Origin of the sequence: Mycobacterium sp. (assembly GCF_035633495.1) — a bacterium.
Classification (GTDB): Bacteria; Actinomycetota; Actinomycetes; order Mycobacteriales; family Mycobacteriaceae; genus Mycobacterium.
Map to the genome: position 1 here is coordinate 1 of NZ_DASQEU010000098.1, position 57,044 is coordinate 57,044.

55 protein-coding genes, 1 tRNA gene and 1 pseudogene (1 of these 57 running past the window's edge) are annotated in these 57,044 nt (G+C 67.8%); 27 read left to right on the forward strand and 30 right to left on the reverse strand.

Annotation, left to right across the window (positions count from 1 at the left end; all coding sequences use genetic code 11):
* Positions 1-232: 232 nt before the first annotated feature.
* The 3 genes from VET27_RS14790 to VET27_RS14800 form a co-directional block, all read right to left on the reverse strand.
* A tRNA-Met gene (locus tag VET27_RS14790) sits at positions 233-306 on the reverse strand.
* A 562-nt stretch (positions 307-868) separates the two neighbouring features.
* Complete coding sequence (locus VET27_RS14795; protein ID WP_526519347.1) at positions 869-3,883, reverse strand: UPF0182 family membrane protein; 3,015 nt, start codon at positions 3,881-3,883, stop codon at positions 869-871.
* 75 nt (positions 3,884-3,958) lie between these two features.
* Positions 3,959-4,990 (reverse strand): YlbL family protein, encoded by a 1,032-nt coding sequence (locus VET27_RS14800; protein ID WP_526519520.1) that lies wholly within the window; start codon positions 4,988-4,990, stop codon positions 3,959-3,961.
* 92 nt (positions 4,991-5,082) lie between these two features.
* Here VET27_RS14800 and VET27_RS14805 point away from each other — a divergent pair, with 92 nt between their 5' ends.
* The 3 genes from VET27_RS14805 (at position 5,083) to VET27_RS14815 (ending at position 8,742) form a co-directional block, all read left to right on the forward strand.
* Positions 5,083-6,423 carry a zinc-dependent metalloprotease gene (locus VET27_RS14805; protein WP_526519349.1) on the forward strand — a complete coding sequence of 447 codons (1,341 nt, stop codon included), beginning with the start codon at positions 5,083-5,085 and terminating at the stop codon, positions 6,421-6,423.
* A 69-nt stretch (positions 6,424-6,492) separates the two neighbouring features.
* The gene (locus tag VET27_RS14810) at positions 6,493-7,335 is read left to right on the forward strand and encodes a TOMM precursor leader peptide-binding protein (protein ID WP_526519351.1); all 843 of its coding nucleotides are present in this window, start codon (positions 6,493-6,495) and stop codon (positions 7,333-7,335) included.
* Positions 7,336-7,398: 63 nt separating this feature from the next.
* A complete protein-coding gene (locus tag VET27_RS14815) occupies positions 7,399-8,742 on the forward strand; it encodes a macrolide-binding ATPase MABP-1 (protein WP_526519353.1) in 1,344 nt (447 codons plus the stop codon).
* 37 nt (positions 8,743-8,779) lie between these two features.
* Here the strand turns inward: VET27_RS14815 and VET27_RS14820 are convergent, their stop codons facing one another.
* The 3 genes from VET27_RS14820 to VET27_RS14830 all read right to left on the reverse strand — a co-directional run bounded on the left by VET27_RS14820 (position 8,780) and on the right by VET27_RS14830 (position 11,661).
* Positions 8,780-9,061, reverse strand: coding sequence for a WhiB family transcriptional regulator (locus VET27_RS14820; protein WP_526519355.1), 282 nt, complete (start codon positions 9,059-9,061; stop codon positions 8,780-8,782).
* A 144-nt stretch (positions 9,062-9,205) separates the two neighbouring features.
* Positions 9,206-9,394, reverse strand: coding sequence for a hypothetical protein (locus VET27_RS14825; protein ID WP_526519357.1), 189 nt, complete (start codon positions 9,392-9,394; stop codon positions 9,206-9,208).
* A 134-nt stretch (positions 9,395-9,528) separates the two neighbouring features.
* A complete protein-coding gene (locus tag VET27_RS14830; RefSeq protein WP_526519359.1) occupies positions 9,529-11,661 on the reverse strand; it encodes a UvrD-helicase domain-containing protein in 2,133 nt (710 codons plus the stop codon).
* Between the two features lie 107 nt (positions 11,662-11,768).
* Between VET27_RS14830 and VET27_RS14835 the strand changes: the two genes are divergently transcribed.
* Positions 11,769-12,020, forward strand: a complete 252-nt coding sequence (locus VET27_RS14835; RefSeq protein ID WP_526519361.1) for a mycoredoxin — start codon at positions 11,769-11,771, stop codon at positions 12,018-12,020.
* 1 nt (position 12,021) lies between these two features.
* On the opposite strand, the gene nudC is transcribed toward VET27_RS14835, so the two are convergent.
* A complete protein-coding gene (gene nudC / locus VET27_RS14840; protein WP_526519522.1) occupies positions 12,022-12,933 on the reverse strand; it encodes an NAD(+) diphosphatase in 912 nt (303 codons plus the stop codon).
* A gap of 95 nt (positions 12,934-13,028) precedes the next feature.
* Complete coding sequence (locus VET27_RS14845; RefSeq protein ID WP_526519525.1) at positions 13,029-14,096, reverse strand: potassium channel family protein; 1,068 nt, start codon at positions 14,094-14,096, stop codon at positions 13,029-13,031.
* Positions 14,097-14,168: 72 nt separating this feature from the next.
* On the opposite strand from VET27_RS14845, the gene VET27_RS14850 reads away from it, so the two are divergent.
* The gene (locus VET27_RS14850; RefSeq protein ID WP_526519363.1) at positions 14,169-14,570 is read left to right on the forward strand and encodes a DoxX-related protein; all 402 of its coding nucleotides are present in this window, start codon (positions 14,169-14,171) and stop codon (positions 14,568-14,570) included.
* Here the strand turns inward: VET27_RS14850 and VET27_RS14855 are convergent.
* Positions 14,567-17,824 carry an ATP-dependent helicase gene (locus tag VET27_RS14855; RefSeq protein ID WP_526519365.1) on the reverse strand — a complete coding sequence of 1,086 codons (3,258 nt, stop codon included), beginning with the start codon at positions 17,822-17,824 and terminating at the stop codon, positions 14,567-14,569. The genes VET27_RS14850 and VET27_RS14855 overlap by 4 nt on opposite strands.
* Positions 17,821-20,952, reverse strand: coding sequence for an ATP-dependent helicase (locus VET27_RS14860; protein ID WP_526519367.1), 3,132 nt, complete (start codon positions 20,950-20,952; stop codon positions 17,821-17,823). Before VET27_RS14860 ends, VET27_RS14855 begins: the two co-directional genes overlap by 4 nt.
* A 63-nt stretch (positions 20,953-21,015) precedes the next feature.
* On the opposite strand from VET27_RS14860, the gene VET27_RS14865 reads away from it, so the two are divergent.
* Positions 21,016-21,798, forward strand: a complete 783-nt coding sequence (locus VET27_RS14865) for an alpha/beta fold hydrolase (RefSeq protein ID WP_526519369.1) — start codon at positions 21,016-21,018, stop codon at positions 21,796-21,798.
* 3 nt (positions 21,799-21,801) lie between these two features.
* Positions 21,802-22,098, forward strand: coding sequence for an MGMT family protein (locus tag VET27_RS14870; RefSeq protein ID WP_526519371.1), 297 nt, complete (start codon positions 21,802-21,804; stop codon positions 22,096-22,098).
* 74 nt (positions 22,099-22,172) lie between these two features.
* Here VET27_RS14870 and VET27_RS14875 read toward each other — a convergent pair whose 3' ends face one another.
* The 3 genes from VET27_RS14875 to VET27_RS14885 all read right to left on the reverse strand — a co-directional run bounded on the left by VET27_RS14875 (position 22,173) and on the right by VET27_RS14885 (position 25,459).
* Positions 22,173-23,027: a TIGR02569 family protein gene (locus VET27_RS14875; protein ID WP_526519373.1), complete on the reverse strand. Its 855-nt coding sequence runs from the start codon at positions 23,025-23,027 to the stop codon at positions 22,173-22,175.
* 36 nt (positions 23,028-23,063) lie between these two features.
* Positions 23,064-24,242: an adenylyltransferase/sulfurtransferase MoeZ gene (moeZ, locus tag VET27_RS14880; RefSeq protein ID WP_526519375.1), complete on the reverse strand. Its 1,179-nt coding sequence runs from the start codon at positions 24,240-24,242 to the stop codon at positions 23,064-23,066.
* Between the two features lie 182 nt (positions 24,243-24,424).
* Positions 24,425-25,459 carry a DUF3152 domain-containing protein gene (locus VET27_RS14885; RefSeq protein WP_526519377.1) on the reverse strand — a complete coding sequence of 345 codons (1,035 nt, stop codon included), beginning with the start codon at positions 25,457-25,459 and terminating at the stop codon, positions 24,425-24,427.
* A gap of 181 nt (positions 25,460-25,640) precedes the next feature.
* Between VET27_RS14885 and fasR the strand changes: the two genes are divergently transcribed.
* Entirely contained in the window at positions 25,641-26,327 is a 687-nt protein-coding gene (gene fasR, locus VET27_RS14890; protein ID WP_526519379.1) for an HTH-type transcriptional activator FasR, read from the forward strand.
* Here fasR and VET27_RS14895 read toward each other — a convergent pair.
* The gene (locus VET27_RS14895; protein ID WP_526519381.1) at positions 26,324-26,584 is read right to left on the reverse strand and encodes a DUF3107 family protein; all 261 of its coding nucleotides are present in this window, start codon (positions 26,582-26,584) and stop codon (positions 26,324-26,326) included. The two genes, fasR and VET27_RS14895, sit on opposite strands and share 4 nt — an antisense overlap.
* Before the next feature lie 232 nt (positions 26,585-26,816).
* Here VET27_RS14895 and VET27_RS14900 point away from each other — a divergent pair, with 232 nt between their 5' ends.
* The gene (locus tag VET27_RS14900) at positions 26,817-27,623 is read left to right on the forward strand and encodes an MmpS family transport accessory protein (protein WP_526519383.1); all 807 of its coding nucleotides are present in this window, start codon (positions 26,817-26,819) and stop codon (positions 27,621-27,623) included.
* A 25-nt stretch (positions 27,624-27,648) separates the two neighbouring features.
* Here the strand turns inward: VET27_RS14900 and VET27_RS14905 are convergent, their stop codons facing one another.
* Complete coding sequence (locus tag VET27_RS14905; RefSeq protein ID WP_526519385.1) at positions 27,649-28,341, reverse strand: ferritin-like fold-containing protein; 693 nt, start codon at positions 28,339-28,341, stop codon at positions 27,649-27,651.
* Between the two features lie 246 nt (positions 28,342-28,587).
* On the opposite strand from VET27_RS14905, the gene VET27_RS14910 reads away from it, so the two are divergent.
* Both VET27_RS14910 and VET27_RS14915 read left to right on the forward strand, forming a co-directional pair.
* Positions 28,588-30,183, forward strand: coding sequence for a DEAD/DEAH box helicase (locus VET27_RS14910; protein WP_526519387.1), 1,596 nt, complete (start codon positions 28,588-28,590; stop codon positions 30,181-30,183).
* A gap of 19 nt (positions 30,184-30,202) precedes the next feature.
* On the forward strand, positions 30,203-31,417 hold the full coding sequence (locus VET27_RS14915; RefSeq protein WP_526519389.1) for an Rv3212 family protein: 1,215 nt from the start codon (positions 30,203-30,205) through the stop codon (positions 31,415-31,417).
* On the opposite strand, the gene VET27_RS14920 is transcribed toward VET27_RS14915, so the two are convergent.
* Entirely contained in the window at positions 31,418-32,212 is a 795-nt protein-coding gene (locus VET27_RS14920; protein WP_526519392.1) for a ParA family protein, read from the reverse strand.
* A 58-nt stretch (positions 32,213-32,270) separates the two neighbouring features.
* On the opposite strand from VET27_RS14920, the gene VET27_RS14925 reads away from it, so the two are divergent.
* The 3 genes from VET27_RS14925 to VET27_RS14935 are packed head-to-tail and all read left to right on the forward strand — an operon-like array spanning position 32,271 to position 34,449.
* Complete coding sequence (locus VET27_RS14925; protein WP_526519394.1) at positions 32,271-32,882, forward strand: acid phosphatase; 612 nt, start codon at positions 32,271-32,273, stop codon at positions 32,880-32,882.
* Positions 32,879-33,973, forward strand: coding sequence for an isochorismate synthase (locus VET27_RS14930; protein WP_526519527.1), 1,095 nt, complete (start codon positions 32,879-32,881; stop codon positions 33,971-33,973). Before VET27_RS14925 ends, VET27_RS14930 begins: the two co-directional genes overlap by 4 nt.
* Positions 33,970-34,449 carry a GNAT family N-acetyltransferase gene (locus VET27_RS14935; protein ID WP_526519396.1) on the forward strand — a complete coding sequence of 160 codons (480 nt, stop codon included), beginning with the start codon at positions 33,970-33,972 and terminating at the stop codon, positions 34,447-34,449. Before VET27_RS14930 ends, VET27_RS14935 begins: the two co-directional genes overlap by 4 nt.
* On the opposite strand, the gene VET27_RS14940 is transcribed toward VET27_RS14935, so the two are convergent.
* Positions 34,404-34,823: a hypothetical protein gene (locus tag VET27_RS14940; protein ID WP_526519398.1), complete on the reverse strand. Its 420-nt coding sequence runs from the start codon at positions 34,821-34,823 to the stop codon at positions 34,404-34,406. The two genes, VET27_RS14935 and VET27_RS14940, sit on opposite strands and share 46 nt — an antisense overlap.
* Positions 34,824-34,900: 77 nt before the next feature.
* Between VET27_RS14940 and VET27_RS14945 the strand changes: the two genes are divergently transcribed.
* Together VET27_RS14945 and whiB1 are read left to right on the forward strand one after the other, a co-directional pair.
* Positions 34,901-35,860 (forward strand): diacylglycerol/lipid kinase family protein, encoded by a 960-nt coding sequence (locus tag VET27_RS14945; protein ID WP_526519400.1) that lies wholly within the window; start codon positions 34,901-34,903, stop codon positions 35,858-35,860.
* Between the two features lie 246 nt (positions 35,861-36,106).
* Positions 36,107-36,361 (forward strand): transcriptional regulator WhiB1, encoded by a 255-nt coding sequence (gene whiB1, locus VET27_RS14950; RefSeq protein ID WP_526519402.1) that lies wholly within the window; start codon positions 36,107-36,109, stop codon positions 36,359-36,361.
* Positions 36,362-36,453: 92 nt separating this feature from the next.
* On the opposite strand, the gene pdtaS is transcribed toward whiB1, so the two are convergent.
* Positions 36,454-37,953, reverse strand: a complete 1,500-nt coding sequence (gene pdtaS, locus VET27_RS14955) for a two-component system sensor histidine kinase PdtaS (RefSeq protein ID WP_526519404.1) — start codon at positions 37,951-37,953, stop codon at positions 36,454-36,456.
* A 26-nt stretch (positions 37,954-37,979) separates the two neighbouring features.
* Complete coding sequence (locus tag VET27_RS14960) at positions 37,980-38,195, reverse strand: biotin/lipoyl-binding carrier protein (protein ID WP_140691302.1); 216 nt, start codon at positions 38,193-38,195, stop codon at positions 37,980-37,982.
* Positions 38,196-38,343: 148 nt separating this feature from the next.
* Between VET27_RS14960 and VET27_RS14965 the strand changes: the two genes are divergently transcribed.
* Positions 38,344-38,436, forward strand: coding sequence for a 50S ribosomal protein bL37 (locus VET27_RS14965; RefSeq protein ID WP_372510120.1), 93 nt, complete (start codon positions 38,344-38,346; stop codon positions 38,434-38,436).
* Here VET27_RS14965 and rsrA read toward each other — a convergent pair.
* Both rsrA and VET27_RS14975 read right to left on the reverse strand, forming a co-directional pair.
* A complete protein-coding gene (gene rsrA, locus VET27_RS14970; RefSeq protein ID WP_526519407.1) occupies positions 38,433-38,744 on the reverse strand; it encodes a mycothiol system anti-sigma-R factor in 312 nt (103 codons plus the stop codon). The genes VET27_RS14965 and rsrA overlap by 4 nt on opposite strands.
* Positions 38,741-39,391 (reverse strand): sigma-70 family RNA polymerase sigma factor, encoded by a 651-nt coding sequence (locus VET27_RS14975; RefSeq protein WP_526519529.1) that lies wholly within the window; start codon positions 39,389-39,391, stop codon positions 38,741-38,743. The genes rsrA and VET27_RS14975 overlap by 4 nt, the downstream gene beginning before the upstream one ends.
* 212 nt (positions 39,392-39,603) lie before the next feature.
* Here VET27_RS14975 and VET27_RS14980 point away from each other — a divergent pair, with 212 nt between their 5' ends.
* From VET27_RS14980 to VET27_RS14995, 4 genes are read left to right on the forward strand one after another with little or no spacing between them, the layout of a single operon-like run.
* Positions 39,604-40,095: an aminoacyl-tRNA deacylase gene (locus VET27_RS14980; protein WP_526519409.1), complete on the forward strand. Its 492-nt coding sequence runs from the start codon at positions 39,604-39,606 to the stop codon at positions 40,093-40,095.
* Positions 40,096-40,113: 18 nt separating this feature from the next.
* Positions 40,114-40,962: an SDR family oxidoreductase gene (locus tag VET27_RS14985; RefSeq protein ID WP_526519411.1), complete on the forward strand. Its 849-nt coding sequence runs from the start codon at positions 40,114-40,116 to the stop codon at positions 40,960-40,962.
* 8 nt (positions 40,963-40,970) lie between these two features.
* Complete coding sequence (locus VET27_RS14990; RefSeq protein WP_526519413.1) at positions 40,971-41,477, forward strand: class I SAM-dependent methyltransferase; 507 nt, start codon at positions 40,971-40,973, stop codon at positions 41,475-41,477.
* 10 nt (positions 41,478-41,487) lie between these two features.
* The gene (locus VET27_RS14995) at positions 41,488-41,748 is read left to right on the forward strand and encodes a hypothetical protein (protein ID WP_526519415.1); all 261 of its coding nucleotides are present in this window, start codon (positions 41,488-41,490) and stop codon (positions 41,746-41,748) included.
* Here VET27_RS14995 and VET27_RS15000 read toward each other — a convergent pair.
* Positions 41,745-42,518 (reverse strand): SOS response-associated peptidase, encoded by a 774-nt coding sequence (locus tag VET27_RS15000; protein ID WP_526519531.1) that lies wholly within the window; start codon positions 42,516-42,518, stop codon positions 41,745-41,747. The two genes, VET27_RS14995 and VET27_RS15000, sit on opposite strands and share 4 nt — an antisense overlap.
* A gap of 36 nt (positions 42,519-42,554) precedes the next feature.
* Between VET27_RS15000 and aroA the strand changes: the two genes are divergently transcribed.
* From aroA to VET27_RS15015, 3 genes are all read left to right on the forward strand, one after another.
* Complete coding sequence (aroA, locus tag VET27_RS15005; RefSeq protein ID WP_526519417.1) at positions 42,555-43,853, forward strand: 3-phosphoshikimate 1-carboxyvinyltransferase; 1,299 nt, start codon at positions 42,555-42,557, stop codon at positions 43,851-43,853.
* The gene (gene rsgA / locus VET27_RS15010) at positions 43,850-44,830 is read left to right on the forward strand and encodes a ribosome small subunit-dependent GTPase A (protein ID WP_526519419.1); all 981 of its coding nucleotides are present in this window, start codon (positions 43,850-43,852) and stop codon (positions 44,828-44,830) included. Before aroA ends, rsgA begins: the two co-directional genes overlap by 4 nt.
* An 89-nt stretch (positions 44,831-44,919) precedes the next feature.
* Entirely contained in the window at positions 44,920-45,768 is an 849-nt protein-coding gene (locus tag VET27_RS15015; protein WP_526519422.1) for an aldo/keto reductase, read from the forward strand.
* A 52-nt stretch (positions 45,769-45,820) separates the two neighbouring features.
* On the opposite strand, the gene VET27_RS15020 is transcribed toward VET27_RS15015, so the two are convergent.
* From VET27_RS15020 to VET27_RS15040, 5 genes are all read right to left on the reverse strand, one after another.
* Positions 45,821-47,101, reverse strand: a complete 1,281-nt coding sequence (locus tag VET27_RS15020; RefSeq protein ID WP_526519424.1) for a fatty acid desaturase family protein — start codon at positions 47,099-47,101, stop codon at positions 45,821-45,823.
* A 67-nt stretch (positions 47,102-47,168) separates the two neighbouring features.
* Positions 47,169-48,305 (reverse strand): ferredoxin reductase, encoded by a 1,137-nt coding sequence (locus VET27_RS15025; protein WP_526519426.1) that lies wholly within the window; start codon positions 48,303-48,305, stop codon positions 47,169-47,171.
* An 89-nt stretch (positions 48,306-48,394) separates the two neighbouring features.
* Complete coding sequence (locus tag VET27_RS15030) at positions 48,395-48,898, reverse strand: DUF6912 family protein (protein WP_526519533.1); 504 nt, start codon at positions 48,896-48,898, stop codon at positions 48,395-48,397.
* A 15-nt stretch (positions 48,899-48,913) separates the two neighbouring features.
* The gene (gene ppk2, locus VET27_RS15035) at positions 48,914-49,771 is read right to left on the reverse strand and encodes a polyphosphate kinase 2 (protein ID WP_526519428.1); all 858 of its coding nucleotides are present in this window, start codon (positions 49,769-49,771) and stop codon (positions 48,914-48,916) included.
* A 24-nt stretch (positions 49,772-49,795) separates the two neighbouring features.
* On the reverse strand, positions 49,796-51,205 hold the full coding sequence (locus tag VET27_RS15040; protein ID WP_526519430.1) for a WS/DGAT/MGAT family O-acyltransferase: 1,410 nt from the start codon (positions 51,203-51,205) through the stop codon (positions 49,796-49,798).
* A gap of 134 nt (positions 51,206-51,339) precedes the next feature.
* Here VET27_RS15040 and VET27_RS15045 point away from each other — a divergent pair, with 134 nt between their 5' ends.
* Positions 51,340-51,900 carry an Rv3235 family protein gene (locus tag VET27_RS15045; protein ID WP_526519432.1) on the forward strand — a complete coding sequence of 187 codons (561 nt, stop codon included), beginning with the start codon at positions 51,340-51,342 and terminating at the stop codon, positions 51,898-51,900.
* Here VET27_RS15045 and secA read toward each other — a convergent pair whose 3' ends face one another.
* From secA to VET27_RS15060, 3 genes are all read right to left on the reverse strand, one after another.
* The gene (secA, locus tag VET27_RS15050; RefSeq protein WP_526519434.1) at positions 51,901-54,774 is read right to left on the reverse strand and encodes a preprotein translocase subunit SecA; all 2,874 of its coding nucleotides are present in this window, start codon (positions 54,772-54,774) and stop codon (positions 51,901-51,903) included.
* A gap of 116 nt (positions 54,775-54,890) precedes the next feature.
* Positions 54,891-55,523 (reverse strand): ribosome hibernation-promoting factor, HPF/YfiA family, encoded by a 633-nt coding sequence (gene hpf, locus VET27_RS15055; protein ID WP_526519535.1) that lies wholly within the window; start codon positions 55,521-55,523, stop codon positions 54,891-54,893.
* A 349-nt stretch (positions 55,524-55,872) separates the two neighbouring features.
* A complete protein-coding gene (locus VET27_RS15060) occupies positions 55,873-56,496 on the reverse strand; it encodes a ComF family protein (RefSeq protein ID WP_526519537.1) in 624 nt (207 codons plus the stop codon).
* A gap of 97 nt (positions 56,497-56,593) precedes the next feature.
* Here VET27_RS15060 and VET27_RS15065 point away from each other — a divergent pair.
* Positions 56,594-56,857: pseudogene (locus VET27_RS15065) on the forward strand (SDR family NAD(P)-dependent oxidoreductase); the annotation flags it as partial.
* Between the two features lie 29 nt (positions 56,858-56,886).
* On the forward strand, positions 56,887-57,044 hold the 5' portion of the coding sequence (locus VET27_RS15070; RefSeq protein WP_526519555.1) for a hypothetical protein. Its footprint extends 28 nt past the window's final position; the window shows 158 of its 186 coding nt (coding positions 1-158); the start codon lies at positions 56,887-56,889; its stop codon lies beyond the right edge, outside the window.

The following is a 57,044-nucleotide window of genomic DNA, read 5'->3' on the forward strand; positions in this document are numbered from 1 at the left end:
CGCGCACCCGGCTACACCAAAATGGGCTTTCCCGACCCCAGAACACGGGTCCGGTAAGCGTCGCTGGCCAGGACGACTGGGGCAGATGACCCAGCGAGCACAGGGTCCATCGCTGTCTTTGACGGCTTATGAACGACAGACGCAGCCGCAGCTCGTTCACAACGTTCACAAATGAAAACGGCCGCCAGCTGATGCTGGCGGCCGTTTGGCCTGGTCAGGGCCACTATATTAGTAGCGGGGACAGGATTCGAACCTGCGACCTCTGGGTTATGAGCCCAGCGAGCTACCGAGCTGCTCCACCCCGCGACGGGTAAACGAAAGGTTACCGAAGGCGTTGGTGGATCCCAAATCGCGTGCTCAGCGCATCGCTGCGGCCGGATCGTAGCGCCTTGTGTACCAGCGCCCAGGCCTGCCGGGCCGGTCTTTGCCGCGAAATTCGGCATCGCCCTCCCGTCGAGCACGGCGCGACCGCGCCGAACAACTGCGCAGCCTGCTCCGCCGCGGCATCACCAGTCGGTGAAGCCAGCACCCCGATGACAGACAGCGCGTAGGCCGCGTTGCGTCGGCAGAACGCGCTGCGTCGACCGTCTCGGCGGTCATCTCTCGCAGCAGCGCGTGATTCTCATAGCGGCATCGGGTCCACCGGATCGGCGTGTGCCGCACCGATCGCGGTGTACGGCGCCACCCTCACGGCATCGATCTGCGACGGTGCGACGTCGCAGCACCGGGACCGTCATCCGCTCGCCAGCGACACGGGAATGCCCGGCAGCGGCGGCTCAATGCGGATCGACGTATTGACGTAATCGGGGCGATCGGCCGTCCACCGCCGACGCCCCTCCGGTGCGAGGGACTCGACGGGCTGATTGGTCTACTTCGTCTCCCGATACTTGTTCATCGCGTCGTCCAGATTCTGCAGCGCCTGTCCGTACTCGGCGAAGTTGCCGCCCTGCTGCGCCTGCTGCATGGCATCCAGCGCGGTCTGAACCTGTTGTAGCGCAGCGGCTTTCGCAGAGGTCAGCTGAGTCGTCGTTCCACCGGGAACCGCCCCCACGGGGACGGGCACCTCGGGGGCGCGGCCCTGCGAGTTCGGCGGCGGCGTGGCCTGGGGTTGGCCCGGCGTCGGATTCGCCGCCGGCGCTTGCTGACCGTTTGGCAGATCCGTGGGTGCCGGGCCCGTCGCAGTCGCACCCGCACCGGCGCCGAACAACTCGTCCAGCGCATCACTGACGGTGGGGCCGTAGCCGACCTTGTCGTTGTAGAGCATCGCCACCCGGATGAGGCGAGGGTAGGACGACGCCGCGTCGCTGGCCCCCGGAGATGCGTACACCGGCGCCACGTACAGCAGGCCGCCTTGGGCCACCGGCAGTGTCAACAAATTGCCCCAGCGGATGCGGTTCTGGTTGTCGCGTCCGATGACGCCGAGGTCCTGGCTGACCGCGGTGTCGGTACTGATCGCGTTGAAGGCGAGCTTGGGCCCGTTGACCTGTCCGGGAATGGTCAACACGGTGATCTTGCCGTACGTGGCCGGATCCGAACTCGCGCTGATGTAGGCGGCCAGGAAGTCGCGCCGGAACCTGTTCATCGCGGTGGTCAGCTGGAACGAAGCCGAATTGTCGTTGGACGCGATGTCCTTCGCCACGATGTAGTACGGCGGTTGGAAGCTACTGGCGGTCGGGTTCGGGTCCAGCGGCACGTCCCAGAAGTCCGACGTCGAGAAGAACGTCACCGGATCGTCGACGTGGTACTTGGCCAGCAAGGCGCGCTGCACCTTGAACAGGTCCTCGGGGTAGCGCAGGTGCTCCTGCAGCTCCGGGCTGATGTCGCTCTTCGGCATGACCGTGCCGGGGAACACCGACATCCACGCCTTGAGCACCGGGTCGGCCTCATCCTGCGCGTAAAGCGTGACCGTGCCGTCGTAGGCGTCGACGGTGGCCTTCACCGAGTTGCGGATGTAGGACACCTGCTTGTCGAGCGCCAACCGGTTGAGAGCCACCTCGGTCGAGTCGGCGGTCGCCGACGACAGCGAGGTCAGTTCGGAGTACGGGTAGTTGTCGAGTGTCGTGTAGCCGTCGACGATCCATACCATCCGCTTGTTCACGATCGCGGGGTACACGCTGGTGTCCGTGGTGAGCCACGGCGCGACGGCCTCCACGCGTTGCGCCGGGTCTCGGTTGAACAAGATCCTGCTGTTCTCGCCGATCACGTTGGAGAACAGGAAGTTCCGTTCGCCGTACTTCGCCGCGAACACGCTGCGCGCCGCCCAGTTCCCGACCGGGACGCCGCCGGTGCCGCCGTACGTGTAGTTCTTCGTGTCGGTGTTGGTCTCGTAGTCGTACTCGCGGTCGGCGCCGTTCTTGCCGACGATCGCGTAGTCCTCGGCCGTGTTGGCGATAATCGGGCCGTAATAGATCCGCGGCTGATTCAGCGGTGCCGGACCCGGCTGTACGACACTGCCGTTGGCGCCGACGACACTGGCCAGGAACTCGGGGTAGCCACCGTTCTGGTTCGGGTCGTTTGCGACGCCGCGCACCGTATTGGCCGGCGAGGCGATGAAACCGTTGCCGTGCGTATAGACGGTGTGGCGGTTGATCCAGTCCCGCTGGTTCTCGATCAGCCGGTCCGGGTTGAGTTCCCTTGCCGCCACCACGAAGTCACGCAGATTGCCGTCGGCCCCGTTGTAACGGTCGATGGCCAGCTGGTCGGGGAAGGAGTAGAAGTTCTTGCCCTGCTGGAACTGGGTGAACGCGGGGCTGACGATCGTGGGATCGAGAAGACGGATGTTCGACGTCGTCGCCCGGTCGGAGGCCACCTGTTGCGCGGTGGTCTGCGCATCACCGCTGTAGTCGCGGTAGGTGACCGATTGATCGGTGAGCCCGTAGGCCTGTCTGGTCGCGGTGATGCTGCGGGAGATGTACTCGCTCTCCTTCTGCGCGGCATTGGGCTTGACGCTGAACTGCTCGACGATCAACGGCCAACCCGCACCCACGATCATCGAGCTCAGCAGCAGCAGCACCACGCCGATCGCGGGTATCCGCAAGTCGCGGAGGAAGACGGCGGAGAACACCGCGACCGCACAGATCAGGGCGATCGCCAGCAGGATGAGCTTGGCGGGCAGCACCGCGTTGATGTCGGTGTAGCCGGCTCCGGTGAACGGCTTGCCGCCGCGCGTGTGGCTGAGGAGTTCGTACCGGTCCAGCCAGTACGCGAACGCCTTGAGCAACACGAACGTGCCGACCAGCGTCACGAGTTGAATGCGGGCCGAGCGGCTCACCGCACCGGTCCGACCGGACAACCGGATGCCCCCGAACAGGTAGTGGCCCAGCAGGTTTGCCACCAGCGCGAGGAACGTCGCGACGAAGAGGAAGCTCAGCACCAACCGATAGAACGGCAGTTCGAACGCGTAGAAGCCAAGGTCCATGCCGAACTGCGGGTCCGCGACGCCGAATTCGCCGCCGTGCAAGAACAGCTGCACCTGGGTCCAGTAGGTCTGCCCGACGATGCCTGCGAGCAGGCCGATGAACAACGGAACGCCGATGCCGAACAGCCGCAGCCGGGCCATCACCGCGGTGCGGTAGCGCGCGACGGGATCGTTGGGCCCCGCGGTCGGGACGAACACCGGACGGTTTCGGTAGGCCAGCGCCAGACCGGCGAACACCACGCCGCCGATCAGCAGCGCCGCCACCAGGAACACGACCAGTCGGGTGACCAGCGTCGTGGTGAACACCGACCGGTATCCGAGCTCGCCAAACCACAGCCAGTCGACGTAGGTGTCGATCAGTCGAGGGCCGATCATCAGCAGCACGACGACCGCCAATGCCATCCCGATCAAAATCCGGCTACGTCGAGTCAGCTTCGGCATTCGTGCCGCGGGCCGCATCCCCACTCGTCAACTCCAGTCTCGGTGCCACGCCGCGATTCGACGTGCCATAACTCTACGCATCCGCCGCGAAGGGACTTCTCAGCAATGGGGAGGTTCACCACCGGCGGAATAGGTCTTCAGCGCGTCGACGGCGCCGGTGAGGTTCTCGACCCTGATCAACTGCAGAGCATCGTCGTGGGCGGACACGGCCTCGTCGCAGTTCTCGGCAGGGACCATGAACACCGTCGCTCCGGCTTCCTCCGCGGCGTATATCTTGTGAGTGATGCCGCCGATGGGGCCGACCTTGCCATCGCCGGTGATCGTCCCGGTACCCGCCACGAACTTCCCGCCGTTGATGTCGCCCGTCGTGAGCTTGTCCACGACCGCGAGGCTGAACATCAAGCCCGCAGACGGTCCGCCGATGTTGGCGAGGTTGAAGTCGATCGTGAACGGCGCCCACGGCGCGTCGAGCACCCCGACCCCGAGGAACCCGTAGTCGCGGTCGGGGTTCTTGCCCAGGGTGATCTTGGTCGTGCCGAGCGAACCATCCTTGCGGCGGTAGTCGATCACCAGTTGGTCACCGGGCTTGGTGGCCTTGAGGATGCCCGTGAACTCGTCGAGGTTGGCCACCGGCTTGTCGTTGACCAGGTCAATCGCGTCGCCGCCCTCGAGCTTGCCTGCCGACGGCCCCGGGTCCGTGACGTTCTGGACCGTGACGGCCTCGGGGTACTTCAGGTATCCCAACGCCGCGTACTCCGCGCTGTCCTCGGACTGCTTGAAGTCGCCCGCGTTCTCCTTGTCGATGTCGTCCCTCGACTTGTCCGGTGGGTACACCAGGTCGCGGGGGACGAGCTGTTCGTTGCCCGACATCCACAGCCGCAGCGCCTGGCCCAGCGTCAGGCCGTCGCTTTGACTGACCGTCGTCATGTTGAGGTTGCCCGACGTGGGTTGCACCTCCGTGCCCTGGATGTCGACGACCTGTTTTCCGTCGACGTCGCCAAGCGTGTTGAACGTCGGACCGGGACCGAGACCGACGAACGGCACCGTCGCCACGGACAGCAGCAGACCGAAGGCGAGGATCGGCACCAGTGCCACCACCAGCGTCAAGACACGCCTGTTCGCTCCACCCATCACGCAGCCCACATTAGGGGGCGCGTGTCAGTTCATTCTCGGCGTGACCCACGAACCCGCGCCAACGACGTCGGGTGAGTACCGTGGAAGCCATGTCTGACCTGCCCTTCGGCTTCTCCCCAGGAGACGACCCCGAACGAGACGACCGCAAGAAGGACCCGAACAAGGGGTCGCAACCGGATCCGCTCGGATTCGGCGGCGGCGACTTCGACATGAACAACCTCGGTCAGATCTTCTCCAAGCTCGGCGAGATGTTCAGTGGCGCCGGCACCTCGATGGCGGACGGAACGCAGGCCGGACCCGTCAACTACGACCTGGCGCGCCAGCTGGCGTCCAGGTCGATCGGGTTCGTCAAACCGGTGCCCGAGCAGACCAGCGCGGCGGTCGGCGACGCGGTGCGACTGGCCGACACGTGGCTCGACGGTGTCACTCCCCTGCCCGCGGGCACCACGACCTCCGTGGCGTGGACACCCAGCGAATGGGTCGACAACACCCTTGCCACCTGGAAGCGGTTGTGCGACCCGGTGGCCGAGCAGATGTCGACGGTCTGGGCGTCGGCCCTGCCCGACGAAGCCAAGGCCATGGCGGGCCCGCTGATGGCGATGATGACCCAGATGGGCGGGATGGCGTTCGGCTCTCAGCTCGGCCAGGCTCTCGGCACGTTGTCGCGAGAAGTGTTGACCTCCACCGACATTGGGCTACCGCTTGGACCCAAGGGGGTGGCTGCGCTCATGCCGGACGCCATCGAGTCCCTGGCGGAGGGCCTGGAGCAGCCGCGCAGCGAGATCATGATGTTCCTGGCGGCCCGGGAAGCCGCCCACCATCGCCTGTTCAGCCATGTGCCGTGGCTGTCGACGCAGCTTCTCAACGCCGTCGAGGCCTTCGCCCGCGGCATGAAGGTCGACATGACCGGCATCGAGGACTTCGCTGCAGGCTTCAATCCCGCTTCGCTCGCCGACCCGTCGGCCATGGAGCAATTGCTCAACCAGGGCATCTTCGAGCCCAAGTCGACGCCCGAACAGATCGCGGCGCTCGAGCGGCTCGAGACGCTGCTGGCCCTCATCGAGGGTTGGGTGCAGACCGTAGTGAGCAACGCCCTCGGCGACCGCATTCCCGGGACGTCGGCACTCAGTGAGACGCTTCGCCGCCGACGCGCCACCGGCGGGCCCGCGGAGCAGACGTTCGCCACACTCGTCGGCCTGGAACTGCGGCCCCGCAAGCTGCGCGAGGCCGCTGTCTTGTGGGAGCGGCTGACCGAAGCGGTCGGCGCGGACGCCCGGGACGGCGTATGGCAGCACCCCGACCTGCTCCCCGGTTCTGACGACCTCGACGAGCCCGCCGGCTTCATCGACCGCATGATGGGCGGCGACAATAGCGGCATCGACCAGGCGATCGCCGACCTCGAGAAGGGCTTCGGGGACGACCCGAAGTAGTTCATCCCCAGCTCCGGGGCCTGTGGATAACTGAGACGCCGCGGCGACATCCCGTGGGAGAGTCGTCGCATGCCCAGCCACACGCTGAACCCGGCGATGCCGGTGCTGGTCAGGCCCGACGGTGTCGTCCAGGTGGGGTGGGACCCGCGGCGCGCGATGCTCGTCGAGCCGCCCGACGGGTTGTCGGCCGCCGCCCTCGCCGATCTACTGCGTGCCATGCAGTCCGGTGTGGCGGCCTCCGAACTGCGGGCGCTGGCCGTGAACCGCGGCATCGTCGACCCCGCCGCGATGGACGATCTGGTGACCTCGCTGGTCGAGGGTGGTCTCGCGACTGCCACGCCTACGCACACCCGGTCGGCATCCATCCGCATTCACGGCCGCGGCCCGTTGTCGGACCTGCTTGCGAGCGCCCTGCGGTGTTCGGGCACGCGGGTCAGGCAGAGCAGGCTCAACCACGCGGGCGTCACTCCGGGAACGGCGGATCTCGTCGTGCTGTCGGACTTCCTCGTCGCCGATCCTCACCTACTGCGGGACCTTCACCAGGCGCGGATACCGCACCTGCCGGTGCGTGTGCGTGACGGCACGGGACTGGTCGGGCCACTGGTGATCCCCGGCGTGACCAGCTGCCTCGGCTGTGCCGACCTGTATCGCAGTGACCGTGACGCGGCATGGCCCGCCGTCGCCGCCCAGTTGCGAGACGCCGTCGGCAGCGCCGACCGCGCCACCATGCTCGGCACCGCCGCCCTGGCGCTGAACCAGGTCGACCGCGTCATCCAGGCCGTCCACGAGTCCGATGACCCGCGCCGTGCCGGCCACCCGCCGCCCACCCTCGACACCACGCTGGAGTTCGACGTCCGCACCGGTTCGACCACGAGCCGGCGGTGGTCGCGCCACCCCCGGTGCGAGTGCTGAGCTCTGCGACAGACCCCGCGTGTGCGCACTCACACCCTGGACGGTCGCCTGTGCGGGTTCGTCGTGGATGATGGTGGAGTGGCAGACATCAAGCGTGGACGAGCGGCCCGTAACGCTAAGCTCGCCAGCTTGCCGGTCGGCATCGCAGGCCGCGCGGCGCTGGGCTTCGGCAAGCGGCTGACCGGACAGTCCAAGGACGAGGTCAACGCCGAGTTGATGGAGAAGGCGGCAAACCAGCTCTTCACCGTCCTCGGCGAACTCAAGGGCGGCGCGATGAAGGTCGGTCAGGCGCTGTCGGTGATGGAGGCCGCCGTTCCCGAACAGTTCGGCGAGCCCTACCGCGAGGCACTGACCAAGCTGCAGAAGGACGCCCCGCCGCTGCCCGCGGCCAAGGTGCACCGCGTGCTCGACGCGCAGCTGGGCACCAAGTGGCGGGACAGATTCGCGTCCTTCGATGACGCCCCGATCGCCTCGGCGAGCATCGGCCAGGTGCACAAGGCGGTGTGGTCCGACGGCCGCGAGGTCGCCGTCAAGATCCAGTACCCGGGTGCCGACGAGGCGCTGCGGGCAGACCTGAAGACCATGAAGCGGATGGTGTCGGTGTTCCGGCAGTTCTCCCCCGGCGCCGACGTGCAAGGCGTGGTCGACGAGCTGATCGAACGCACCGAGATGGAGCTCGACTATCGACTGGAGGCGGCGAACCAGCGCGCCTTCGCCAACGGATACCGTGACGATCCGCACTTCGTAGTCCCCGCGATCGTCGCGAGCGCACCGAAGGTCGTGGTCGCGGAGTGGATGGACGGCATCCCCATGGCGCAGATCATCCGCAACGGCACGCCGGAACAACGCGACATCGTGGGAACGCGACTCTTCGAGCTGACCTACGACGCCCCCAAGCGCATCGAGATGATGCACGGTGACGCCCATCCCGGAAACTTCATGCTGCTCCCCGGGGACAAGCTGGGGGTGCTCGACTTCGGCGCCGTGGCGCCGATACCTGGCGGCCTACCGATCGAACTCGGGCTGATGCTGCGCCATGCGCTGGCGAAGGACTACGACAACCTGCTGCCCACCATGGAGAAGGGGGGCTTCATCCAAAAGGGTCAGAAGGGTGAGCAGGTGTCGATGCGCGAAGTCGACGAGATGCTGCGCCAGTACGTCGAACCCGTTCAGGCCGACGAGTTCCATTACACCCGCAAGTGGCTGCAGAAGATGGCCGCCGCCAACATGGACATCTCGGCCGAGGCGATCAGGACGGCCCGCGCGATGGACCTGCCGGTCAAGCTGGCCATCCCGATGCGGGTCATAGCCTCGGTCGTGGCGATCTCGTGTCAGCTCGACGCGCACATCCCGACGAAAGCGCTTGCGCTGGAGCTCATTCCAGGATTCGCCGATGAGGCCGCCTAGCCCCAGCAATACGTGGGGCTAGGCGACCTCGCGCCGGCTATGCCGCTGCCGGGTTTTCAACGGGGTTCTTCCGAGGACGGCCCCTTGGGCGCTTGCGGGCGACGACGGTTCCGCGGTCGATTATTTCGCCACCCCAAACCCCCCACGGCTCTTGGCGTTCCAGCGCCTCGGCGAGGCACTGCCGCCTGATCGGGCAATCCGCACACAGCGTCTTCGCCCGTTCGAGCTCGAGTGGGTTCTCGGCGAACCACAGGTCTGGGTCACCGACGTGACACGGCACCGCCGGAAACGTCCTCTCGCGGCATGTCTGCGGAGACATGTCCGGATCACCTTTCTTCCTGGTCTAAGTCGATCGGCCATCTGTCTTGATGGATCTGCGACCAGGAAATTCGGTTGTCCCGAAAGAGATCTGGCCACGGATCCGCCTGTGTCGGGTCCGTGGCCATGTGGCTTTCGTGGGCTTCTAGATGAAGCCCCGATTCACGGACGCGACGGTCGCGGCGGCGGTGCGTCGCTTGGTCGCCGGAATGGCGTCGCGCGTGGCAGCCGTCGGATGCGCCGCCGAGGCGACGGGACCAGCGACGTGGAGGGTCCACGACGTGACAGCAGCACCGCCAGCGACGGCTACGCCGGAAAACTGATTGGAAATCATGTTGGACCCCTCCCTTCTGCTCGACCGGATTAGACGGTTACGAGGTTAGAGGCTAACACCACAATCGGACAAGCAATTTACTGACCTGCATCTTTGGCACGATATTTGTGAAGCTTGGCGGTTTCAGTGCCGGTTCAGCGCCGCGCCTTGACCAACGCGAGGACGTCGGGCCCGAACTGCTCGAGCTTGCGTGCGCCGATCCCGGGGATGGCGACCAGGGCGGCCTCGTCGGTGGGCAGCGTCTCGGCGATGGCCATCAAGGTGTTGTCGGTGAACACCACGTAGGCGGGCACCTTCATCTCCTTGGAGGTCTCGAGCCGCCACTCCTTGAGCTGGGCCAACAGCTCCTCGTCCAGATCCGATGGGCAAGTCTCGCAGCGACGCAACATGATGGCGGCCGGACTGGACAGCGTGCTGTTGCAGATGCGGCAGCGCTGCGTGGCGCCGCGCTGGCGCCGGGGCTTGCTCGGCCCGTCATCGGCGCTGGCCTGCGGGGCGACGCCGTTGAGGAAGCGCGATGGGCGGCGGCTCTGCCGACCGCCGGGAGTGCGCGCCAACGCCCAACTCAGCGCCAAATGGATACGCGCCCTTGTGATTCCGACGTACAGGAGACGACGCTCCTCCTCCACCTGTTCGCTGTCCGCCCCGCGGGCCAGCGCGTGGGAGATGGGCAGCGTGCCGTCGGCGAGTCCGACGAGGAACACCGCGTCCCACTCCAGACCCTTGGCCGCGTGCAGCGACGCCAGGGTGACGCCCTGCACCACCGGTGGGTGCCGCGCGTCGGCGCGCTGTTTGAGTTCGGTCAGAAGCGCGCGCATGTCGAGCGAGGGCCGCACCGCCACCTCCTCCTCGACGAGCTCGACGAGTGCGACCAACGCCTCCCACCGCTCGCGCGCCCGGACGCCCTGCGGCTCCTCGGCCGTGAGCCCCAGTGGTTCCAGCAGCTCACGGATCACGGCCGGGAGATCCGCCCCCACCGCGTCGATGCGCGTCGACGCCCGCTGCAGCGCGGCCAACGCCTGCCGGACCTCCTGGCGGCTGAAGAAGCCCTCACCGCCACGGACCTGAAACGCCACACCCGCGGCCGTGAGCGCCTCCTCGTACACCTCCGACTGGGCGTTGATGCGGTACAGCACCGCGATCTCCGATGCCGCCGTGCCGGCCTGGATCAGCTTCTTGATGGACTTGGCGACGGCGGTGGCCTCGGCGACCTCGTCGGGATGCTCGTTGAACGTCGGCGCGGGACCGGCGTCGCGCTGACCGATCAGGTGCAGCTTGCTGCCCGCCATGCGGCCACGCGCCATCGCGATCACGCGATTGGCCAGGGACACCACCTGCGGAGTGGATCGGTAGTCGCGTTCCAGCCGCACCACCGACGCCTCCGGGAATCGGCGTGAGAAGTCCAGCAGATGACCGGGGGTGGCGCCGGTGAACGAATAGATGGTCTGGTTCGCGTCACCGACCACGGTCAGATCGTCACGGTCGCCGAGCCAGGCGTTGAGCACCCGCTGCTGCAGCGGGGTCACGTCCTGATACTCGTCGACGACGAAACAGCGGTACCGGTCGCGGAACTCGCTCGCCACCGCGGCGTCATCCTCGATGGCGGCGGCGGTGTGCAGCAACAGGTCGTCGAAGTCCAGCAGGGTGGTGCCGTCGCGACGGGCCTTCATGGCCTCGTAGCCGGCGTAGACGGTCGCGATCTTGGCGGCGTCCAGCGGAATGTCGCGACCGGCCTCGGCGACCGCCGCCGCATAACCCTCCGGACTGATCAGCGACGACTTCGCCCACTCGATCTCACCGGCGAGATCGCGCACGTCGTCGGTGCTGGCCTGGATCGAGGCCCGGTTCGCGGCCTGCGCGACGACGCCGAACTTGCTGTCGAGGAGCTCCCACCCGGTATCACCGACCACCCGCGGCCAGAAGTACTGCAGCTGCCGTCGGGCCGCGGCGTGGAACGTCATCGCCTGCACGGCCCCGGTGCCGACGCCGTCGGCGCCCAGCTCGTCGAGTGACCGCAACCTGCCGCGCATCTCCCCCGCGGCCCGCGACGTGAACGTCACCGCCAACACCTGACCGGGCGCGACGTGACCGGCAGCCACCAGATAGGCGATCCGCCGGGTGATGGTGCGCGTCTTTCCGGTCCCCGCGCCCGCCAGCACGCACACCGGCCCGCGCGGCGCCTGGACCGCTTCGCGCTGCTCGTCGTCGAGGTCGCCGAGGAGTCGACTGAGCAGTGGGGAGGCGGCCGCGGGAGCCTGGGACGGCATGGCGTCCATCTTGGCAGGGCGCGGGGACAAAGGTTGATCGACGCCCCGGTTGGCTACCGCTCCCGGGTTGGCGCAATATCCGCCGGATCCGATACGTTGACACCGCTATGACAGGTAACAATGCCCATCTGACCATGTACTCCACGTCGTGGTGCGGCTACTGCGCACGGCTCAAGACCGCGCTGAAGTCCGCAGGCATCGGCTACACCGAGATCGACATCGAGGCCGACCCCGGTGCCGCTGAGTTCGTCGGCTCCGTCAACGGCGGCAACCACGTCGTCCCGACCGTGAAGTTCGCCGACGGCTCGACGCTGACCAACCCGAGCCTGAAGGCCGTCCAGGCCAAGTTCGCCGCCTGACTCAGTCGGCGAACGCCCAGGACTCGATGATCTCCCTGGCGATCGAGATCGACCCCGGCAGCAGCAGCCGCGACGGCGAGTCACTGCTCCAATCCCCGTCGGCCAACGCGGTGCGCACTTCGACGCGGGTGAACCACGCCGCCTCGGCGATCTCGCCGTCGCTGAAGAAGAACTCCTGCTCCGGATCACCGATCGCGTGGAAGCCGACCATCAGCGAGCGCGGGAACGGCCACGGCTGACTCCCGAGGTACGTCACGTCGCGGACACTGAGCCCGATCTCCTCGGCGACCTCGCGCACGACACAGGATTCGAACGATTCACCGGCCTCGACGAATCCTGCGATGAGCGAGAAGAGCCGTTCGGGCCACACCGTTTGACGCGCGAGCACCGCACGGTCGTGGCGATCGTGGATCAGGCAGATGACCGCGGGGTCGAGGCGGGGGAACTCCTCGTGTCCGTTGACCGGATTGATCCGGGACCATCCCGACTTGTGGATCTTGGTGGGCGAGCCGTCGACTGAGCTGAAACGCGCCAGGTCGTGCCAATTCAGCAGCGCGGTGGCGGTCGCGACGAGTTGAGCGCTGACATCGTCGAAGATCGCACCCGCGCGTCGCAGGTCGAGAACCTCCGATTCGGCGTGCGGATCCTCGGGGCCATCCAGCGCACCGCGGACCGCCCACACGTGCCTGCCGTCCTGCATCCGGCCAAGGAACACCGCGTGTTCGTCCGGCTTCGCGGAGTGCTTCAGCGCCTTGCCGAGGACCACCTGACCGCCGGAGATGAGTACCTGGTTGCGCCGATCGACCTTCAGCAGCAGGGCATCGCTCCACCCGGCCACCGCGGCGTCGACGTCGGTGCGCAGTTCATCGGCGCGGTCGGCACCCACGCGCGACAGCAGGGGGACGTTGCGCAAGTTGAACGCGCTGGGAGTGGTGGTGACATCCCCCGAGTCGCTTCGCTCCTGCCCGCCGGTGACATCCCCCGAGTCGCTTCGCTCCTGCCCGCCGGTCAACGCTCGGCGTCCGCGTTGCGGATGTACAGCAGTCGGTCGCCGAGCTCCATGGCGTCGGCCTCCGGTGCGTCCACCCGCACGAGATTCCCCTCGCGCACCACCCCGAGCACGATGTCGGGCAGGTGGCGCGCGGAACCTCCCACCTCCTTGGCGGTCACGTCGCGCTCGGCGATGGCGAACCCGGCGTCCGGTGTGAGGAGATCCTCGATGAGTTCCACGACCGTCGGTGTGTTGGCCGCCATCCCGAGCAGCCGACCCGCGGTCTCCGAGGACACCACGACCGAATCCGCACCCGACTGCAGGAGCAGATGCTGGTTCTCGGATTCCCGGATCGACGCGATGATCTTCGCCTTGGGCGCGAGCTCTCGTGCAGTCAGCGTCACGAGCACGGCGGTCGGATCGCTGTTGGTGGCGACGACGATCGCCTTGGCGTGCTGCGCGCCTGCGAGCCGCAGCACGTCGGCCCGGTTCGCGTCCCCGTACACCGTCACCAGCCCCGCCTTGTCCGCGCGGTCCAGCGCGGCTCTGTCGGTATCGACGATGACGATCTCGCCGCTCTTGGCGCCGTCACCGATCATGGCCGAGACGGCCGTCTTGCCCTTGGTGCCGTAGCCGATGACGACGATGTGGTCGCGCACTCTTCTCCTCCATTGCTGAATCTTGAGGGTCTGACGCGAGGCCTCCGTCAGGGTTTCCACCGTCGTACCGATCAACACGATCAGGAAGGCGACCCGCAGCGGCGTGATTACCAGCACGTTGATCAACCGCGCCGTTGGGGTGACCGGGGTGATGTCGCCGTAGCCCGTCGTCGACAACGAGACGGTCGCGTAGTACAGACAGTCGAGGAACGACAGGGGGTCGTCCGGGTTCGGCGCGCTGTCGATGTCGCGATAGCCGTCGCGGTCCAGGTAGACGATCAGAACGGCGGCGAACAACGCCGTCAGCGCGTAGAGCACGCGCATCCCGATCTTGCGCGCCGGGCTGACCGGCGTCTCCGGGATCCGTAGCGTCCCGACCAACGCGTGGTCGGGCTGGGTCGTCAGCGTCTGATCGAGCGCCTCCATCCGGCGATGCAATCTACCCTTGGCCACGAAGGCCCATCATCCGCCCAACTCGCCGCACAGCACAATGTAACCATGACCCCCCTCACGCCAGCATCCGACAAGGCTTCCAGCCGGGCCACGGCGCAGCGGATGGGGGCCATGCTCGTCGGCATGGGCGTGCTCCACTTCGTCGCTCCCAAGCCGTTCGACACGATCGTCCCGGCTGAGCTGCCCGGCAGCGCACGGTTCTACACGCTGGCCTCCGGCGTCGCCGAGGCTGCGACGGGCGCGATGCTGCTGGCTCCACGCACCCGCCGCGTCGGCGCGCTCGCGGCCGTCGCGCTCTACGTCGGGGTCTTTCCGGCGAACATCAACTCGGTTCGGGTGCTGTGGAACAAGGGCTGGCCAGCGCGCATCGGCACGATCGCCCGGCTGCCGCTGCAGATCCCGATGATCACCCAGGCGCTCAAGGTGTACCGCAACACACCTCGCTAAGCGGCGTCGAGCAGCCGGGCCAGCTCGACGGCGCCGGGCAGACCGTCGGGTTCCACGGTCCGGCCGCTGCGCACGTAGTGGAATGCCGCGCGCACCGAGTCTGGCGACACGTTCGCCGTCGCTGCCCAGGCCAGCCGGTAGACCGCGAGCTGAACGGCGTTCTGTTGCAACGCCTCTGCGGTAGCCGGCGGATCACCAGTCTTCCAGTCCACCACGGTGACCCCGCCGTCGTCGTCGGCGAACACCGCGTCGATCCTGCCGCGGACGACCGTGCCGCCGATCATCATGTCGAACGGCACCTCGACGTCGACGGGGCTCCTCGAAGCCCACGACGACACCGCGAACGCCGCCTGCAGTTCGGCGAGTCGCTCAGCCTCGGCCAGTCCGAGCTCGCCGTCGACCGCTCCCGGCAGGTCTTCGAGGTCGAACAACCGCTCGGCGTGGAAGAACCGCTGCACCCAGTCGTGAAAGGCCGTGCCGAGCAGCGCCTGCGGGTCGGGGCGTACCGGCAGACGTCGCTGCAGCCTGCGCAGCGCGCCCTCCGGATCGCGACCGATGTCCACCAACGCACTCACCGAGAGTTGCGGCGGCAGAACGGGTGCCGGCCGCGCGAGCGCCAGCTCACGCTCGGCCAGCAGGGCGTCGACGTCCGCCTCCCACCCCTCGACGTCGCCGTCACCCGTCGCCTTGGAGGGGAGGCCCGCCGCCATGGCCTTCGCGACCAGTTCGGCCCCGCGTTCGACGTGCGCGCGGCCGACACCGGCCGGGTCGGCCGGCCACGATCGTTCGATCACGTCGTCCCGCAACGGGTTGACGTCGCCATCGGCGGGGGCGGGGGCCCAATGATCGACGACACCGCACGGATCCCCAGCGGTCGCAGCCCGGTCGATCACGTCCTTGATCTCGATCAGAAAGTCCGACGGCCCGCGTGGCTTGGACTCGGTGGCACCCCAGTGATGGCCCGACAGCACCAGGGTGTCCTCGGCGCGGGTGAGAGCGACATACAGGAGGCGGCGCTCCTCGTCGGCGCGGCGCTGGTCGAGTGTCTTTCGATGAGCGGCGATCGTGTCGGACAGGGCCTTTCGATCGTTGACGTCGGAGGTGTCGAGCACGGGTACGCCATGTTCGGACACCGAGGCGCGGTCACCCCGCAGCAGCGGCGGCAGGTCCCCGGCGTCGGTGAGCCAGGTCCGTGCGGACCCCGTCGACGGGAACACCCGGCCGCTCAGATGCGGCACGGCGACGACCTGCCATTCCAGGCCCTTGGCGGCGTGGACGGTCAGGATCTGCACGCGGTCCTTCGCCACCGTGAGCTCCGCGGGTGCCAGCCCGTTCTCCACCTCCATCGCGGCGTCGAGGAACGCGAGCAGTCCGGCGACCGATGCCGACGGCCTCGCCGCGAACTCGGCGACGACGTCGGAGAACGCATCGAGGTGTTCGGTGCCACACCATCCAGCTGAAACTGACTGTGCAGAACGAACTTCGGCATCGACGCCCAGCATCCACCGAATCTCACCCACCAGGTCGGGCAGAGGGTGGTGCAATTGGGCTCGCAGCGCCGTCAGCTCACGGCAGAGCGCGACGATCCGGCCGTACCCTGTGGGCGAGTATCGATCCGGACGGCCCGGGTCGCAGATCGCGTCGGCCAGACACGCGCTGTCGGCGTCGGGCCCGGCGGACGCGACGATGTGGGCGGTCGACGACCTGTCGGTGGTGGCCTTCGAGGCGGTGTCGAGTTCCACCGCCCGTCGCCACAGTGCCGTCACGTCGGCGGCACCCAACCGCCAGCGCGGGCCGGTGAGGATGCGCATCGCGGCCGAGCCCGCGGTCGGGTCGGCCGTCAGCCGAAGCATCGCCACGACGTCGGCCACCTCGGGCACCGACAACAGACCCGACAGTCCGACCACCTCGACGGGCACTCCGCGGGCGGTCAGCGCGCAGGCGATCGGCGCAGCGTCCGCGTTGCGGCGCACCAGCACGGCCGCCGTGGGAACATCGGCTCCCGACTCGACGGCTCCGTGGTAGATCCGCGCCAACTGGTCTGCGACCCAATTTCTTTCGACGCTCACGTCGTGCAGGAGGGCGCAACGGATGGTGCCGGGCTGCGCTCCAGGGCGCGGCAGCAGTTCGCGGACCGCCACCGAGCGCCGCCGCGCCTCCGTCGAGATCGCGTTGGCGAGACGCAGGGCGCGCGGCGGATTGCGCCAGCTGGTACGCAGTTCCAGCGTCGGCGCGGGCATGCCGTCCGACAGGCAGAAGTCGGTGGTGAACCGGGGCAGGTTGGTGGCCGAGGCGCCGCGCCAGCCGTAGATCGATTGAATCGGATCACCCACGGCGGTCAGCGCCAGGTCGTCGTCGACGCCGCCCCCGAACAGCGACGAGAGCGCCACCCGCTGCGCGTGGCCGGTGTCCTGGTACTCGTCGAGCAGTACCACCCGATAGCGCTGGCGCAGTTGCTCGCCGACCTGAGGGAACGTCGCGGCGAGCCGGGCCGCCGCCGCCATCTGCATGCCGAAGTCCATGACGTTCTCGGCGCGCATCCGCTCGTGCAGCGCGTCGATCAGCGGCACGAGCTCGGTGCGCTCGGTCTGGGTGGCCAGCAGCTTCAGCAGTGCCTGGCTGGGCCCGGTGTCGCGTTGCCGAGGACCGGCGGGCAGGGCGTGCACCAACCGCTCCAGTTCGACGTGGGTGTTGTGCAACTGGTCGGTGTCGACGAGGTGTTCGGCCAGCTGGCCCGCCAGACGCAGCACCATCGCGGTGACGGTGGCCGGGGACTTCTCGGTGCGCATCTCCTCGGGGTAGCCGCACACCACGCGAAAGGCCAACTGCCACAGTTCGGTTTCACCGATCAACCGGGTCGACGGCTCCACCGGAAGCAGAAGTCCATGCTCGCGCAACAACGTGCCCGCGAACGCGTGATAGGTCCCGATCGACGGGTGCTCGTCGACGTCGGCCCGGTCGCCGGGAACCAGGCCCGCCCCCGAGAGTCGGGCCAACCTGGTGCGCACCCGGCGTAGCAGTTGCCCCGCCGCCTTGCGGGTGAACGTCAGGCCGAGCACCTCGCCGGGGCGGGCATACCCGTTGGCGACGAGCCAGACGACGCGGGCGGCCATCGTCTCGGTCTTGCCCGCCCCCGCACCGGCGACCACCACCAGCGGACCGGGTGGCGCCGCGATCACCGCGGCCTGCTCCTCGGTCGGCGCGAAGAGACCGAGCGCATCGGCCAGCTCAACCGGACTGTAGCGGTCGGTCACGAACGTCCTCCCAACGCGGCCTGGGCGGGACACATCGCCCGCACCGGGCAGTGAGTGCAGCCGTCATTGACGCGGGCCACGAACTCCGGGCCCTTGGTGGCACCGGCGGCCTGCCGGACGCGGTCGAGCCACTCGTCGCGACCGTCGGACGTCATCGGGTTCTGGTCGCGCTCGGTGGCGCCGGCCGCGCCGATCTTGCCGAGGTAGACCAGGCGACCGCCACCGGCCTCGTCGCCCTGCGGCAGAACGCCTTCGGCGATCGCCAGCTGGTACATGGCGAGCTGCGCGTGCCGCTGCGCGTCGTCCTTGCTGACCGGACTCTTGCCGGTCTTGACGTCGACGACGACGAGCCTGCCCTCCGCGTCGCGCTCCAACCTGTCGACCCGTCCGCGGACCCGGACGCCCGGCTGATCGGCACCGCTGGGCGCGACGACTCCGTCGACGTCAACCTCGGTGCCGACCTCGGTGAATTCGCGGCGTGTCTGGGCGCGCCACTCGAGGAACGCCGTCAGCATCATCCGATGGCGATCCAGTTCGTTGGCCGCATGCCACGACGCGTCGAAAGGAAGCCCCGCCCAGACTGATTCGAGCTCCGCCAGCATCTGCCCCTCGGACTTCTGCGCATCGGACACCAGTGCGTGCACGAGCGTGCCGAGCGCGGAGCGCACGTCGCGCCCATCACTGCCCCCGTGGCGTTCGAGCAGCCATCGCAGCGGGCAGTCGGCCAGCGTCTGCAACGTCGACGGGGACAGCGTCACGACGTGCCCGTCGTCCGACCACAGCGGTTGCTCGGTCGACGACGCGGTGGTGGAGTACCACTGCGCCGGCGCAGACCCCGGCACCCCCGCCTCGGCCAACCGGGCCAATTGCCCTGCGGCACAAACGCGCGCCGCATCCTCGACCGCGCCTTCGGGCGCACACACCACCGCGCGCAGCCTGCCGACCACCGCGGACGGCGACAGGACCCGCGGCGCGCGGACCGGCTCGGCGTTCTCGTCGGGGCGCTCGGTCGCCAGTGCCACGAGCTCGTCGCAGAACGGGGAGGGCAGCATGGCGTCGTCGCCTTCGTCGCCGTCGACGGCGGTCACCAGCACGTGGGTGCGCGCCCGGCCGAGCGCGGCGATCAACAGCCTGCGCTCCTCGGCGAGCAACGGCGCCCTGGTGGAGGTCCCGTCGGCGATGCCGTCGAGCACGTCGACGAGCTGCTGAGTGGCGAGCACTCCCCCGCGCGGGACGACGTTGGGCCACAACCCTTCCTGAAGTCCCGCGATGACGACGAAGTCCCACTCGCGACCGAGGGCGGCATGCGCCGAGAGCAGCGCGACCGCCTCACCGGGACGAGCCGATTCGCTGCCCGCCGGGGGGAGCACCATTGCCCGCACGTGATCGACGAACCCGGACACCGACGCCCCCGTGGTGTGGGTGACGTACTGTTCCGCCACGTCGAAGAGGGCCGTCACGCCATCGAGGTCGCGGCCCGCCTGGGCACCGACCGTCCCGGCACGCTCGGCCGCGGCCAGCCAGCGCCGCTGCAAACCGGTGTGATGCCACCCATGCCACAGCGTGAACCGGGGATCCAGTCCGTCGGCCTCACTGCGGCGGGCGGCAGCCAGCACCTTGCGCACGCGTTTCAGCGCCCTGGCCAACTGGTCCGGCACGTCACCGTCGACGGGGCGGTCGGGATCGAGTGCGTCGACGAGCAGGTCGCCGAATTCGCGTGGCGGGCTGCCGCCGTCGCCACGGCGCAGGGTACGGCGCAACTGGCGCAACGACACCGGGTCGACGCGGCCGATCGGACCGGTCAACAGCGAGAGAGCCCGGTCTCCGTCGATGCCCTCGGCGACCACGTCGAGCGCGGTGAGCAGTGCCGCCACCGTCGGTTGCTCCGCGAGTGGACCCGTCGACGCCCGCTGGTCGACGGGTACCCCCGCCGCGGTCAGAGCCCGCGTCAGCGCCGCTCCGGCGCGGGGCACCGACCGCACGATGACCGCCATCTCGGACCACGGCACGCCGTCCACCAGATGGGCGCGCCGCAAGGCGTCGGCGATCACCGAGGATTCGGCGCGCTCGGACGCGGCGATCCGCACCGCCAGCGACCCCGCTCGACCATCGGCTGCGGTCAGATGCCTGGCGTCGTCGACCCCCGGCAGCCGACTCGCGACACCCGTGACGGCGCGCGCGACGGCGGAGGCACAGCGAAGCGATTCGGTGAGGACGATCGCCGGGTGGTCGCCGGCGCTGAGCAGCGCGGGATCGGCGCCGCGATAGCCGAACACCGATTGGTTCGGATCGCCTGCGATCAGCGCCAGTTCGGCTCCGGCCGCCAGCACCCGGACCAACAGCGCGGCCTGGGGGTCGAGGTTCTGCGCGTCGTCGACCAGGAGAAGGCGAATCCTGCCTCGCTCGGCAGCCAGCAGGTCGGGGTCGGCGGCGAAGGCCTCGAGCGCTGCGCCGACGAGCTCCGCTGCCCCGAGGGCGGGGACCGTGGCCTGCGGCGCCGCCATGCCGACGGCGGACCGGAGCAACATCACCTGCTCGTAAACCTGTGCGAACTGGCCTGCCGCCACCCACTCTCCACGACCCGACCGTCGGCCGATGCGTTGCAGGGCAGCGGGTTCCACCCCACGCTCGGTGCAGCGCGCCAACAGATCACGCAGCTCGTTGGCGAACCCGACGGTGCCGAGGGCAGGCAACAGATGCCGAGGCCACCTCACAGAGGCGTTCGCGCCGTCTTCGCGATCGCCCGCCAGCAGCTCACGGATGATGCCGTCCTGCTCGGCGCTGGTGATCAACCGTGGCGGAGGATCACCGTTGCGCTGGGCCGCCAGCCTCAGCACCGCGAACGCGTAGGAATGGATGGTGCGCACCATCGGTTCACGCACCGCCGACGGCCCGTGGTCGCCCAGCAGCGCCGCCGTCACCGAGGCGCGAGCGCGAGCGGTGAGCTTCGCCGAACCGGTCAGCAGCAGAACGGATTCCGGATCGGTCCCGGCGGCGATCCGCTCAGCCGCGGTGTCGACGAGCAGCGTGCTCTTCCCCGTGCCAGGCCCGCCGACCACGCGCACGGTGCCACGCAGACCGGTTTCGGTCAGCACGGTGGGCGACAGTGCGGTGCGTGGTGCGGGCATGAGGACATGTCACCACGGGGGTACGACAAGAACCCTTCGTCCGGTACTGGCAGCATCGACGACGTGAACGACGCCTTGACCGTACGACGCTTCGGCCCGCAGAAGCCGTCGCAGATCCTGTTGATCCACGGCCTCACGGGGCACGGCCAGCGCTGGGAGACCCTTGCGTCGCAGCACCTCCCGGAGTACGCCATCCTGGCACCCGACCTGCTCGGGCACGGCCGGTCGTCGTGGGCCGCCCCGTGGACCATCGACGCCAACGTGGAGGCTCTTGCCGACCTTCTCGCGAAGGAGGCGGCCGCGCCCGCGTGGGTCGTCGGGCACTCCTTCGGAGGTGCCGTCGCGCTGAGCGTCGCGGCGTCCCGACCGGACCTCGTCGCAGGCCTGGTCCTTCTCGACCCCGCGGTGGGCCTCGACGGTGCGTGGATGCTGGAGATCGCCGACGCGATGCTGAGTTCGCCGGACTTCGCCGACCGCGCCGAGGCGCGCGCCGACAAGACGTCGGGCTCGTGGGGTGAGGTCGACGCGGCCGAACTGGAGCGCGAGCTCGACGAGCACCTCGTCGCCTTGCCGAACGGGCGGGTCGGCTGGCGGATCGGCATTCCGGCGATGATGTCGTACTGGAGCGAGCTGGCGCGGCCGATCACGTTGCCCCGCAAGGGAACGCCGACGACGGTCGTGCGGGCCACGAGAACCGATCCGCCGTACGTCTCCGAGGAACTCGTCAGGGCGTTGAGCGCCGAGTTGGGCTCCGACTTCACGTTGGTGGACTTCGACTGCGACCACATGGTGGCGCAGGCCAGACCGGCCGAGACCGCAGCCCTGATCCGCGAGCGGGTGGGCTGAAGCGTGGCCGCGATCACCGACGAACAGGTGGAGACCGTACGCGCGCTGGTCGCCTCGATACCGACGGGCAAGGTCTCTACCTACGGCGACATCGCCACCGCTGCCGAGCTTTCAAGCCCCCGCATCGTCGGCTGGATCATGCGCACGGATTCCTCGGATCTGCCGTGGCACCGCGTCATCAGCGCATCGGGGAAACCTGCACCGCACCTCACTACCAGGCAGTTAGAACTGCTGCGGGCCGAGGGCGTGCTCGCCAAGGACGGCCGGGTGGCCCTACGCGAGGTCCGCCACGAATTTTGACGTCGAGTTCTGCAGGATGGTCGTGACATCGCTCGATCCACGACCCTGATGAAGAACTCGCGAAGGGGCGCGTTCTAGAGAATCAAACGCACCAGCGCGGCGGTGCGGGCGAGTCCCGGGAACGCCGCCGCCGTCGAACGCGGATGCAGCGCGTGCACAGCCAGGCGGAACATCAACGCCCGCAACAACATCTGCGGCCACTCCGGCAGTGGCGCCCAGCGCTCGACCAGACCGTCGTCGGCCTCACCCCACGCCAGGGCGTCGACGACCACGACTCCCGCGGCCCACGATGCCGGCCGCCAGTAGGGCGTGATGTCGGTGATCCCAGGGGCGGCGGTGCCCGCGAAGAGCACCGTGCCGTACAGGTCACCGTGCACCAGTTGGCTGGGGCTGCGAGTCGGGCGCCGCAGCGCGGCCAGCTGGGCGATCAGCTCGACCGACCGCTGCCCGTCCGCGCCACCCGGCGCCACCATGGCACCCGGCGGCAATGAATGCAGCGGCCGTTCCTCCCACGCGGCGCGGTCCGCGGCGATGAACACGTCGACGTCGGACCACGGCGATCCGGGCGGCTGCGTCAGGAATCGTGGGCGTTCCAGCTTGGCGGTGGCTTCGTGCAGGCGCACGGCTGCCGAGACGACCTCGTCGTGGCGCGGTTCCGGCGTGCCCGTGACGAAGGTGTCGGCGCGCCAGCCGGCGACGACGTAGCGACCATCGGTCGAGCGGACCGGTCGCGCGAGCCGAACCCCGTCGACGAACAGCGTCTCCCGGACCTTCGCCGACCATGCGGCACGCGCGTGGTCGGCGACCATCGACATCACGACCTCGCCGCAGCGCCAGCCGCCCTCCCAGCTGGAGCCGAGGGGAACGGGCCGCACACCCGTCAGACCGAACGCCGCCAGCAGGTGATCAGGCGGCATGTCGGCACTCACGGGCTCAGCCTAAGGCGTGGCCCGGCTCACGAGCGGTCAGTACATGACCATGTCGGGTTCGAGTTGCCGCGCCCACGCCACGATGCCGCCCTGCAGGTGCAGTGCGTCGGCGAACCCAGCCTTCTTCACCGCGGCCAGCGCCTCGGCGGAGCGGATGCCGGTCTTGCAGTACAGAACGGGCGTGCGGTCGTGCGGCAGCTTCGTCAGCCCGTCGCCGGACTCGATCGCGGACTTCGGGATCAGTTCGGCCCCGTCGATGTGGTTGATGTCCCATTCGACGGGCTCGCGGACGTCGATCAGCGCGACCTTGCGGCCGGAGTCGAGCATCTCCCGCAACTCGCGGGGGGTGACGGTGGAATCGGCGGCCACCTCGGCCGCCTCGTCCGACACCACGCCGCAAAACGCCTCGTAGTCGATCAGCTCGGTGATCTTCGGCGTCTCGGGATCCTTGCGAATCCTGATGGTGCGGTACGTCATGTCGAGCGCGTCGTACACCATCAGCCTGCCTAGCAGCGGCTCACCGATACCCGTCAGCAGCTTTATGGCCTCGGTGCCCATCACCGACGCGATCGACGCGCACAGGATGCCGAGCACGCCACCCTCGGCGCACGACGGGACCATTCCGGGCGGTGGCGGTTCGGGATACAGGTCGCGGTAGTTCAGTCCGCGCCCGTCGGGGGCGTCCTCCCAGAACACCGACACCTGGCCCTCGAAGCGGTAGATCGAACCCCACACGTAGGGTTTGCCAGCCAGCACCGCGGCGTCGTTGACCAGATAGCGGGTCGCAAAGTTGTCGGTGCCGTCCAGGATCAGGTCGTACTGCCTGAACAGATCGATGGCGTTATCGGGCTCGAGACGCACCTCGTGCAACCGCACCTCGACGAGGGGGTTGACCTCCTTGATCGAGTCCTTGGCGCTCTGGGCCTTCGACCGCCCGATGTCGGACTGCCCGTGGATGATCTGCCGTTGCAGGTTGGACTCGTCGACGACGTCGAAGTCGACGATGCCGATGGTCCCCACGCCCGCAGCGGCCAGGTACAGCAGTGCGGGCGAGCCCAGTCCGCCCGCACCAATGACCAGCACGCGCGCGTTCTTGAGGCGTTTCTGACCGTCGACGCCGAGGTCGGGGATGATCAGATGGCGGCTGTAGCGCGAAACTTCTTCACGCGTGAGCTCTGCCGCGGGCTCAACCAGCGGCGGTAGCGGTGTTGACACCGGGTGGCTCCTCGATTCGACGTGAGACCTCGTGACGATCACACCAGGTCCACCCATTCAACGGCAATCCCGGCGGTTACCTTCCCGGCGGGTCGGGCACTACGGCGCGAAGGTGCGCGAAGTAGCAATCCACGTCGGCGTGTCGGGCGCAAACACGCACGCTCGCGGGAGAAGCAGTGAGTTCAGGCGATCGGGTAGGGCCACGGATTGAATCGGCAGGTCTTGCCGTCGGCCTGGACCGACTCGGGGTCGAACCGCGCATCGTCGTCGTTGCTGGTCGAGAAGGTCTGCTGCATCATCACCGGCGCCAGCCCTCCGTTCTCGGCACACGGCTCGTGCTTCTGGTACCCGATGGCGTGCCCGACCTCGTGGTTGACCAGGTACTGACGGTAGGAGCCGATGTCGCCCTGGAAGGGAACGGCGCCGCGCACCCAGCGGGCCTCGTTGACTAACACGCGGGCTTGGTCGGTCGCGTAGGCCGGGTTGTAGCAGGAGGCCTCGATCGGAATGTCGTAACCGCAGCCCTCGCGCACCGTCATGGGCGACGTCAGCGAGACGCGGAAGTCCGGCTGCACCTGGGAGACGTCGTCGATGCGAGTGAACGCGATCTGAGGGTTGTGCGTCCAACTCTTCGGATTGGTCAACGTTTCGCTGACCATCCGCGCGAATGCCTCGTCACCACCGATCGACGTGGTGTCGACGCCGTCCTCCACCTCGACCGTGTAGGTGAACGACTTCGTCGTGCCCTCGCCGACCTTGGGTGACGTGCCGGGCACGATGTGCCAGGTCTTGGCGCCGGACTCGGTGAACGGCCCGCCGTCGGGCAGGATGCCCGTCGGCAGGTTGGCGTCGAACTCGGTCATGCCCTTGGGCGGGGCGCCGATGATTGCCGTGCTTGCCACCCCGATCGTGGGCGGACCCTGGACGGGCCCCTCGGCGGTGGCCGGCTCGGAGGCGATGGTGCCCGTCAGCGTCTGGTACACGACGAGAACCGTGATCACCGCGAGGACGGGGAGGGCGTAGGCGCGCCAGCCATAGGTCGACACGAACCGCCCCAGCCATGACTGCTTCCGCCACTGCTGGTGCACGTCTCGATTGGATCGCGGCCGCCCGCCGTCGTCGGCCAGGGGGTCGCGCTGCGCGCGCAAGGGTTCCCTCCACTCGTTGCGCAGCACGGGTTGACGACCGCCCCCGCGACGCCCCGGGTCGTAGGTCACCTAACCAGGATGGCACAGCACGAGCCACGACCTGCTTTGGCGCGCCACCCACGGACGCCGGCAGATGACGCATTGCCTTGGTCGGCGGTAGTAGTGTCGATTCGATGAACGGCCGGATCGACCGGCTCACAACGGACCGGCCAGCGCCCCATGGACAGCAGCACAGCCAGATTGAGGACTGATGAGCGACATCGCCAACACCGCCCAGAGGCAGGGCGGGCAACCGGCGAATAGCGAGGGTTCGACGGGGGCTTCCGCCGGCGCCGCCAGGCGCGGCAACCGGCTGCCCCGCGACGAGCGCCGCGGGCAGTTGCTCGTCGCCGCCAGCGAGGTCTTCGTCGATCGCGGCTATCACGCCGCAGGCATGGACGAGATCGCCGACCGGGCGGGTGTCAGCAAACCGGTTCTCTACCAACACTTCTCGTCGAAGCTCGAGCTGTACCTGGCGGTCCTGCAGCGGCACGTCGACAACCTGGTGTCCGGTGTCCGCCAGGCCCTGCGCACCACCACCGACAACCGTCAACGGCTTCGCGCTGCGGTGCAGGCGTTCTTCGACTTCATCGAGCACGACGGCCAGGGCTACCGACTGATCTTCGAGAACGACTACGTCACCGAGCCTCAGGTCTCGGCCCAGGTCAAGGTGGCCACCGAGGCCTGCACCGACGCCGTGTTCGAGCTGATCAGCAGTGATTCCGGGCTGGAAGCGCATCGGGCCAGGATGATCGCGGTCGGGCTGGTCTCGACGAGCGTCGACTGTGCCCGCTACTGGCTGAACTCCGACCGGCCGATCTCCAAGGACGCCGCGGTCGACGGCACGGTGCAGTTCGCCTGGGGCGGACTGTCACACGTGCCGCTGACCCGCTTCTAGCTGAGCTTGTCGGCGACCGCGGCGGCCGTGGCTCCGATGCCGAAGCCGACCCGCCGCGAGTCGGCCGCGCCGATCTCGACGTAGGCGATCCTGGTGTTCTGCACCAGGTAGCGACGCCCCTTCTCGTCGGTCAGTGCGAGCACGCCCGAGTCCTGGGCCAGCGCCGCGGTCACCAACTCCTCTACGTCGCTGGGGGTCTGTGCGCTGTGGAGCACCAGCTCGCGCGGACTGTCGGTGACGCCGATCTTGACCTCCACGCTGAACCCCTTCCTTCGATGATCGTTCTCCTGAAAGGCTAGTGGACGTCGCCGACCGCGCGCGCCGGCGGTCGCGCCACTTCGCGGACAGCGAAGCGGCAGTGGGCCCGAGGAGTCAGAAGCCAACCGAGTCCGGACCGTGACCCTACTGTCAGCGCGTCAACCTCGTGCGTCACTTCAGCCTCGTTAGCATCGCTTGATCGACATCGTCAACGACTCACGGGATAGCGGTATGGACAGGTACTCAACGTATTCGAGGACGTCGACCACGGCGCGCAACGCGGGATCGGCGAATGGCCACGGGGCGCGACGGACCGGCGGTTACACCGACGTCGAGACCGACGTCGTCGATGGCGGTGCGACATACCGTCGCCGCGCCGAGCCCACGTACCGAAACGACGCGGACGTCCACGACTACGACGCGTACGGCGACGTCGACGAGTACGACGACGTCTACGAGTACGAAGACCCCATCGACCGCAGGTGGATCTGGGTCGCGGGCGTCGCGGGCGCGATCCTGCTGATCGCCGTCATCTGCACCGTCGTCATCCTCGGCGGCGGAGACAGCGGCTCGGTGTCCAAGACGATCGCCGCAACCACCCCCACGACGACGGCACAGGACGCTTCGACCACCACCCCGCCCACGATGAGGTCCTCGGCACCTCCCCCGGCGCCGGTGGCCCCGCTGTCACCGGAGACGGTCACCACGATTGCGCCGAGCCCGACCGCCAGTGCCGTCCCGGCTCCGACCGAGGTGGCGCCACCGTCGCCGCGGACCATCACCTATCAGGTGAGCGGCACGCGGCAGCTCCTCGACCTGGTCACCGTCGTCTACACCGACGCGCAGGGCGCATTGCAGACCGAGTTCAACGTCGCGCTGCCATGGTCGCGGACCGTCACGCTGGATCCCGGCGTGGAGTTGAAGTCGGTCATCGCCACCAGCCTGACCGGTCAGCTGAACTGCGCGGTGACCGATGCGACCGGCGCGACGATCGTGGCCCAGAGCACCAACTCGATGATCGCCACCTGCACCAAGTAGGGGCCCGGACCCGTGAACGACGACTCTAGGCGAGTCCGAGTTCGCGGACCCTGGCGTTGTGCGTGTTCTGCAGACGGTCGAAGAACTCGGTCAGTCGACCCAGTCCGTCGCCGCTGGACACCACGAGATCAACCAGTTCGTCGTGCTCGGCGAGCACGTACTGAGCCTGGGTGATGGCCTCGCCCAACAGCCGCCGCGACCACAGCGCGAGACGATGGCGCTGCTTGTCGCTCGCGGCGATCGCGGCCTTGACCTCTGCCACCACGAACTGCGAGTGACCCGTCTCCGCGAGCACCGCGCGCACGACGTCGGCCGCGTCATCGGGGAGCGCATCGGCGATCTCGAGATAGAAATCGGCGGCCAACGCGTCGCCGATGTAGGTCTTGACCAACGCCTCCAGCCAGGTGCTCGGCATGGTCAGGCGGTGGTAGTTCTCCAGCGCGGACGCGTATTTCGCCATCGCAGGAACGATGTCGACACCCCGCTTGGCCAGCGCGACCCGCAGCAGCTCGTAATGGTTCATCTCGGCCGCGGCCATGCTGGCCATGTTGATCCGACCGGCCAGGTTGGGCGCCATCCGCGCCTCGTCGGTGAGCCGGTAGAACGCCGCCACCTCGCCGTAGGCCAGCACGGCGAAGAGCTGGTTGACGCCCGGATGCTCGACCGACGCAGGGTTCACCGTCTGCTCGGTCGAGGCCGCGGGCTTCGTCGGGGTCATGGGCCAACTCTAGACGGACTCGAGCACGCCGACCGGCGCGGCGACCGCCCTGCAAACCCGGCCAGCTATGATGAAAGCCGGAAGTGGCACGTCTTTTACCCGCCACGACCAAGAAATGTGCGTACACAGTGTGTCGATCGGTCGGCCCGCTTCCCCGAAGCCGAGGCTCCCGACGCTCTTTCGTCGAACTCGTGTGCGCGTGTGGACGCCGCGAGATTGACAAACGAAAGGTTACGTCGGCAACGCATGACTGAAATCACCACCAACCCCACCAGCCCCGAGCCCAATGCGGTAACCCCGGACATCGACGTCGTCGTCGAAGCACCCGAGGCAGCACCTCTGACCACGACGTTCGCCGAACTCGGCGTCCGCGAGGAAATCGTGCGCGCACTGGCCGAGGACGGGATCGAACACACCTTCGCGATTCAGGAGCTGACCCTGCCGCTTGCCCTGACCGGCGACGACCTCATCGGGCAGGCCCGCACCGGCATGGGCAAGACCTTCGCCTTCGGGGTGCCGCTACTGCAGCGCATCGTCACCGACGATTCTCGACCGCTCACCGGAATTCCCCGCGCGCTGATCGTCGTGCCGACCCGCGAGCTGTGCCTCCAGGTGTACGACGACCTCGCATCGGCCGCTCGTTACTTGAGGGTGGACGCTCAAGGGCCTGGCGATCGCAAGCTGGTGGTGACCTCCATCTACGGCGGACGTCCGTACGAGCCGCAAATCGAGGCGCTGCAGGAGGGCGTCGACGTCGTCGTGGGCACTCCCGGCCGCCTTCTCGACCTCGCACAACAGGGTCACCTGCAGCTCGGCGGATTGTCCGTCCTGGTGCTCGACGAGGCCGACGAGATGCTCGACCTGGGCTTCCTGCCCGACATCGAGCGGATCCTCAAGCAGATCCCGACCGACCGGCAGGCGATGCTGTTCTCGGCGACCATGCCCGATCCGATCATCACGCTGGCCCGCACGTTCATGAACCAGCCGACGCACATCCGCGCCGAAGCGCCGCACTCCGCGGCCACCCACGACAGCACCGAGCAATTCGCCTACCGCGCCCATGCCTTGGACAAGGTCGAGATGGTCGCGCGCATCCTGCAGGCCGACGCCCGCGGCGCGACCATGATCTTCACCCGCACCAAGCGCACCGCACAGAAGGTCGCCGACGAGCTCGCCGAGCGCGGTTTCAAGGTCGGTGCCGTGCACGGCGACCTGGGCCAGGCCGCCCGCGAGAAGGCGCTCAAGGCATTCCGTACAGGTGAGGTCGACGTGCTGGTCGCTACCGACGTCGCCGCACGCGGCATCGACATCGACGACATCACGCACGTCATCAACTACCAGATTCCCGAGGACGAGCAGGCCTACGTGCACCGCATCGGCCGCACCGGCCGGGCAGGCAAGACCGGTATCGCGGTCACCCTCGTCGACTGGGACGAACTCCCGCGCTGGACGATGATCGACAAGGCGCTCGGACTCAGCAATCCCGATCCCGTCGAGACGTACTCGAATTCACCGCACCTGCACGCCGAACTCAGCATCCCCACCGACGCCACCGGATCCATCGGAAAGGCCACGCGCTCGAGCGAGTCCAGGGACCGGCCGAAGCGCGAGCCGCGCGACGGTCAGAAGCGCGACGGTGATGGGCCTGCCCGCAACCGGGACCGCACCCGGCAGCGGACGCGCGGCGGCAGCACGTCGGGCACCGGACACGTGGAGAGCACCGAGGCCAAGGCGCCCACCGACGCCGAGGGCGCGCCCTCGGGTGACTCCGACAGCCCGGCCAGGCGGCGCCGCAGGCGCCGTCGTCCCAACTCGAACTCCGCCGCCCCGACGGCCGGCTGAACGCGGTACCCGCTGCCCGATGGTCAAACCGGAACGCCGTACCAGGGGTGACCTGTTGGCGGCCGCGGCGATCGTCGTGGTCATCGCCGTCGCCGCGGGACTGATCTGGTGGAGCAGTGACGCGAGAGCGACCATCAGCAGACCTGCCGCCGAACCGGTCTCCGCGCTGAAGGCGGCACGCGACGTGCCGTCGACGCTGCGCGAGCTGTGGAGCGCGACGAGCGCGAAGACCAGTCGACCCGTCGTCGCCGGCGGAGCCGTCGTGACTGGCGACGGGCGACAGGTCGACGGTCGAGACCCGGTCACCGGAGGCGTCCTCTGGAGCTATGCACGCGACGTGGACCTCTGCGGCGTCACCTATGTCTACAACGACGCCGTCGCGGTGTATCCCGACGACCGGGGCTGCGGCCAGGTGACGACGATCGACGGGCGGACCGGCCGCCGCCACTACTCCCGCACCGCCTACGCCGACGCCGAGGTGACGCTGTCCTCGGACGGTTCCACGGTCCTCTCGGCCGGAGACAGCCGGCTGGAGCTGTGGCGCTCCGACATGGTCCGCATGATCAGCTACGGCGCACTGGACGCCAGAATCAAGCCCGAGGTTCCCTCCCAGCCACTTTGCGGGATGGTGTCCGCGGCGGCGAACTCGGCGGCGGTATCCGTGCTCCAGAGATGCCCAGGCCAGGCGGACATGCGTCTCGCCCTGTTGGTGCCCTCCGACGAGGAGGACGAGCCCACCACCAAGATCGTCCAGTTGCCGGGGGTACCCGCCGACGCCGCCGCACGGGTGATCGCCGTCTCCGACACCACCACCGCCATCTACCTCCCGACGCCGAAACCCGTCGTCGACGTCATCGACGAAACGGGTGCCACCATCGCCAGCACTGCCCTGCCGAAACCGGTGCCGGCGCAGGCCACGGCGTCGCGCGCGGGAGACCTGGTCACGTGGTGGACCGGTGACAGCGTGATGGTCTTCGAGGCCAACGGCTTGCGGTACAAGTACACCGTCTCCCCGCTCAACGGCCAGGCGCCCGTCGGCCCGGCGACCCTGATGGCAGGCAAGCTGCTCGTGCCCGTCACGTCCGGCTATGACGTGTTCGACCCCGAGACCGGGGCGGGCGAATCCCACATCGACGTCAAGCGCGCGCCGACCCAGACTGCGGTGGTGCCCGCCGTCGCAGGTTCGACGCTGTTGGAGCAACGCGGCGGCACCCTGGTGGCGCTGGGTTCCTGACTACACGTCGGGGGTGTACGTCGGCAGGGCCTTGCCCGACTTCCAATACTTCATCAGCGCATCGGCGAGCTCACGATAGGCGTTGGCGCCTTTGTTCTTTCGACCCGCGAGCACCGAAGAACCCGACGCGCTGGCCTCGGCGAACCGGACCGTACGCGGGATCGGCGGCCCCAGCACCACCAGACCGTAACGATCGGCGACGTCGAGAAGCACGTCGCGGCTGTGCGTCGTCCGTGAGTCGTAGAGGGTGGGGAGGGCCCCGAGCATGCGCAGGTCCGCGTTGGTGATCTGCTGGACGTCGTCGACCGTCCGCAGGAACTGGCCGACGCCACGGTGCGCCAGCGTCTCGCACTGCAAGGGCACGATCACGTCATTCGCCGCGGTCAGCCCGTTCAGGGTGAGAACACCCAGCGACGGTGGGCAGTCGACGATGACGACGTCGAACTGGTCCCCCACCTTGGCCAGGGCCCGCTTCAGGGCGTACTCGCGGCCCGCCCGCATCAACAACATCGCCTCGGCGCCGGCCAGGTCGATGTTGGCGGGCAGCAGCGTCATGCCCTCGACCGTCGCCACCAGTGCCGTATCGGGCTCCACGTCGCCGAGAAGCACCTCGTGGATGGACACCGCCAGTTTGTCGGCATCCTGGCCGAGCGAGAACGTCAAACAGCCCTGCGGGTCCAGGTCGACGAGCAGCACCCGCTGCCCCTTCTCCGCCATCGCCGCACCCAACGACGCCACCGTCGTCGTCTTGGCGACTCCACCCTTTTGATTGGCGACCGCCAGTACTCGTGTCACGTGTTCATCCTGGCATGCGCGCGGAGAATCGCGTCCGTCACGAGGCAGAATCGCCGGGGTGGGTTCCGAACGGCACCGCCTCATACTGCTCCGACACGGTGAGACCGAGTGGTCGAAGACGGGTCAACACACAGGCCGCACCGAACTCGACCTCACCGACGAGGGCCGCGAACAGGCCCGGCTGGCGGCCGCGGCAATGGCGAACCTGCAACTGCGCGACCCGTTCGTGATCAGCAGCCCGAGACACCGCGCGCTGGTCACCGCCGAACTGGCCTGCCTGAAGGTCGACGAGGTGTCCGGCCTCCTGGCCGAATGGGACTACGGGGACTATGAAGGGACCACCACCGACGACATCCGCAAGGCGGTGCCCGATTGGCTGGTCTGGACGCACGGGTGCCCGGGTGGCGAGACGGTCGCGCAGGTCTCCCAGCGCGCCGACGGGGCCATCGCGATGGCGCTGGGGCACATGCAGTCGCGGGACGTGGTGTTCGTCGGCCATGGCCACTTCTCGCGCTCGATGCTCACCCGCTGGATCGAACAGCCGCTGTACGAGGGCATTCGGTTCTCCATGGCTGCGGCGTCGCTCGCGGTCTGCGGTTACGAACACGGCGTCCGTCAGATCACTGCACTCGGCCTCTCCGGACACGTCAATCCGTGCCTGCCCCGGTGACCGTCGAGCCGTCCTTCCTCCTTGCCGGGCGGGACGGTGTCGTCGTCGCCGAGGGAGTGGGCACCGCGTACCCGCGATTGAGCGACGCGCAGGCGGCCCTCGCCTCCGGTGAGGCGCCGATCATTCTGGGCGCCTTGCCCTTCGACGTCACCCGCCCGACGGCACTGATGCGGCCCGGTCGCGTTCGCTTCACCGACACGCTGCCCGACTGGACGCCACGGACCATGCCCGCCGTACGCATCACCGAGACCGTGCCCGCGCCCGCCGAACACCGGGCCCGCATCGCCGCGGCGCTCGAGCGGCTGCGCGACCCCGACTCCGCGCTGCACAAGGTGGTGCTCGCGCGGGCGCTGCGACTCGTCGCGGACGACGCACTCGACGTGGTGGCCATCGTGGGCCGGTTGGCCGAGGACCACTCGGTTACAACGTATTTCGTGGATCTCAGCGCGGCGGGTGGCGAACATGCGGGCACCGCGCTTGTCGGTGCCAGCCCCGAGTTGCTGGTGGCACGCCGCGGCGACGTGCTGACCTGCAGGCCGTTCGCGGGGTCGGCGCCACGCTCGGCCGACCCCGCGGCGGACCGGGCCAGCGGTGCTGCGCTGGCAGACTCGGCGAAGAACCTGCGTGAGCATCAACTGGTGGTCGACCAGATGCGTGCGGCGTTGCAACCGCTGTGCGTCGACCTGGACATCGCGTCGACACCGGAGCTCAGCAGCACGTCTGCCGTGTGGCACCTGAGCACGCCGATCACCGGTCGTCTACGCGACTCATCCACCACCGCCTTGGATCTCGCGGTCGCGCTGCACCCCACCGCGGCCGTCGGCGGAGTGCCCACCGCGGATGCCGTCGACCTCATCGAGAGCCTCGAAGGCGATCGCGGCTTCTACGCCGGAGCCGTCGGGTGGTGCGACGGCAACGGTGACGGCACGTGGGTGGTCTCCATCCGGTGCGCCGAACTCTCTGCCGACCGTCGCACCGCCGAGGCCAGGTCCGGCGGCGGCATCGTCGCCGAGTCCGATCCCGATGATGAAGTGGCCGAGACGAATACGAAGTTCCGAACCATCCTGACCGCGATGGGAGTGAGCACGTGACCGTGAACATCCGCCGGGCCCGCCCCGGCGACGAGACCGAGCTGGTCGCCATGGTGCGCGAACTGGCCGACTTCGAGCACGCGCTGGAAGAGTGCACGGTGACCGGAGCCCAGTTGCACCAAGCGCTGTTCGGCGAGCCCGCCAGCGTCCAGGCGTGCCTAGCCGAGGTCGACGGTGAGCCCGCGGCGATGGTGCTGTGGTTCTACAACTTCTCCACCTGGGACGGCGTGGCGGGCATCTACCTGGAGGATCTGTTCGTCAGGCCCGCGTTCCGCCGCCACGGCCTGGCCCGGGCACTGCTGTCGACGCTGGCCCGCGAATGCGTCACGAAGGGCTACACCCGGCTGACGTGGGCCGTGCTCGACTGGAACTCCAACGCGATCGCCCTGTACGACTCCGTCGGCGGCCACCCGCAGACGGAGTGGATCACCTACCGGGTGTCCGGCGACGAGTTGTCCGCGCTCGCCGAATCCTGACCGAGCCACTCCACCGCCGACGGGCTGAACAGCAGGACCAGCGCGACGGCGGCGACGACCGCAACGGGCACGCCGTAGGACCACTGCGCAGAGCCCACGGCGATGTACCACGCCACGGGGAGCAGCAAGAGTTGCGCGAACACCGCGATACCGCGGCCCCAGCGTCTGCCCGTCCACAAGGCCCACCCGGCGGCGATGAGGACGCTGCCCATGACGACGAACCAGCCAGCGGTGCCGTACCCGCTGATCGCCTTCTCGTGAGCGCCTCCGAGCGCCCTTACGACGAGAACCATGGCCACGACCACCAGTACGACGCCCTCCAGCGTCACCACGGCGGCCGCCTGACGGACGGTGGACGGCGAGGGCACGATCACACAGTTGAGCGTAGAGCGCCTCGGCGGGGTATGCGGGAAGGGTGCGACCGGCGAGCGTGCGGATAGGGTTGAGCCCCGTGCGTGCCGTCCTCATCGTGAACCCCAACGCCACGTCGACCACTCCCGCGGGACGTGACCTGCTTGCGCATGCGTTGGAGAGCCGCGTCAAGTTGACCGTCGCGCACACCGACCACCGCGGCCACGCGATCGAGATCGCCAGGGACGCGACGCGCGACGGTGTCGACGTGGTCATCGTGCACGGCGGCGACGGCACGGTGAACGAAGTGGTCAACGGCATTCTCGGCGACTGTGGGCAGGCCCCGCCGAAGCGCGGACCGGCGATCGCGGTGGTGCCGGGCGGATCGGCCAACGTCTTCGCCCGCGCCCTGGGCATCAGCCCCGATCCCATCGACGCGACCAACCAACTCGTCGACCTCCTGGGCGCATACCGCCGTGGCGGCAAGTGGCGCCGCATCGGCCTGATGGACTGCGGCGACCGGTGGGGCGTCTTCACCGCAGGGATGGGCGTCGACGGTGACGTCGTGGCCTCCGTCGAGGCTCAGCGGGAGAAGGGGCGCAAGGTCACCGCCGCCCGCTACATGCGGGTGGCGACCCGCGCCGTGCTGGCCAGCGCCTGCAAGGAACCGACGTTGACCCTGGAGCTCCCCGGCCGCGATCCCGTTGTCGGCGTGCACTTCGCGTTGGTGTCGAACTCCAGTCCGTGGACCTACGCCAACGCACGGCCGGTCTGGACCAACCCGTCGACCACCTTCGAGACGGGGTTGGGGGTGTTCGCCACGACGAGCATGAACGTGTGGGCGAATCTGGGACTGGTGCGCCAGATGTTGTCCAAGAAACCGCGCCTCGACGCCAAGCATCTGGTCCGCGACGACGACGTGCCGTGGGTGAGGGTGACCGCCGACACGCCCGTGAGCTGTCAGATCGACGGAGATTACGTCGGCCAGCGCGAAAGGATGACGTTCACGGCCGTCCGGGATGCCATCGGCGTGGTGGCACCGCCAAGAAAAACGCCTTGAGCTGCCACTTCCCTGTGAAGTGCAGGTATTTCGGGCGTAAGTGGCTTGAGTGTAGTACAAACGGATGAGGGGATCGGTAACGCGGTCCCGCAGTGACATTGCCCACGTGTTAACGCGCCTCTATTGACATCTGTTCAGCCTGTGGAAGCATCGATTGCAACAGTGCAGAAACATTTGACGTGCACGCGTTAACAGCCGAAGAAAAGCTCGTGCGCCTTGCTGCGCACACGAAGAGGAGTTGTAACTATGGATTGGCGGCACAAGGCGGTCTGTCGTGACGAGGATCCGGAACTGTTCTTCCCCGTGGGGAACAGCGGCCCGGCACTCGCCCAAATCGCTGATGCAAAGATCGTCTGCAACCGCTGCCCGGTCACTACGGAGTGCCTGAGCTGGGCTTTGGACTCCGGTCAGGATGCGGGCGTCTGGGGCGGAATGAGCGAGGACGAGCGTCGCGCACTCAAGCGCCGCAACGCGCGGACGAGGGCTCGCACGGGCGTCTAGCCCAACACATCGCACGATTCACGGCCTCGGCATTCGCCGGGGCCGTGAATTTTTTTGCGGTTGGTGGCTGTTTCCCGCCGTTTACCAACGTGTTACTGCGCCGAACGCCCACGCCGACCGATCGGCACCCGCAGCACGACGTCGGTACCGCCGGTGGGCACGGCATGCATACCCAACGAACCGTCCAACTCGGCGGCCACCAACGTCCGCACGATCTGCAAGCCCAAGCTGTCCGACTTCTCCAGGCTGAACCCCTCGGGCAGGCCGCGGCCGTCGTCGTGCACGACGACGTCGAGCCAGCGGGCGGAACGCTCGGCCCGGATCGTGACGCTCCCGTTCTCCGAAACGGAGTCGTAGGCGTGCTCGATCGCGTTCTGCACCAGTTCGGTGATGACCATGACCAGCGCGGTGGCCCGGTCCGCGTCGAGCACTCCCAGTTCGCCGACCCGGTGGATCCGGACGGGTCTGCCCACTGACGCGACGTCGTTCATGATCGGGACGATCCGGTCGACGACCTCGTCGAGGTTGACCTCCTCGTCGACCGACATCGACAGCGCATCGTGCACCAGCGCGATCGACGACACCCGCCGCACCGACTCGATCAGCGCGTCCCGCCCCTCGGCGTTGTTCGTACGTCTGGCCTGCAGCCGAAGCAGCGCGGCGACGGTCTGAAGATTGTTCTTCACTCGGTGGTGGATCTCGCGGATGGTCGCGTCCTTGGACAAGAGCGCGCGGTCACGTCGCTTGACCTCGGTCACGTCGCGGATCAGCAAGGCGGCGCCCGCCGGCTCGCCGTTGACCACCATCGGCAGCGTGCGGAGCAGCACCGCCGCCCCCCCGGCGTCGACCTCCATTCGCATGCTCGATCCCCCCGAGAGCGAATCACGCACGTGATTGGCCAGTTCCTGCGCCTCGAAGGGGTCCGAGATCAGCGGCCGGGTGACGGTGACCAAGTTGTGGCCCTCGAGCTCGGCGTTCAGGCCCATCCGGTGGTAGGCCGAGATCGCGTTGGGACTGGCGAAGCTCACGTGGCCGCCCACGTCGAGCCGGATGAAGCCGTCGCCCACTCGGGGGCTCGACCGCGACATCGCGAGGTCACCCACGTTGGGGAAGGTGCCCTCGGACAGCATGTGCAACAGGTCGGCGGCACAGTCCAGGTACGCACGCTCCAACGGACTGGCCTTGCGCCGGTCGGCCAACGCGGTCTGATGTGTCAGGACCGCGACGACGTGATTGCCGTGCCTGACGGGGACGGCTTCGACGTTGAGCCATCGGCCCTCCTGCGAATTCGCCTGTGCCGCATCGCTTCCGCGGCCGATGTGACCGGACTGAAAGGCCTCGACGACCACCGGCATGTCGCCTGCGGTGTTGACCGTCCCCACCGCGTCGGCCAGCAGCACGGTAGGTGCAGTGTTCGGACGGACCTGCGCGACGCACACCAATGAGCCGTCGTCGTGGTGCACCCACATCAGGTAGTCGGCGAAGGACAGATCGGCCAGGAGCTGCCATTCTCCCACCACGGCGTGCAGGTGGTCGACGGCCGTGCCGGGCAACATGGTGTGCTCGGCGAGCAGGTCACCGAGGGTCGACATGGGAGTTGCCTCGAGCGGCCCGAGTCCTAGCTGATCACGGCGATGAGGTCGCCGGCCTGAATCACGTCGCCGACGGCAACGTTGACCGTGGTCACCGTCCCGGCAACTTCGGCAAGCACCGGAATCTCCATCTTCATGGACTCCAGGAGTACGAGGGTCTCCCCCTCGCCGATGTGATCGCCCTCGCTCACCACGACCTCGAGCACACTGGCCACGATCTCAGCGCGAACATCCTCGGCCATCTTCACCCCACTCGTCCCCTGGAGCCGCCCGTCACGACGGCACAACGCGGTGTCTGCCGGTCTATCGAACCACACGGCCGGGATTGGAATGCAGTGGCGCGAGCGTGAGACACTGACGAGCAAGCAATTGACTCAATGGAGGACCATCATGGCCAAGCGTGGCCGTAAGAAGCGTGACCGCAAGCACACGAAGGCCAACCACGGCAAGCGACCCAACTGCGGCTCGAAAGCAGTTCGCTAACCGCGGATGATGGTGGTGCGGCTGATCTCGACGCGCAGCCGCGCCCGCAGTGAATCCGGTGCCTTGTCGCCACTGCACTTGGTGGCGATGAGGCGCTTCACCCGCTCCTCGACCCCGTACTGCCGCAGGCATGTCGGGCATTCCTCAAGGTGATGGCGCAGCTTGTCACGCGTTTCCGTGGTGCACTCGCCATCGAGCAGGGTCCACACCTCGGCGATCACCGACGCGCACTCTGGATGGTCGGGGTCGACCGGGCCGACCGGCGGACGGAACGTGTGCTCTTCGGCGCGCGAGAATTCGTCGCTCACGAGGACACCTCCTCGGGCTCGTCGAGTTTCTGAGCTCGAATGAAGCCGCGGTCTCGCGCGACGTCGGCCAGTAGTTCACGGAGTTGCTTGCGTCCGCGATGCAGTCGGGACATCACCGTCCCGATCGGAGTGTTCATGATCTCCGCGATCTCCTTGTACGGGAAGCCTTCGACGTCGGCGTAGTACACCGCCATCCGAAAATCTTCGGGCAGGGCCTGCAAGGCGGCCTTGATCTCGGTGTCGGGCAGGGCCTCCATCGCCTCGACCTCGGCGGACCGCAGCCCCGTCGACGAATGCTGCGCGTTGGCGGCCAACTGCCAGTCGGTGATCTCGTCCGTCGGATACTCGGCTGGTTGGCGCTGCTTCTTGCGGTAGCTGTTGATGAAGGTGTTGGTCAGGATGCGATACAGCCACGCCTTGAGGTTGGTGCCCGCACGGAACGACCGGAAACCGGCGTAGGCCTTGACCATCGTCTCCTGGAGAAGATCCTCGGCATCCGCTGGATTGCGGGTCATGCGCAGAGCGCCGCCGTACAACTGGTCCAGCAGCGGTATCGCGTCGCGCTCGAACCGCGCCGTGAGCTCCGCATCGGTTTCGACTGCGGGTTCTTCGGCCGCGGCGGGCGTCGCTCCGTCGAGATCGGTCATCTGAAGCGACACCGTCCCTTCTCTCGCGGCACCGTCAGACACAACCGGCAAATCGACCGGGCGTTCCAGGCAGAGCGTTGGCACCGAGGTGTCTCCTTCCTTCGATCCTAATGGCTGACACCGACACGGTCGCCCTTCGGCGCCCATCGCAGCAGAACAACAGCGCGGACATGCACGGTTGTTCCCAGGGCAATCGCCACTATCGTGAGCCGATGGCCCGTGCAGCGACCCCGGCGATCGCCGCGCTGGTGACGGCAGGCGTACCGCACGAGGTGCTGAGTTACCACCACGATCCGCGCAACGAGTCCTTCGGCGAGGAGGCGGTTGCCGAGCTGGCGGCCAGCGCCGAGGTGTCCGCCGAACAGGTCTTCAAGACACTCGTCGTCGCCCTCCCCGGCGGACTCGCCGTCGCGGTGCTTCCGGTCCCCTCCAAACTGTCGCTCAAGTCGGCCGCCTCCGCGCTGGGCGTGCCCCGGGCCGAGATGGCCGACCGTGCCGCCGCCCAGAGGTCGACCGGCTACGTCATCGGAGGCATCTCGCCGTTGGGTCAGCGCAAGCCGCTGCCGACGGTGATCGACGACTCGGTTCTGACGTGGGACCGCGTGTTGTGCAGCGCGGGGAAACGCGGCCTGCAGGTGGCGCTGGCGCCCGCGGATCTGGTCCGTCTCACCAATGCGGTGACCGCCGACATCCTGGCGGTGTGACAGTCCTAGGGTGAGGTCATGTCGCTCTCCGGTAAAACGATGTTCATCTCCGGCGCCAGCCGCGGTATCGGCTTGGCGATCGCCAAGCGGGTCGCCGCCGACGGCGCCAACGTCGCGTTGGTCGCCAAGACCGCCGAACCGCACCCCAAGCTCGAGGGCACCATCTACACCGCGGCCAAGGAGATCGAGGAGGCCGGCGGCCAGGCCCTGCCGATCCTCGGTGACGTCCGCGACGGTGAATCCGTCGAATCCGCCGTGGCGCAGGCGGTTGCGCAGTTCGGCGGCATCGACGTCTGCGTGAACAACGCCTCAGCAATCAACCTCGGGTCCATCACCGAGGTGCCGCTCAAGCGGTTCGACCTCATGAACGGCATCAACGTCCGCGGTACCTATGCCGTGTCGCAGGCCTGCATCCCGCACATGAAGGGCCGGGAGAACCCGCACATCCTCACGCTGTCACCGCCTATCCTGCTCGAGTCGAAGTGGCTCAAGCCGACGGCGTACATGATGGCCAAGTACGGGATGACGCTGTGCGGGCTCGGCATGGCCGAGGAGCTGCGCGCCGACGGGATCGCGTCGAACACGTTGTGGCCACGGACGATGGTGGCCACCGCCGCCGTGCGGAACCTGCTCGGCGGCGACGAGGCCATGGCCCGTGCCCGCAAGCCCGAGGTCTACTCCGACGCCGCCTACGTGATCTTCAACAAGCCGGCACGCGAATACACCGGTAATACGGTGCTGTGCGAAGACGTCCTGTTCGATTCCGGCGTCACCGACCTCTCGGTCTACGACTGCGTGCCCGGTTCGGAGCTCGGGGTCGACCTGTGGGTCGAGACCCCGAACCCGCCGGGTTACACGGGGCCCTAGGAGACTTCGTGGGCGCCTCCCCGTGGGCGGGTGGTCGCTACGAATCCGTGGCCGAACGCATCGCCGGCATCGCCGAGCAGACCGTCGGCGCGGCCGACCGCCGCCATCCACTTCGAGGGGCCACCCTCGTCGACCTGGCCTGCGGTACCGGCAGTGCCGCACTGGCGGCGGCCGTGCGTGGCGCACGGGTCACCGGCGTCGACCTGACTCCCGAGCTGATCGCAATCGGCGAACGGAAGGCCGAGGCCGCGGGCCACACGGTGAACTGGGTGACCGCCGACGCCGCACACACCGGACTGTCCGCAGGCACGTTCGATGCCGTGGTGTCGAACATGGGCATCATCTTCGTCGACCCAGACCTGCAGGTCGCCGAGATAAGCCGGTTGCTGAAACCACATGGGGTGCTTGCCTTCTCCTCTTGGGTCCGGAGCTGGCAGCAATCCCTTCTTCGACCCGATCGTAGCGGTGCTCGGCACCCCGCCGAAGATTGGGTTCACCCCCGACCAGTGGGGTGACCCGACCACCGTGGCGCGCCGCCTGGCCGATGGCTTCACTGACCTCGACGTCCACGACGGCACGTTCACGTGGCAGTTTCCGTCGCTGGACGGCGCGCTGCACTTTCTGGCGCACGAATCACCGATGCACGTCGACGTCTTCCGCCGCGTCGACGGGACTCGGCGCGAACGCCTCGAAGCCGCCTTCCGCGACGCGCTCACACCGCACACCGACGGCGCAGGGGTCAGCTTCGACACTCCGTACGTGGTGGTCAGCGCCACCCGCCGCTAGAGAAGCGTCGCCTGCTCGGGCTCCGCATCGACGGGTTCGATCAGCTCGGGTCCGTTGTTGCGGACGCTGTTGACCAGTCGGGACACCTCGCGGACTGCGATGCGGTCGAGGTCGCCGTGGCCTCGCAGCAGACCCTCGTCGATCGGCGCGTCCGGATCCAACCAGCGGTCCCAGTCGCGCTCGCTGATGGTCAGCGGCATGCGGTCGTGAATGTCGGCCAGTGGACCTGCGGAGTCGGTGGTGATGATGGTGCAGCTGAGCAGCGGCGGCGCGTCCCTGGGTGCGTCCTTGGGCCGCCACGTCGACCACAGCCCGCCCATGAACAGCAGCTCGCCATCGGCGCCGTACATGTAGAACGGCGTCTTGGGGGCCTTCTTCCCCGCTGTGCTCTCCCCGCCTGGCCGCCACTCGTACCAGCCGTCCATCGGTATCAGACACCGCTTGCCCTTGGCAGAGGCACGGAACGCGCCCGACGTGGTGACCGTCTCGGCGCGGGCGTTTATCAGCAGCGGCCCCTTGGTGTCCGGGCCACCGTCCGCCCCGGTCTTGACCCACGGCGGGATCAGTCCCCACCTCATCAGCCGGACCCGGCGGGTCGACTCGTCGTCGGGCTCGGCGTGCCTCTTGACCACAGAACTGATGGTCGTCGTCGGCGCCACGTTGTAGTTCGGCTGCGGAGGGTCCTTCTCGACCGGGGTTGCTTCGTCGATCGCCTTGATCTTCTCGGCGAGCAGCGCCGGATCGGTCGTCACCGCGAATCGCCCACACATATATCCCATGGTGGCAGAACGTGCCGACAAGGCAGGATGGACACCGTGACAACGTGGCAGGCACCGTCGACGACGACGCCCGTGCACGCAGAAGTCGACGTTCCCGGTTCCAAGTCCCAGACCAACCGTGCGCTCGTGCTCGCCGCGTTGGCCACCCCGCAGGGCACCTCGACGGTCGGCGGTGCGCTGCGCAGTCGCGACACCGACCTGATGATCGGCGCCCTCCGCACGCTCGGCGTGGCACTCGACGGCGCGAGCACCGAACTGTCGGTCAGCGGGGCCATCTCGCCCGCCGCCGACGCGCACGTCGACTGCGGCCTGGCGGGCACCGTGCTGCGGTTCGTCCCCCCGGTCGCAGCGCTCGGCGGCGAAGTGGTCACGTTCGACGGCGACGAGCAGGCCCGGTCCCGTCCGATCGCGCCCCTGCTCGACGCGTTGCGCGGCCTCGGCGTCCGCCTGGACGGCGACTCGATGCCATTCCTGGTGCACGGCGAGGGTTCCGTGAAGGGTGGCACCGTGCGCATCGACGCGTCGTCGTCCTCGCAGTTCGTGTCCGGGCTGCTGTTGTCGGGTGCGACGTTCGACGACGGGCTGACCGTGGTGCACACCGGCGAGTCCGTGCCCTCGGCGCCGCACGTGGCGATGACGGTGTCGATGTTGCGCGACGCAGGCGTGCCGGTGGACGACGCGACGCCGAACCGCTGGGAAGTCCGGCCGGGGCCGGTCGCCGCGCGACACTGGGCGATCGAGCCCGACCTGTCCAACGCGGTCCCCTTCCTGTCCGCCGCCGTCGTGAGCGCGGGTACCGTGCGCATCGCGCGGTGGCCACGGGTCAGCGTGCAGCCGTCGGAAACCATCCTCGACCTGCTCGCCCAGACGGGATCGGCTGTCCGTCAACGTGATTCGTACCTCGAGGTGACGGGCCCGGACGGGTACGACGGCTTCGACGCCGATCTGCACGACGTCGGCGAACTGGCACCGTCGGTTGCGGCGCTCGCAGCGCTGGCCGCACCCGGCTCCGTCTCACACCTCACCGGCATCGCCCACCTACGCGGGCACGAAACCGACCGGCTGGCCGCGCTGACCGCGGAGATCAACGGCCTGGGCGGACGCTGCGAGGAGACGCCCGACGGGCTGACGATCACGGCCGGACCCCTGCACGGCGGCGTGTGGAAGTCCTACGCCGACCATCGCATGGCGACGGCGGGCGCGATCATCGGACTGCGGGTGCCCCACGTCGAGGTCGAGGACATCGGCACCACCGCGAAGACGCTGCCCGACTTTCCACGGATGTGGGCGGACATGTTGATCGGGCAGGCGCCCGAGAACCCTTGAGAGAGCACGAGTACGACGAGTCCGACGTCCGGGTGCGCCCGGGCCGGGGTTCGCGGCCGCGCACCAAGACCCGCCCCCGGCACGCCGATGCGCGAGCCGGAATGATCGTGACCGTGGACCGGGGGCGGTGGGGTTGTGCGCTCGGCGGCGATCCGCAGCGGATCGTCACCGCGATGCGCGCCAGGGAACTCGGTCGCACCCCGATCGTGGTCGGCGACGAAGTCGACATCGTCGGGGACCTCTCCGGGCAGCCGGACACGCTGGCCCGCATAGTGAGGCGCGGCGAACGACGAACCGTGTTGCGGCGCACCGCCGATGACACCGATCCGACCGAACGCGTCTTGGTCGCCAATGCCGACCAGCTGTTGATCGTGGTCGCGCTGGCGGATCCACCGCCGCGCACCGGTTTCGTGGAACGCTCGCTGATCGCCGCCTACGCCGGTGGGCTCGTGCCGATCCTGTGCCTGACGAAGACGGACCTGGCGCCCCCCGATGCGTTCGCCGAGCAGTTCGCCGGCCTGGACCTGACGGTGGTGACCGCTGGCCGCGACGACGATCTCGAGGTGGTCGACGAGCTTCTCGTCGGCAAGCTGACGGTGCTGGTCGGGCACTCCGGGGTCGGCAAGTCCACGATGGTCAATCGCCTTGTCCCTCAGGCTGATCGGGCCGTCGGCGTGGTGTCCGGCGTCGGCAAGGGCAAGCACACCTCGACACAGTCGGTCGCCCTGCCGCTCCATGGTTCGGGGTGGGTGATCGACACCCCGGGAATCCGGTCGTTCGGACTGGCTCACATCGCCCCCGCCGACGTCATGATGGCGTTCTCCGATCTCGCCGAATCGATCGAGGAATGTCCGCGCGGCTGCGGTCACATGGGTCCCCCCGCAGATCCCGAATGCGCCCTGGACACCTTGACCGGCCATGCCGCCGACCGGGTGGCCGCGGCGCGCCGTCTGCTGACCGCGATGACCACGGACTGATACCGCGCGGCGACCGAACGTGAGCGCGGTTTGCATTCGCGTCGAAATGGGCACGCTGCCAAGGGCAAAACGCAAAAGGAGGCCCATTCATGACGAACGTACCAACTATCGAACTCAGCACCGGCGCGCACATTCCGCAACTCGGCTTCGGCGTCTTTCAGATCGATCCCGACGAGACCGCGGGTGCGGTCAAGACCGCACTGGACATCGGCTATCGGCACATCGACACCGCAGAGATGTATCAGAACGAGGCCGGCGTCGGCCAAGGCGTCCGGGATTCCGGCGTGGACCGCGCGGACGTCTTCGTGACCAGCAAGCTCAACAACGGGTTTCACGAGTCCGATGCCGCGCGAAAGGCCTTCGACGAGACGCTGAGCAAGCTCGGCTTCGACTACGTCGACCTCTTCCTCATCCACTGGCCACTGCCCACCCTCTACGGCGGTGACTACATCTCGACGTGGCAGACCCTCGAGGAATTCCGACGCGACGGGCGCGCCCGCAGCATCGGGGTGTCGAACTTTCAGGTCGCCCACCTCGAGCGGCTGGCGAACGAGACCGACACCGTGCCCGCCGTCAACCAGATCGAGGTGCATCCCTACTTCGTCAACGACGAGGTTCGTCAGTACTGCAGAGAGCACGGGATCGCCGTCGAGGCGTGGTCACCCATCGCGCAGGGGAAGGTGCTCGACGATCCGGTCGTGACCCAGATCGCCGAGGCGGCAGGCAAGTCGCCGGCTCAGGTGGTTCTGCGCTGGCATGTCCAGCGCGGCGACATCGTGTTCCCGAAGTCGGTTACGCCAGAGCGCATCGAGGAGAACTTCGCGTTGTTCGACTTCGAGCTGAGCGGTCACGACGTCGACGCGTTGACGGCGCTCCACAAGGGTGAGGACGGCCGGACGGGCCCGAACCCGGACACGTTCGACTACATCCCCGACTAGGCGTCATGGCAAAACTGCGGGGGGATCGCTGATCCCCCCGCAGTTCTGGCAGCTAGGCAGCGAGTTCGCGGCCGGCCTTCTTGGCAGCGCGCTGCTGACGTCGCCACGACCGCACGGTGGCGATCGCGGTGTTCAGACCGCGACGGTGCCCAGTGGTGGGATCCGTTGCGGCGAAGTCGGATTCGAGCTCCTCGAACATCCGCTCGCTACGGGTCTCCGGAGCGTCGTCGGCGGTGTCCCGCAGGTACTTGTCCGGCAGCGACAGCTTGGCGATGGTGCGCCACGTCTTGCCGTACTGGACTGCGAAGTTGCCCGTCGTGTAGGGCAGGTCGTACTTCTCGCAGATCTGACGGACGCGGATGCTGATCTCTTGCAACCGGTTGCTCGGCAGATCCGGATACAGATGGTGCTCGATCTGGTTGCTCAGGTTGCCGCTCATGAACCGAAGCGCGGGACCGCCCTCGAAGTTGGCGCTGCCCAACATCTGCCGCAGGTACCACTGACCCTTGGTCTCACCCACCATGTCGGTCTTGGTGAACTTCTCCGCCCCATCGGGGAAGTGACCGCAGAAGATCACGGCGTTCGCCCAGACGTTGCGGATGACGTTGGCCACCGCATTGGCCGTGAGCGTGGACTTGTAGGTGGCACCGGGCGACAGTGACGTCATCGCCGGGTAGGCCACGTAGTCCTTGACCAGCTGACGGCCGGCCTTGACGCCGAATTCACGCACGCGCTCGAGCGTCTCCTTGCGGTCGTCGCGGCCCATGAAGATCTTGCCGAGCTCGAGATGTTGAAGACCGACACCCCACTCGAAGCCGATGGCCAGAAGGGTGTTGAACAGCAAGTTGCCGTATAGGTTGAACGGCTTCCACTTGGCGTCGCGCGTGACGCGGATGACGCCGTAGCCGACGTCGTCGTCCATACCGAGGATGTTGGTGTACTTGTGGTGCATGAAGTTGTGGGTGAACCGCCAGTGCTTGGACGCCCCGCTCATGTCCCACTCCCACGTCGAGGAGTGAATCTCGGGATCGTTCATCCAGTCCCACTGGCCGTGCATGACGTTGTGGCCGATCTCCATGTTCTCGATGATCTTGGCCACACCGAGTGTCGCAGTGCCCGCCCACCAAGCCGACCGTCGGGAGCCGGCGGCCAGCATCACGCGGCCTGCGACCTCGAGGGCGCGCTGCGCGGCGATGGTACGGCGGATGTACCTGGAGTCACGTGCTCCGCGGGAGTCTTCGATGTCCAGGCGGATCGTGTCCAGTTCATTCGCCAGATTCTCGATGTCCGCTTCGGTCAAGTGCACGAATGCCGGTACGTCTGTGATTGCCATCGTTCAGCCTCCTTCGATAACTACGCTACCGTAACCTACGCTTCCGTAGGTTACCAGCCAGTAAAGCTTAGACGTCGAGCACGCAATCGCCGGAAGCTGCGGAAATGCAGGTCTGCACCCGGCTTCCCGGTTCGTGTTCGGCACCCGTCCGTAGGTCCCTTACATGCCCGTCAATCAGCCCGACTACACATGACTGGCAGATGCCCATCCGGCAGCCGAAGGGCATCTGGATGCCCACCTGCTCGCCCGCGTCCATCAGCGACGTCGCAGCGTCGGCCTCGACGGTCTTGCCGCTTCGTTCGAACGTCACGGCGCCGCCGGTGCCACGCGTCGCGCCGCGTGACGCGGCGAACCTCTCCAGGTGCAGACGGTCGGCCATCCCCGCCGACCCCCACAGGCGGTGCGCGTCGTCGAGCATGCCCCCGGGACCGCAGGCCCACGTCTGACGCTCACGCCAGTCAGGCACGGTGTCGGCCAGCGTCGTCAGGTCGAGGCGACCCTCGGTCCGCGTCGCACGGACGGTCAGCCGGTAACCCTCGTGCGCGTCGTGAAGCCGCGCCAACTCGTCGGCGAACATGACGTCGGACGCCGTCGGCGCCGAGTGCACGTGGACGACGTCACCGATCTGATCGCGGCGCGCGAGTGTGCGCAGCATGGACATCACCGGTGTGATGCCCGATCCCGCGGTGAGGAACAACACCGACGCGGGCGCGGGGTCGGCCATGACGAAGTTGCCCTGCGGTGCGGCGAGTCGCACGATCGTCCCCGGCGTCACGCCGCCCACCAGGTGGCTGGACAAGAAGCCCTCGGGCATCGCCTTCACGGTGATGGTGATCAATCTGGCGCGCGTCACGGGACTCGACGTCAACGAGTACGACCTCCACCGCCAGCGACCGTCCACCAGCACCCCGATACCGACGTACTGACCGGGTTCATAGTCGAAGTGAAACCCCCAACCCGGCTTTATCACCAGCGTCGCGGAGTCGACGGTCTCGCGCCGCACCTCCATCACCCGCCCGCGCAGCTCACGCGCGGACCACAGCGGGTTGGCGAGCTTGAGGTAGTCGTCCGGCAATAGCGGCGTGGTGATCCGCTGGGCCACCGAGCGCAGAGCCTGCCAGGCCGGGTGTTGCTTGGCGCCTGCGAGTGTCGGGCGGATGGTGTCAGCCACGTTGGCCGCAACCTTGATCTCGTGCTTGGCCATGACGGCTCCTGCTCACCTTGCCCCGGTGCCGCGAAACGTCTCGCGGACAACAAGCTACGGTACCGTAACTTACGGAACCGTTCGAGGCCTCAGAGCAGGTCCAGCAGGAACGGCAGCTCCTGGGTGGCATACCAGGCAAGGTCGTGATCCTGCGCATCGCCGACGGTGAGCTCGGCGTCCTCGTCGCCGAAGTCAGCGAGATCCACGACCTCGATCGCGGCCTCGACGGCGGGCTCGGCCGCCGCGTTGTCCAGATAGGCGGCGATCACGTCGCCCATGCCGATCGGGCCCGCCAGCCGCACGACGGCGTCGTCGAGATCGGGACGGATGGTTGCGCCCTCGACGTCGGCTACGAGCACCGCGCGCCGCAGCGGCAGTTCGGTGCTCGGTCCCTCCGCCGACAACAGCCGCAGTGATGCCATGGCCGCCTCGCGCAGCGCGACCTCGGCGAGTTCATCGTCGTCGCCTTCGGCGTAGGACTCGCGCAGAGTCGGAGTGACGGCGAACGCCGTCCCGCTCAGTGCGTGCATCGACTGATCGGCGACGAGCCGTTGCAGCATGGCCAGGGTCGCGGGGATGTAGACACGCACCAGGCGAGAGTAGCGGGCCTACTCCCGGTCCCCCGTCAACGTCGCGACGTAATCGTCGACGTAGGTAGACAGCGCACGCGGCGGCCGCTCGTAGGTGCTGCTCGGGATGTGCCGATCGGGTAGCTCCACTCTCGGAAGCTCGACGTCGTGGTAGTCGATCGTGGACAGCAGGTGGTGCATCATGTTCAGCCTGGCGTGTTTCTTGACGTCGGACTCCACCACGTACCACGGACTCTGCGGAATGTCGGTGTGGACCATCATCTGATCCTTCGCCCGCGAATAGTCCTCCCAGCGGTACACCGACTCCATGTCCATCGGGCTCAGCTTCCACTGACGGACCGGATCGTTCCGCCGAGACTTGAACCGACGCAGCTGCTCGTCGTCGGACACCGAGAACCAGTACTTGCGAAGGAGGATTCCGTCCTCGAGGAGCATCTGCTCGAAGACCGGAGTCTGGCGCAGGAACAACGTATGTTCCTGCGGCGTACAGAATCCCATCACCTGCTCGACGCCGGCCCTGTTGTACCAGGAGCGGTCGAAGAGCACGATCTCCCCCTTCGCGGGCAGGTGCGCCACGTAGCGCTGGTAGTACCACTGGCCGCGCTCCCTATCAGTCGGTGCGGGCAAGGCGGCGATCCTCGCGACCCGTGGGCTCAGATACTCGGTGATGCGCTTGATGGTGCCGCCCTTGCCTGCGGCGTCTCGACCTTCGAAGACGACGGCGATGCGAGCCCCGGTGTGGCGCGCCCACTCTTGGAGCTTGACGAATTCCGTTTGGAGCCGAAACAGTTCGGCTTCGTAGACGTCGTTGGCGATCTTCGCCCTCTTGGGCTTCTTTGCCGAGGCCTTCGGGGGCTTGCTCTTGCTCTTGCTCATCGCCGAATCGTAGTGCGATGCGACTTACTGCGCTGCCTCCAGCAATTCGTCGAGCGACTCGCGCAGCAGGGAGGGCAACATGTCGACGTCACTCATCGCGTCACGGTCGGCGTTGATGCCGAAGTACAGCATCCCGTTGTAGGACGTCACGCCAATCGCGAGCACCTGCTTGTTGAGCAACGGCGGCACGGAGTACGTCTCCAACAGCTTGGTACCGGCCACGTACATCTGCTTCTGCGCGCCGGGCACGTTGGTGATCAGAAGGTTGAACTGTCGTGCCGAGAAGCTGGTGGCGACCCGAGTTCCCATGGCGTGCAACGTCGGTGGCGCAAAACCGGAGAGCGTGACGATGGTCCGTGCGTCGACCAGGCTGGCGGCAGTCGAATGCGATTCCGTGGCGTGGGCGATCTGTGACAGCCGCACCACGGCGTTGCCCTCCCCCGTGGGGAGATCGATCAGGAAGGGCCACACCTCGCTGATCGCCTGGCCCGGACCCGTCACGTCGAACTCGGCTTGCGGGTACACCGACATGGGGACCATCGCCCGGATCGTCGACGTCGCGGTGACCGGTTCGCCGCGCGACAGCAGCCAGTTGCGCAACGCTCCGGCGATGACCGCGAGGATGACGTCATTGACGTCGCAGTCGTAGCGCGCCCGCAGCCTGCGGTAGTCCTCCAGTTGATGACCCGCGACGGTGAAGCGCCGGTTGCGGGACACGGTGGTGTTGAGCGGACTGCTCGGGGCGGTGCCACGGGCCAACGTCCTGGCGACGTCGGCGAACCGGCGGCCCGCCTCGACCAGATGGCCCGTGTTGGTGACTGTCTCGATGACGGCGGACCGGGCCGATGCAAGCTGGCTGCCGGGACGCGCGATGAACTCGCCGACGGCGCCGAGAACCAATCGGGCATCGCTCGGCTCGCGCGCCGGAATCCAGATGTCCTCTCCGAACTGCGGGGACTTCTGGGTGCGGTCGGCGATGACGTGCCCGATCTCCAGGGCACTCATGCCGTTGACGAGTGCCTGGTGCGACTTGGTGTAGATCGCAATGCGGTTATTGGCCAGGCCCTCGACGAGGTACATCTCCCACAACGGGCGGGACTTGTCGAGCGGCCGCGACCCGAGTCGCGCGACCAGGTCGTGCAGTTGCGCGTCGCTGCCCGGTGATGGGAGTGCCGAGCGGCGGATGTGATACGTGATGTCGAATTCGCGGTCGTCGATCCACACCGGCCGGGCCAGCCCGAGGACCACCTCGCGGACCTTCTGCCGGTACCTCGGGATCTGAGGCAACCTTCGCTCGACGGTCTCGAGCAGCGTTTCGTAGCTCAGCCCGTTGCGCGGCTTGCGCAGGATCGACAACGACCCCACGTACATCGGCGTCGACGTGTTCTCAAGGTGGTAATAGGAGGCGTCGGGTGCCGACAATCTCGTCACCATGACCCCGCAACCCCTCCCTCGCTCAACGTCTGAACCCCGTCACGGTAACCGGCGGAACTGGAATGCCACGTAACGGGTGCACGAGAGCGTCCTCGGGCCGTGGGATCATGAATGCGTCTGCGACTCTCCAGCAGATGTCGTCCATTCGCCTCGACCGCTGGAGAGCAGCCGTGACCGCATCACGCATCCCGACCCGACGCACCTCGTTCACCTCGCCGGTCGTCGACTACGAACCGCCACCTCTTGGTGCGCTTCCGGCGAGTCCCTGTCCGCCGCCGTCACCCACCGCGCTGCACCGTCGCACTCCCAGGCCGTTGCGGTCAGTCCCCGCCGCTGCGGCCGTCCAGCCGCACACCGGCGAGCTGATACCACCGCGGGCTGCAGCCGTCTTCGCCGATAGAGCCCTGCGCCGCGTCCTGGAGGTGACCGACCGACGTCGACCAGTGGCGCAGCTGCGGACCCTTCTTGCACCGGCGCTGTTCGACGCCGTGGCGACATCGACCAGAACGGGATCGGGCGGGGGCGCCGCCGTCCTGCGACGCGTGCGCTTGCGGTCTGCCGAGGTGCACGACGGCGAGGCAACGGCCGCCGAGGTGTTCGCCACGTACACACGCGGCCGACGCGTCCGCGCCATCGCGGGCCGCGTCGAGCTCGTCAACGGGCGCTGGGTGGTGACCGCTCTTCAGATCGGCTAACTAGCCGCGACGCGCCTTGGGGCCGCCCCGGTTCTGCCGACGAGCGGCTTCCCGCCGCTCGCGCCGAGACCCGCCGTTCGGTGCCGCATGCCTGCCACCACCGCCACGCTGCACCTCCGCCGAACCGTCCTCGGACGGGCCAGAGTAGGTCATCGGGCGCGACTCCTCGTCGTCGATTCCCTTGACCCGCAATGCCGCAGGCGCCTGACGGGGCCGCTCCTCGGTGACCACGGTGCCCTCGTCGGCGACGTCGGCGTCCCTGGCGGCGTCCACCTGGCGCGCCTTCGCGGCGGCGGTGGCCGCGTCAGCGGCGAACTGTGCCAGGTTCGGCGGCGCCGCGGTGGCGCCCACCTGTGACGCGGGTGTGGGCGTCGCCTGCACCTGGGCGTTGAACAGGAGGCCGACCGACTCCTCCTTCAGCCCGTCGAGCATGCCCGTGAACATGTCGTAACCCTCGCGCTGGTACTCGACGAGCGGGTCGCGCTGCGCCATGGCACGTAGGCCGATGCCCTCCTTGAGATAGTCCATCTCGTAGAGGTGTTCACGCCACTTGCGGTCGATCGTGGTGAGCAGCACGCTGCGCTCGAGCTGACGCATGGCGCCCTCGCCCCCGATCGCGGTCAGCTCCGCCTCGCGCGCCGCGTAGGCCGCCCGGGCGTCCTCGAGGAGGGCGTCGCGCAGCTCTTCACGCGTGAGCTCGCCCGGTTCCCCCACGGCGCCGGAGTCGATGAGGTCGTGGTGGTCGATGCCGACCGGGTAGAGCAGCTTGAGCGCGTCCCATAGTGCACCGAGATCCCAGTCCTCGGAGTAACCCTCCGCCGTGGCGCCGTCCACGTAGGCGGTGACGACGTCCTCGACCATCTGCCTGGCCTGCTCCTGAACGCTCTCGCCCTCGAGGATGAGCCGGCGTTCGGCATAGACCACCTTGCGCTGCTGGTTCATCACCTCGTCGTACTTCAAGACGTTCTTGCGGACCTCGAAGTTCTGCTGTTCCACCTGCGTCTGCGCGCTCTTGATCGCCCTGGTGACCATCTTGGCCTCGATGGGGACGTCCTCGGGGAGATTGAGACGGGTGAGCAACGACTCCAGCGTGGCGCCGTTGAAGCGCCGCATCAGCTCGTCGCCGAGCGACAGGTAGAAGCGCGATTCACCGGGGTCGCCCTGACGACCGGAACGCCCGCGCAGCTGGTTGTCGATGCGGCGCGATTCGTGACGCTCGGTGCCCAGCACGTAGAGGCCGCCGACCTCGCACACCTCCGTGGCTTCGGCTTCGGCCTCGGCCTTGACCCGGGCCAGCACGTCATCCCACGCGGCTTCGTAGTCCTCGGGCGTCTCGACGGGGTCGAGGCCGCGGTCGCGCAGTCGTTTGTCGGCGAGGAAGTCGACGTTGCCGCCGAGCACGATGTCGGTACCGCGGCCTGCCATGTTGGTGGCGACGGTGATGGCGTTGCGCCTGCCCGCCTCGGCGATGATGTTCGCCTCCTGCTCGTGGAACTTCGCGTTCAGCACGTTGTGCGGGATCCGGCGCTTGGTGAACTGCTTGGACAGGTACTCGGAGCGCTCGACGCTGGTGGTGCCGATGAGGACCGGCTGGCCCTTCTCGAAGCGCTCGCCGACGTCGTCGACGACGGCAATGTACTTGGCTTCCTCGGTCTTGTAGATGAGATCGGACTGGTCGGTGCGGACCATGTCCCGGTTGGTGGGGATCGACACCACGCCGAGGCTGTAGATCTCGTGCAGTTCGGCCGCCTCGGTCTGGGCGGTACCGGTCATGCCCGCGAGCTTGTCGTAGAGCCGGAAGTAGTTCTGCAGCGTGATCGTCGCCAGCGTCTGGTTCTCGGCCTTGATCTCGACGTGCTCCTTGGCCTCGATGGCCTGGTGCATGCCCTCGTTGTAGCGGCGGCCGACCAGCACGCGGCCGGTGAACTCGTCGACGATGATCACTTCGCCGTCGCGGACGATGTAGTCCTTGTCGCGCGAGAACAGCTCCTTGGCCTTCAGGCAGTTGTTCAGGTAGCTGACCAGAGGCGAGTTGGCGGCCTCGTACAGGTTCTCGATGCCGAGCTGATCCTCGACGAACTCGACGCCGATCTCGTGCACGCCGACGGTGCGCTTGCGGATGTCGACCTCGTAGTGGACGTCCTTCTCCATCAGAGGCGCCAGGCGCGCGAACTCGACGTACCAGTTCGACGCGCCGTCAGCCGGTCCGGAGATGATCAACGGGGTACGGGCCTCGTCGATGAGAATCGAGTCGACCTCGTCGACGACCCCGTAGTTGTGGCCGCGCTGCACCATGTCCTCCACCGTGTGCGCCATGTTGTCGCGCAGGTAGTCGAAGCCGAACTCGTTGTTGGTGCCGTAGGTGATGTCCGCGGCGTAGGCCACCCTGCGCTCGTCGGGCGTCATCTGCCCGAGGATGACGCCGACGTCGAGGCCGAGGAAGCGGTGTACGCGCCCCATCCATTCGCTGTCGCGCTTGGCCAGGTAGTCGTTGACCGTGACCACGTGGACGCCATTGCCCGACAATGCGTTGAGGTAGGCGGGCAGAACACACGTCAGGGTCTTGCCCTCACCGGTCTTCATCTCGGCGACGTTGCCGAAGTGCAGCGCGGCACCGCCCATGACCTGGACGTCGAACGGGCGCTGGTTCAGAACCCGCCACGCAGCCTCGCGGGCAACCGCGAAGGCCTCGGGCATGAGGTCGTCGAGCGTTTCCCCGCCGGCGACGCGCTTCTTGAACTCGTCGGTCTTGGCGCGCAATTCCTCGTCGGACAGCTTCTGCACGTCGTCGGATAGGGAGTTGACATACTCAGCGACCTTCTTGAGGCGCTTGACCATCCGGCCTTCACCGACACGGAGCAACTTCGACAGCACGCTAATTTCCCCTGTGGGCTCGATGGAACTCGTAATGCTTCAAACGAGGTCCATCGTAGGTGACTCGCCGAGCCGGCCGGCCGAATGCGCAGTCCAGGTCGGTCAGACCACCCCGTCTAGGCGAGCCGGATCAGGCCGTAGTCGTAGGCGTGGCGCCGGTAGACGACGGTCGGCTTGTCGCTCTCCTGGTCGTGGAACAGGAAGAAGTCGTGGCCGACCAGTTCCATCTCGTAGAGCGCGTCGTCCACGGTCATCGGGGTGGCCGTGTGTTCCTTGGTCCGCACGATCCGACCCGGTTCGTGATCCTCGGGGGCCGGGTTCTCGTCTTCGACGGGTGCCGGTTCGGGTTCGAGCAGCTGGGTGATCGCGGTGGCTTCGGCAAGGGAGACGGGAGTCTTGTCGCCGTAGTGGATCTTGCGGCGGTCCTTGCTGCGCCGAAGGCGATTCTCGAGTTTGCAGACCGCGGATTCCAGCGCGGCGTAGAAGCTGTCCGCGCAGGCCTCACCGCGCGCGACGGGGCCGCGGCCGCGGGCCGTGATCTCCACGTGTTGGCAGTTCTTGCGCTGACGGCGATTGCGTTCGTGGTCGAGTTCGACGTCGAACAGGTAAATGGTGCGGTCGAAGCGCTCGAGGCGCGATAGCTTTTCGGAGACATAGGTGCGGAAGTGGTCGGGGATTTCGACGTTGCGGCCCTTGACGACGATCTCGGCGCGGGGGTCTTCTTGCGGCTCGCCCTCGTCGTCCACCATCGCCGGTTGGTTGGTGTCCATGGATTGTATTGACATACTTGGCAACTCGTTCCTCTTGGGCTTGGACCGTTCAAGCACGCACGTAGCGTGCCCGGCTGGTGACGGGAAACGCGCCGGAGGGACCCGAATGTCGTCGGCCCGCGGCGCAAGGTGTCGAGTGCTCACCTCCTACCGCTTTTCAGGCGATGTGGCGCCGGTGTTTCTCGACGCTGCCGCGAGTCGTTCACGGGTGGTTGGCCCCGACGGTAGTCCGTGTTCACCCGCATGTGCCACATATTCGGCAGACCTGTTTTGACTTCTTCACTCCGGTTTGATCTCCGCGTAATCGGCGCTCGCGTAGACCGCCCGGTCAGGCGTGGGCGACGGCGAGGATCGCAGCAACACTGACGCCGGCAGTGTGCAGGACGCGGACCGACTCACCGCCGGTGCTTCCGGTCGTCACGACGTCGTCGATGAGCAGCACCTCCCCGCGCACCACCCCGCGGAGCCTCACCCGGCCCGCGACGTTGCGCTGTCGTTGGGCTGGCGACAATCCCACCGAATCACGCGTGAAGGCCCGCATGCGCAGGGCGGCGACGACGGTGGCGCCGGGGACGGCCGCGGTTCTCGCCATGGCGGTGACGGGATCGCCGCCACGCCTGCGCGCCGCCGACCACCTGGTGGGTGCGGGCACCAGCGTCAGCGGATCATCGACGATGCCCCAGGCCACCAATCGGGACACCCCGGCGCCGAGAGCGGCGGCCAACGGCCCGATCAGATCGGTGCGGCCGTGCTCCTTCATCGCGATGATCGCCGCGCGCCTGGGCCCGGCGTAGCGGCCAAGTGAGAAGACGGGCACGCCCGGGTCGACGCGGGGCGTGATCACGAGCGGCTCGTCGGTCAGCACCGCCAGCGTGCGTGAGCACGCGGGACACCAGCGGGTGCCCGGTGCCCCACAGCCGCCGCACGCCAGTGGGAGGACGAGGTCGAGCAGCACGTCTGCAGTCTTGCCGGATAGTCCGACAAAACCGGTGCGATGATGCCGATTGGCTTACTGTTGGCCCATCAGTTGTCACGCCAGGGAGGCTCGTGTGAGTGAGAACGGGGTCGGGACCTTCACCGGCAAGCAGGCCATCGTCACGGGCGCGGGCTCGGGCATCGGCGCTGCGCTGTGCCGGGCGTTGGTCGCCGCGGGAGCAGAGGTGGTGTGCACCGACGTCGACGGCGACGCGAACGCCCGTACCGCAGCCGCCGTCGGCGCGCGGTCGGCGCGGCTCGACGTGACCGACGCCGCGGCCGTTGCGGCGTGCGTCGACGAGGTGGTGTCCCGGGCGGGTCGACTGGACCTGATGTTTGCAGCTCCACGTTCGCGTCTGCAGACGCGTTGGCGAAGGACACGCGGCGAGCCATCGAGCGCAACAAGGGTCTGCTGGTGTGGCCCCGGCAGGCGCGCACCGCGTGGCTGTTCTCCCGCCTGGCACCAGCTCTGTTGCAGCGCATGTCGATTCGCTTCGTCGCTCACCAGAGGGCGCAGCAGGCCGC

Coding starts and splice junctions, on each gene's coding strand:
- VET27_RS14800 (WP_526519520.1), bottom strand. CDS start 4,990: ATGGGTGGAGCGAACAGGCGTGTCTTGACGCTGGTGGTGGCACTGGTG.
- VET27_RS14805 (WP_526519349.1), top strand. CDS start 5,083: ATGTCTGACCTGCCCTTCGGCTTCTCCCCAGGAGACGACCCCGAACGA.
- VET27_RS14810 (WP_526519351.1), top strand. CDS start 6,493: ATGCCCAGCCACACGCTGAACCCGGCGATGCCGGTGCTGGTCAGGCCC.
- VET27_RS14820 (WP_526519355.1), bottom strand. CDS start 9,061: ATGTCTCCGCAGACATGCCGCGAGAGGACGTTTCCGGCGGTGCCGTGT.
- VET27_RS14825 (WP_526519357.1), bottom strand. CDS start 9,394: ATGATTTCCAATCAGTTTTCCGGCGTAGCCGTCGCTGGCGGTGCTGCT.
- VET27_RS14830 (WP_526519359.1), bottom strand. CDS start 11,661: ATGCCGTCCCAGGCTCCCGCGGCCGCCTCCCCACTGCTCAGTCGACTC.
- VET27_RS14835 (WP_526519361.1), top strand. CDS start 11,769: ATGACAGGTAACAATGCCCATCTGACCATGTACTCCACGTCGTGGTGC.
- VET27_RS14845 (WP_526519525.1), bottom strand. CDS start 14,096: ATGGAGGCGCTCGATCAGACGCTGACGACCCAGCCCGACCACGCGTTG.
- VET27_RS14850 (WP_526519363.1), top strand. CDS start 14,169: ATGACCCCCCTCACGCCAGCATCCGACAAGGCTTCCAGCCGGGCCACG.
- VET27_RS14860 (WP_526519367.1), bottom strand. CDS start 20,952: ATGCCCGCACCACGCACCGCACTGTCGCCCACCGTGCTGACCGAAACC.
- fasR (WP_526519379.1), top strand. CDS start 25,641: ATGAGCGACATCGCCAACACCGCCCAGAGGCAGGGCGGGCAACCGGCG.
- VET27_RS14900 (WP_526519383.1), top strand. CDS start 26,817: ATGGACAGGTACTCAACGTATTCGAGGACGTCGACCACGGCGCGCAAC.
- VET27_RS14905 (WP_526519385.1), bottom strand. CDS start 28,341: ATGACCCCGACGAAGCCCGCGGCCTCGACCGAGCAGACGGTGAACCCT.
- VET27_RS14910 (WP_526519387.1), top strand. CDS start 28,588: ATGACTGAAATCACCACCAACCCCACCAGCCCCGAGCCCAATGCGGTA.
- VET27_RS14915 (WP_526519389.1), top strand. CDS start 30,203: ATGGTCAAACCGGAACGCCGTACCAGGGGTGACCTGTTGGCGGCCGCG.
- whiB1 (WP_526519402.1), top strand. CDS start 36,107: ATGGATTGGCGGCACAAGGCGGTCTGTCGTGACGAGGATCCGGAACTG.
- pdtaS (WP_526519404.1), bottom strand. CDS start 37,953: ATGTCGACCCTCGGTGACCTGCTCGCCGAGCACACCATGTTGCCCGGC.
- VET27_RS14960 (WP_140691302.1), bottom strand. CDS start 38,195: ATGGCCGAGGATGTTCGCGCTGAGATCGTGGCCAGTGTGCTCGAGGTC.
- VET27_RS14965 (WP_372510120.1), top strand. CDS start 38,344: ATGGCCAAGCGTGGCCGTAAGAAGCGTGACCGCAAGCACACGAAGGCC.
- VET27_RS14975 (WP_526519529.1), bottom strand. CDS start 39,391: ATGACCGATCTCGACGGAGCGACGCCCGCCGCGGCCGAAGAACCCGCA.
- VET27_RS14980 (WP_526519409.1), top strand. CDS start 39,604: ATGGCCCGTGCAGCGACCCCGGCGATCGCCGCGCTGGTGACGGCAGGC.
- VET27_RS14985 (WP_526519411.1), top strand. CDS start 40,114: ATGTCGCTCTCCGGTAAAACGATGTTCATCTCCGGCGCCAGCCGCGGT.
- VET27_RS15000 (WP_526519531.1), bottom strand. CDS start 42,518: ATGTGTGGGCGATTCGCGGTGACGACCGATCCGGCGCTGCTCGCCGAG.
- aroA (WP_526519417.1), top strand. CDS start 42,555: ATGGACACCGTGACAACGTGGCAGGCACCGTCGACGACGACGCCCGTG.
- VET27_RS15015 (WP_526519422.1), top strand. CDS start 44,920: ATGACGAACGTACCAACTATCGAACTCAGCACCGGCGCGCACATTCCG.
- VET27_RS15020 (WP_526519424.1), bottom strand. CDS start 47,101: ATGGCAATCACAGACGTACCGGCATTCGTGCACTTGACCGAAGCGGAC.
- VET27_RS15025 (WP_526519426.1), bottom strand. CDS start 48,305: ATGGCCAAGCACGAGATCAAGGTTGCGGCCAACGTGGCTGACACCATC.
- ppk2 (WP_526519428.1), bottom strand. CDS start 49,771: ATGAGCAAGAGCAAGAGCAAGCCCCCGAAGGCCTCGGCAAAGAAGCCC.
- VET27_RS15040 (WP_526519430.1), bottom strand. CDS start 51,205: ATGGTGACGAGATTGTCGGCACCCGACGCCTCCTATTACCACCTTGAG.
- VET27_RS15045 (WP_526519432.1), top strand. CDS start 51,340: ATGTCGTCCATTCGCCTCGACCGCTGGAGAGCAGCCGTGACCGCATCA.
- hpf (WP_526519535.1), bottom strand. CDS start 55,523: ATGGTGGACGACGAGGGCGAGCCGCAAGAAGACCCCCGCGCCGAGATC.